59 protein-coding genes, 1 tRNA gene, 1 other RNA gene and 1 pseudogene (2 of these 62 only partly in view) are annotated in these 55,326 nt (G+C 64.4%); 19 read left to right on the top strand and 43 right to left on the bottom strand.

The genetic code is table 11. The features are described from left to right. The 20 genes and pseudogenes from J3E64_RS15550 to J3E64_RS15455 form a co-directional block, all read right to left on the bottom strand. A protein-coding gene (locus J3E64_RS15550; protein ID WP_253343936.1) for an NADH-quinone oxidoreductase subunit M crosses the window boundary here: on the bottom strand, positions 1-882 show its 5' portion. Its footprint begins 672 nt before the window's first position; only the first 882 of its 1,554 coding nucleotides appear in the window; the start codon lies at positions 880-882; the stop codon falls past the left edge of the window. After that, a complete protein-coding gene (gene nuoL / locus J3E64_RS15545; RefSeq protein WP_253343935.1) occupies positions 882-2,975 on the bottom strand; it encodes an NADH-quinone oxidoreductase subunit L in 2,094 nt (697 codons plus the stop codon). Before nuoL ends, J3E64_RS15550 begins: the two co-directional genes overlap by 1 nt. 10 nt (positions 2,976-2,985) lie before the next feature. Continuing rightward, positions 2,986-3,291 carry an NADH-quinone oxidoreductase subunit NuoK gene (nuoK, locus tag J3E64_RS15540; RefSeq protein ID WP_253343934.1) on the bottom strand — a complete coding sequence of 102 codons (306 nt, stop codon included), beginning with the start codon at positions 3,289-3,291 and terminating at the stop codon, positions 2,986-2,988. After that, a complete protein-coding gene (locus J3E64_RS15535) occupies positions 3,288-3,899 on the bottom strand; it encodes an NADH-quinone oxidoreductase subunit J (RefSeq protein WP_253343933.1) in 612 nt (203 codons plus the stop codon). The genes nuoK and J3E64_RS15535 overlap by 4 nt, the downstream gene beginning before the upstream one ends. A gap of 27 nt (positions 3,900-3,926) precedes the next feature. Further along, positions 3,927-4,412, bottom strand: a complete 486-nt coding sequence (nuoI, locus tag J3E64_RS15530; RefSeq protein ID WP_253343932.1) for an NADH-quinone oxidoreductase subunit NuoI — start codon at positions 4,410-4,412, stop codon at positions 3,927-3,929. Then, the gene (gene nuoH / locus J3E64_RS15525) at positions 4,409-5,458 is read right to left on the bottom strand and encodes an NADH-quinone oxidoreductase subunit NuoH (RefSeq protein WP_253343931.1); all 1,050 of its coding nucleotides are present in this window, start codon (positions 5,456-5,458) and stop codon (positions 4,409-4,411) included. Before nuoH ends, nuoI begins: the two co-directional genes overlap by 4 nt. Continuing rightward, positions 5,455-7,461, bottom strand: a complete 2,007-nt coding sequence (gene nuoG / locus J3E64_RS15520) for an NADH-quinone oxidoreductase subunit NuoG (protein WP_253343930.1) — start codon at positions 7,459-7,461, stop codon at positions 5,455-5,457. The genes nuoH and nuoG overlap by 4 nt, the downstream gene beginning before the upstream one ends. A 2-nt stretch (positions 7,462-7,463) precedes the next feature. Then, positions 7,464-8,807 carry an NADH-quinone oxidoreductase subunit NuoF gene (gene nuoF, locus J3E64_RS15515; protein ID WP_253343929.1) on the bottom strand — a complete coding sequence of 448 codons (1,344 nt, stop codon included), beginning with the start codon at positions 8,805-8,807 and terminating at the stop codon, positions 7,464-7,466. Beyond that, positions 8,807-8,956 (bottom strand): hypothetical protein, encoded by a 150-nt coding sequence (locus tag J3E64_RS15510; protein ID WP_253343928.1) that lies wholly within the window; start codon positions 8,954-8,956, stop codon positions 8,807-8,809. Before J3E64_RS15510 ends, nuoF begins: the two co-directional genes overlap by 1 nt. After that, on the bottom strand, positions 8,953-9,633 hold the full coding sequence (locus tag J3E64_RS15505; protein WP_253343927.1) for an NAD(P)H-dependent oxidoreductase subunit E: 681 nt from the start codon (positions 9,631-9,633) through the stop codon (positions 8,953-8,955). The genes J3E64_RS15510 and J3E64_RS15505 overlap by 4 nt, the downstream gene beginning before the upstream one ends. Next, the gene (locus J3E64_RS15500; RefSeq protein WP_253343926.1) at positions 9,633-10,013 is read right to left on the bottom strand and encodes a hypothetical protein; all 381 of its coding nucleotides are present in this window, start codon (positions 10,011-10,013) and stop codon (positions 9,633-9,635) included. The genes J3E64_RS15505 and J3E64_RS15500 overlap by 1 nt, the downstream gene beginning before the upstream one ends. A 268-nt stretch (positions 10,014-10,281) precedes the next feature. Then, positions 10,282-11,517: an NADH-quinone oxidoreductase subunit D gene (locus tag J3E64_RS15495; RefSeq protein ID WP_253343925.1), complete on the bottom strand. Its 1,236-nt coding sequence runs from the start codon at positions 11,515-11,517 to the stop codon at positions 10,282-10,284. Beyond that, positions 11,517-12,314 carry an NADH-quinone oxidoreductase subunit C gene (locus J3E64_RS15490; protein WP_253343924.1) on the bottom strand — a complete coding sequence of 266 codons (798 nt, stop codon included), beginning with the start codon at positions 12,312-12,314 and terminating at the stop codon, positions 11,517-11,519. The genes J3E64_RS15495 and J3E64_RS15490 overlap by 1 nt, the downstream gene beginning before the upstream one ends. A gap of 1 nt (position 12,315) precedes the next feature. Next, positions 12,316-12,870 (bottom strand): NADH-quinone oxidoreductase subunit B family protein, encoded by a 555-nt coding sequence (locus J3E64_RS15485; protein WP_301287322.1) that lies wholly within the window; start codon positions 12,868-12,870, stop codon positions 12,316-12,318. Beyond that, the gene (locus J3E64_RS15480; RefSeq protein ID WP_253343923.1) at positions 12,861-13,235 is read right to left on the bottom strand and encodes an NADH-quinone oxidoreductase subunit A; all 375 of its coding nucleotides are present in this window, start codon (positions 13,233-13,235) and stop codon (positions 12,861-12,863) included. Before J3E64_RS15480 ends, J3E64_RS15485 begins: the two co-directional genes overlap by 10 nt. A gap of 128 nt (positions 13,236-13,363) precedes the next feature. Further along, positions 13,364-14,179 carry an inositol monophosphatase family protein gene (locus J3E64_RS15475; protein WP_253343922.1) on the bottom strand — a complete coding sequence of 272 codons (816 nt, stop codon included), beginning with the start codon at positions 14,177-14,179 and terminating at the stop codon, positions 13,364-13,366. 43 nt (positions 14,180-14,222) lie between these two features. Next, positions 14,223-14,615 carry a hypothetical protein gene (locus J3E64_RS15470; RefSeq protein ID WP_253343921.1) on the bottom strand — a complete coding sequence of 131 codons (393 nt, stop codon included), beginning with the start codon at positions 14,613-14,615 and terminating at the stop codon, positions 14,223-14,225. Then, positions 14,615-15,178 (bottom strand): elongation factor P, encoded by a 564-nt coding sequence (gene efp / locus J3E64_RS15465; protein ID WP_253343920.1) that lies wholly within the window; start codon positions 15,176-15,178, stop codon positions 14,615-14,617. Before efp ends, J3E64_RS15470 begins: the two co-directional genes overlap by 1 nt. Before the next feature lie 114 nt (positions 15,179-15,292). Next, positions 15,293-15,892, bottom strand: a complete 600-nt coding sequence (locus tag J3E64_RS15460; RefSeq protein WP_253343919.1) for a M23 family metallopeptidase — start codon at positions 15,890-15,892, stop codon at positions 15,293-15,295. Continuing rightward, positions 15,889-16,975, bottom strand: a pseudogene (locus J3E64_RS15455) (L,D-transpeptidase). Before J3E64_RS15455 ends, J3E64_RS15460 begins: the two are co-directional and overlap by 4 nt. Before the next feature lie 190 nt (positions 16,976-17,165). On the opposite strand from J3E64_RS15455, the gene J3E64_RS15450 reads away from it, so the two are divergent. From J3E64_RS15450 to J3E64_RS15430, 5 genes are all read left to right on the top strand, one after another. Further along, positions 17,166-17,498: a hypothetical protein gene (locus J3E64_RS15450; RefSeq protein ID WP_253343918.1), complete on the top strand. Its 333-nt coding sequence runs from the start codon at positions 17,166-17,168 to the stop codon at positions 17,496-17,498. Beyond that, a complete protein-coding gene (locus J3E64_RS15445; RefSeq protein ID WP_253343917.1) occupies positions 17,495-17,728 on the top strand; it encodes a hypothetical protein in 234 nt (77 codons plus the stop codon). Before J3E64_RS15450 ends, J3E64_RS15445 begins: the two co-directional genes overlap by 4 nt. 92 nt (positions 17,729-17,820) lie before the next feature. Continuing rightward, a complete protein-coding gene (locus J3E64_RS15440) occupies positions 17,821-18,753 on the top strand; it encodes a DUF808 domain-containing protein (protein WP_253343916.1) in 933 nt (310 codons plus the stop codon). Positions 18,754-18,761: 8 nt separating this feature from the next. Further along, the gene (locus J3E64_RS15435) at positions 18,762-20,123 is read left to right on the top strand and encodes an MATE family efflux transporter (RefSeq protein WP_253344007.1); all 1,362 of its coding nucleotides are present in this window, start codon (positions 18,762-18,764) and stop codon (positions 20,121-20,123) included. Positions 20,124-20,217: 94 nt separating this feature from the next. Next, complete coding sequence (locus J3E64_RS15430; protein ID WP_253343915.1) at positions 20,218-20,538, top strand: hypothetical protein; 321 nt, start codon at positions 20,218-20,220, stop codon at positions 20,536-20,538. A gap of 33 nt (positions 20,539-20,571) precedes the next feature. Here J3E64_RS15430 and J3E64_RS15425 read toward each other — a convergent pair whose 3' ends face one another. The 4 genes from J3E64_RS15425 to J3E64_RS15410 all read right to left on the bottom strand — a co-directional run bounded on the left by J3E64_RS15425 (position 20,572) and on the right by J3E64_RS15410 (position 24,301). Continuing rightward, positions 20,572-21,342 carry an ABC transporter permease gene (locus J3E64_RS15425; RefSeq protein ID WP_253343914.1) on the bottom strand — a complete coding sequence of 257 codons (771 nt, stop codon included), beginning with the start codon at positions 21,340-21,342 and terminating at the stop codon, positions 20,572-20,574. Beyond that, the gene (locus J3E64_RS15420) at positions 21,339-22,271 is read right to left on the bottom strand and encodes an ABC transporter ATP-binding protein (protein WP_253343913.1); all 933 of its coding nucleotides are present in this window, start codon (positions 22,269-22,271) and stop codon (positions 21,339-21,341) included. The genes J3E64_RS15425 and J3E64_RS15420 overlap by 4 nt, the downstream gene beginning before the upstream one ends. Positions 22,272-22,331: 60 nt before the next feature. Beyond that, positions 22,332-22,961 carry a class I SAM-dependent methyltransferase gene (locus tag J3E64_RS15415; RefSeq protein ID WP_253344006.1) on the bottom strand — a complete coding sequence of 210 codons (630 nt, stop codon included), beginning with the start codon at positions 22,959-22,961 and terminating at the stop codon, positions 22,332-22,334. A 116-nt stretch (positions 22,962-23,077) separates the two neighbouring features. Continuing rightward, complete coding sequence (locus J3E64_RS15410; protein WP_253343912.1) at positions 23,078-24,301, bottom strand: polyhydroxyalkanoate depolymerase; 1,224 nt, start codon at positions 24,299-24,301, stop codon at positions 23,078-23,080. A gap of 123 nt (positions 24,302-24,424) precedes the next feature. Between J3E64_RS15410 and J3E64_RS15405 the strand changes: the two genes are divergently transcribed. Together J3E64_RS15405 and J3E64_RS15400 are read left to right on the top strand one after the other, a co-directional pair. Beyond that, the gene (locus J3E64_RS15405) at positions 24,425-25,081 is read left to right on the top strand and encodes a glutathione S-transferase (RefSeq protein ID WP_253343911.1); all 657 of its coding nucleotides are present in this window, start codon (positions 24,425-24,427) and stop codon (positions 25,079-25,081) included. Positions 25,082-25,103: 22 nt separating this feature from the next. Further along, positions 25,104-26,756, top strand: a complete 1,653-nt coding sequence (locus tag J3E64_RS15400) for a M28 family metallopeptidase (RefSeq protein ID WP_253344005.1) — start codon at positions 25,104-25,106, stop codon at positions 26,754-26,756. Positions 26,757-26,820: 64 nt separating this feature from the next. Here the strand turns inward: J3E64_RS15400 and groL are convergent, their stop codons facing one another. Continuing rightward, positions 26,821-28,464, bottom strand: a complete 1,644-nt coding sequence (groL, locus tag J3E64_RS15395; protein ID WP_253343910.1) for a chaperonin GroEL — start codon at positions 28,462-28,464, stop codon at positions 26,821-26,823. 101 nt (positions 28,465-28,565) lie between these two features. Further along, complete coding sequence (gene groES / locus J3E64_RS15390; RefSeq protein ID WP_021243753.1) at positions 28,566-28,853, bottom strand: co-chaperone GroES; 288 nt, start codon at positions 28,851-28,853, stop codon at positions 28,566-28,568. A gap of 346 nt (positions 28,854-29,199) precedes the next feature. Between groES and yghU the strand changes: the two genes are divergently transcribed. The 3 genes from yghU to J3E64_RS15375 all read left to right on the top strand — a co-directional run bounded on the left by yghU (position 29,200) and on the right by J3E64_RS15375 (position 33,423). Continuing rightward, the gene (yghU, locus tag J3E64_RS15385; protein ID WP_253343909.1) at positions 29,200-30,072 is read left to right on the top strand and encodes a glutathione-dependent disulfide-bond oxidoreductase; all 873 of its coding nucleotides are present in this window, start codon (positions 29,200-29,202) and stop codon (positions 30,070-30,072) included. Between the two features lie 132 nt (positions 30,073-30,204). Further along, positions 30,205-31,509: a chromate efflux transporter gene (chrA, locus tag J3E64_RS15380; protein WP_253343908.1), complete on the top strand. Its 1,305-nt coding sequence runs from the start codon at positions 30,205-30,207 to the stop codon at positions 31,507-31,509. Positions 31,510-31,614: 105 nt separating this feature from the next. Beyond that, positions 31,615-33,423, top strand: a complete 1,809-nt coding sequence (locus J3E64_RS15375; RefSeq protein WP_253343907.1) for a DUF885 family protein — start codon at positions 31,615-31,617, stop codon at positions 33,421-33,423. A 45-nt stretch (positions 33,424-33,468) separates the two neighbouring features. On the opposite strand, the gene J3E64_RS15370 is transcribed toward J3E64_RS15375, so the two are convergent. After that, a complete protein-coding gene (locus tag J3E64_RS15370; protein ID WP_253343906.1) occupies positions 33,469-35,583 on the bottom strand; it encodes a malate synthase G in 2,115 nt (704 codons plus the stop codon). A gap of 96 nt (positions 35,584-35,679) precedes the next feature. On the opposite strand from J3E64_RS15370, the gene J3E64_RS15365 reads away from it, so the two are divergent. From J3E64_RS15365 to J3E64_RS15345, 5 genes are all read left to right on the top strand, one after another. Next, positions 35,680-36,585 carry a LysR family transcriptional regulator gene (locus tag J3E64_RS15365; RefSeq protein WP_253343905.1) on the top strand — a complete coding sequence of 302 codons (906 nt, stop codon included), beginning with the start codon at positions 35,680-35,682 and terminating at the stop codon, positions 36,583-36,585. Positions 36,586-36,613: 28 nt separating this feature from the next. Further along, complete coding sequence (locus J3E64_RS15360) at positions 36,614-38,887, top strand: NADP-dependent malic enzyme (protein ID WP_253343904.1); 2,274 nt, start codon at positions 36,614-36,616, stop codon at positions 38,885-38,887. 47 nt (positions 38,888-38,934) lie between these two features. Then, positions 38,935-39,645 (top strand): L,D-transpeptidase family protein, encoded by a 711-nt coding sequence (locus J3E64_RS15355; protein ID WP_253343903.1) that lies wholly within the window; start codon positions 38,935-38,937, stop codon positions 39,643-39,645. Positions 39,646-39,703: 58 nt separating this feature from the next. After that, entirely contained in the window at positions 39,704-40,843 is a 1,140-nt protein-coding gene (locus tag J3E64_RS15350; protein ID WP_253343902.1) for an aspartyl/asparaginyl beta-hydroxylase domain-containing protein, read from the top strand. A 91-nt stretch (positions 40,844-40,934) separates the two neighbouring features. Continuing rightward, the gene (locus J3E64_RS15345) at positions 40,935-41,561 is read left to right on the top strand and encodes a YitT family protein (protein ID WP_253343901.1); all 627 of its coding nucleotides are present in this window, start codon (positions 40,935-40,937) and stop codon (positions 41,559-41,561) included. Positions 41,562-41,574: 13 nt separating this feature from the next. On the opposite strand, the gene J3E64_RS15340 is transcribed toward J3E64_RS15345, so the two are convergent. The 10 genes from J3E64_RS15340 to J3E64_RS15295 form a co-directional block, all read right to left on the bottom strand. Continuing rightward, positions 41,575-42,105: a hypothetical protein gene (locus tag J3E64_RS15340; RefSeq protein ID WP_253343900.1), complete on the bottom strand. Its 531-nt coding sequence runs from the start codon at positions 42,103-42,105 to the stop codon at positions 41,575-41,577. Next, on the bottom strand, positions 42,092-42,463 hold the full coding sequence (gene hisI / locus J3E64_RS15335; protein WP_253343899.1) for a phosphoribosyl-AMP cyclohydrolase: 372 nt from the start codon (positions 42,461-42,463) through the stop codon (positions 42,092-42,094). The genes J3E64_RS15340 and hisI overlap by 14 nt, the downstream gene beginning before the upstream one ends. 64 nt (positions 42,464-42,527) lie before the next feature. Continuing rightward, positions 42,528-42,604 (bottom strand) — tRNA-His (locus J3E64_RS15330). Positions 42,605-42,696: 92 nt separating this feature from the next. Continuing rightward, a complete protein-coding gene (locus J3E64_RS15325; protein WP_253344004.1) occupies positions 42,697-43,275 on the bottom strand; it encodes a septal ring lytic transglycosylase RlpA family protein in 579 nt (192 codons plus the stop codon). A gap of 205 nt (positions 43,276-43,480) precedes the next feature. Continuing rightward, the gene (locus tag J3E64_RS15320; protein WP_088185291.1) at positions 43,481-43,753 is read right to left on the bottom strand and encodes an HU family DNA-binding protein; all 273 of its coding nucleotides are present in this window, start codon (positions 43,751-43,753) and stop codon (positions 43,481-43,483) included. Positions 43,754-43,933: 180 nt separating this feature from the next. Continuing rightward, positions 43,934-46,330 (bottom strand): endopeptidase La, encoded by a 2,397-nt coding sequence (gene lon / locus J3E64_RS15315; protein WP_253343898.1) that lies wholly within the window; start codon positions 46,328-46,330, stop codon positions 43,934-43,936. Positions 46,331-46,466: 136 nt separating this feature from the next. Further along, entirely contained in the window at positions 46,467-46,790 is a 324-nt protein-coding gene (locus J3E64_RS15310; protein WP_253343897.1) for a YbaB/EbfC family nucleoid-associated protein, read from the bottom strand. Continuing rightward, a complete protein-coding gene (locus J3E64_RS15305; RefSeq protein WP_253343896.1) occupies positions 46,787-48,406 on the bottom strand; it encodes a DNA polymerase III subunit gamma/tau in 1,620 nt (539 codons plus the stop codon). The genes J3E64_RS15310 and J3E64_RS15305 overlap by 4 nt, the downstream gene beginning before the upstream one ends. Before the next feature lie 52 nt (positions 48,407-48,458). After that, positions 48,459-48,556: signal recognition particle sRNA small type (gene ffs / locus J3E64_RS15300), an RNA gene on the bottom strand. Positions 48,557-48,612: 56 nt separating this feature from the next. Next, the gene (locus tag J3E64_RS15295; RefSeq protein WP_253343895.1) at positions 48,613-49,128 is read right to left on the bottom strand and encodes a helix-turn-helix domain-containing protein; all 516 of its coding nucleotides are present in this window, start codon (positions 49,126-49,128) and stop codon (positions 48,613-48,615) included. An 87-nt stretch (positions 49,129-49,215) separates the two neighbouring features. On the opposite strand from J3E64_RS15295, the gene J3E64_RS15290 reads away from it, so the two are divergent. Continuing rightward, positions 49,216-49,869: a glutathione S-transferase family protein gene (locus tag J3E64_RS15290; RefSeq protein WP_253343894.1), complete on the top strand. Its 654-nt coding sequence runs from the start codon at positions 49,216-49,218 to the stop codon at positions 49,867-49,869. Positions 49,870-49,879: 10 nt separating this feature from the next. Here J3E64_RS15290 and blaSGM read toward each other — a convergent pair whose 3' ends face one another. Genes blaSGM through J3E64_RS15270 form a run of 4 tightly spaced genes read right to left on the bottom strand, consistent with a single transcriptional unit; the run spans position 49,880 to position 53,326 of the window. Then, entirely contained in the window at positions 49,880-50,836 is a 957-nt protein-coding gene (blaSGM, locus tag J3E64_RS15285) for an SGM family class A beta-lactamase (protein WP_253343893.1), read from the bottom strand. A 19-nt stretch (positions 50,837-50,855) separates the two neighbouring features. Further along, complete coding sequence (locus J3E64_RS15280; protein WP_253343892.1) at positions 50,856-51,191, bottom strand: 2Fe-2S iron-sulfur cluster-binding protein; 336 nt, start codon at positions 51,189-51,191, stop codon at positions 50,856-50,858. Positions 51,192-51,209: 18 nt separating this feature from the next. Beyond that, positions 51,210-52,298, bottom strand: coding sequence for a cysteine desulfurase family protein (locus tag J3E64_RS15275; protein WP_253343891.1), 1,089 nt, complete (start codon positions 52,296-52,298; stop codon positions 51,210-51,212). Beyond that, positions 52,295-53,326, bottom strand: coding sequence for a cysteine desulfurase family protein (locus J3E64_RS15270; RefSeq protein WP_253344003.1), 1,032 nt, complete (start codon positions 53,324-53,326; stop codon positions 52,295-52,297). The genes J3E64_RS15275 and J3E64_RS15270 overlap by 4 nt, the downstream gene beginning before the upstream one ends. Positions 53,327-53,465: 139 nt before the next feature. Here J3E64_RS15270 and J3E64_RS15265 point away from each other — a divergent pair, with 139 nt between their 5' ends. Next, positions 53,466-54,122 carry an alpha/beta hydrolase gene (locus J3E64_RS15265; RefSeq protein ID WP_155186460.1) on the top strand — a complete coding sequence of 219 codons (657 nt, stop codon included), beginning with the start codon at positions 53,466-53,468 and terminating at the stop codon, positions 54,120-54,122. 22 nt (positions 54,123-54,144) lie between these two features. On the opposite strand, the gene J3E64_RS15260 is transcribed toward J3E64_RS15265, so the two are convergent. After that, positions 54,145-54,516, bottom strand: coding sequence for a VOC family protein (locus J3E64_RS15260; RefSeq protein ID WP_253343890.1), 372 nt, complete (start codon positions 54,514-54,516; stop codon positions 54,145-54,147). A 58-nt stretch (positions 54,517-54,574) separates the two neighbouring features. Beyond that, on the bottom strand, positions 54,575-54,742 hold the full coding sequence (locus J3E64_RS15255; protein ID WP_253343889.1) for an LPXTG cell wall anchor domain-containing protein: 168 nt from the start codon (positions 54,740-54,742) through the stop codon (positions 54,575-54,577). A 102-nt stretch (positions 54,743-54,844) separates the two neighbouring features. Between J3E64_RS15255 and rpiB the strand changes: the two genes are divergently transcribed. Then, positions 54,845-55,282: a ribose 5-phosphate isomerase B gene (gene rpiB / locus J3E64_RS15250; protein ID WP_253343888.1), complete on the top strand. Its 438-nt coding sequence runs from the start codon at positions 54,845-54,847 to the stop codon at positions 55,280-55,282. Positions 55,283-55,294: 12 nt separating this feature from the next. After that, a protein-coding gene (glyA, locus tag J3E64_RS15245) for a serine hydroxymethyltransferase (protein WP_253343887.1) crosses the window boundary here: on the top strand, positions 55,295-55,326 show its 5' portion. The gene runs 1,276 nt beyond the window's last position; 32 of the gene's 1,308 nt are visible here — the first part of the coding sequence; the start codon lies at positions 55,295-55,297; the stop codon falls past the right edge of the window.

The following is a 55,326-nucleotide window of genomic DNA, read 5'->3' as shown; positions in this document are numbered from 1 at the left end:
GTCCGACTGCACCAGCGCGACGAGGCTGGTATAGACCACCGCCACCATCGAGAGGCCCCAGACCAGCCAGGCGAGCTGCGCGGAGGCTTCCGGGAACATCGGCAGCGAGAAGCGGATGAAGCCGTAGCCGCCCATCTTCAGCAGCACACCCGCCAGGATGACCGAACCGGCAGTCGGCGCCTGAACATGCGCGTCAGGCAACCAGGTGTGGACCGGCCACATCGGCATCTTCACCGCGAAGCTCGCGAAGAAGGCAAGGAACAGCCAGGTCTGGACATGCGGGTCGAAATTATAGGCCATCAGCGCCGGAATTTCGGTCGTCCCCGCCTCATGCACCATCCACATCATCGCGATCAGCATCAGCACCGATCCGAACAGCGTGTAGAGGAAGAATTTGTAGCTGGCGTAGATCCGGTCCGCGCCGCCCCAGATACCGATGATAAGGTACATGGGGATCAGGCCGGCTTCGAACATGATGTAGAAAAGATAGAGATCCTGCGCCGTGAAGACGCCGATCATCAGCACCTCCATGAACAGGAAGGCGGCCATATATTCGCCGACCCGCTTCTGGATGGCCTGCCAGCTGGCACCGATGCAGATCGGCATCAGGAATACGGTCAGCACGATCAGCATCAGCGCGATGCCGTCGATGCCCAGCGCCCAGGCAAAGCGGCCGAAGATCGGGTGAAATTCCTGGAACTGCCACTGAAGCGCGCCGCCGGACTGGTCGAAACCGGCCCATAGCACGATGCCCAGCACGAAGTCGGCCAGCGTCGCGATCAGGGCGATCCAGCGCGCGCTGTTGGCGCCCGCGAAGAGACAGGCGATGGCCCCCGCCATCGGCACTGCCATCATCAGGGAAAGGATGGGGAAGCCGTCCATTATCGTGTCATCGCCCAGGTTGCGGCCGCGGCGAGGCCAATCAGCATCACCAGCGCGTAGGTGTAGAGGTAGCCGGACTGAATCCGACGGGTGATCTTGTTGCCCTGCACGACCAGCGCGGCGAGGCCATTGGGCCCGAAGCGGTCGATGAAGCCGACGTCCCCGAACTTCCAGAAGAAGCGGCCGATGGCGAAGGCGGGCTTGACGAAGATGACGTTGTACAGCTCGTCAAAATACCATTTGTTGAGCAGGAACTTATACAGCGCGCCGAAGGTGGCAACGAAGCGTTGCGGCCAGTCGGTGTTCCGGATGTAGCTGAGCCATGCGATGATCAGGCCCAGGGCCATGACCGTGAACGGCCCGAACTTCACCCACAGAGGCACTTCGTGCGCCCCGTGCATCAGGTGGCTGTCGAAAGCGAGCGCCCCCTTCCAGAATTCGATGCCGCCTTCCGGACCGATGAACTGATCGTGGAAGAGGAAGCCCGCGAATACCGCGCCCATGCTCAGCACGATAAGCGGGATTAGCATGACCCAGGGGCTTTCATGCGGATGATAGCCGCCGGTTCCGGTCGGCAGCGCATGGGCATCGGCTTCGTGACCGTGCGGATCGTGGCCCGCATCTTCCTGCGCCGGCGCATTGTCATGTTCGGATCCGTGTCCGTGCGTGGCGTGACCGTCATGGCCATGCGCGTCATGAAGAGCGTGCTGGATATGCTCCGACGCGGCCCAGCGCGGCTTGCCGAAGAAGGTCAGGAAGACCAGGCGCCAGCTGTAGAAGCTGGTCAGCAATGCCGCGAACACACCGACGTAATAGGCTCCGATGCCCGATCCGCCGGAAGCGTATGCGGCTTCCAATATTCCGTCTTTCGAGAAGAAGCCGGCAAAACCGAACAGGGTCGTCGGAATGCCGACGCCGGTGATGGCCAGCGTGCCCAGCGTCATCGCCCAGAATGTGATGGGGATACTTTTGCGCAGCCCGCCATAATAGCGCATGTCCTGTTCATGGTGCATCGCATGGATGACCGAACCGGCCCCCAGGAACAGCAGCGCCTTGAAGAAAGCGTGGGTGAACAGGTGGAACATCGCCGCGCCATAGGCGCCGACGCCCGCCGCGAAGAACATGTAGCCCAGCTGCGAACAGGTGGAATAGGCAATGACGCGCTTGATGTCGTTCTGGACCGTGCCGATGGTAGCGGCGAACAGGCAGGTCGCCGCGCCGATAAAGGTCACGAAACCGAGCGCCGTCGGCGAGGTTTCGAACATCGGCGACAGGCGGCACACCATGAACACGCCTGCGGTGACCATCGTCGCCGCGTGGATCAGCGCCGACACAGGGGTCGGGCCTTCCATCGCATCGGGCAGCCACGTGTGAAGGCCAAGCTGCGCCGATTTGCCCATGGCGCCGACGAACAGCAGCAGGCAGAGCACAGTCATCGTGTCGAACCGGTGGCCCAGGAAGCCGATGGTCGATCCGGCCATGGAGGGTGCGGCGGCCAGAATTTCCGGGATCGAAATGGTGTTGAACACCAGATAGGTGCCGAAAATGCCCATCATGAAGCCAAGGTCGCCGACGCGGTTCACGACGAACGCCTTGATCGCGGCGGCATTGGCGGAAGGCTTGCGGAACCAGAAACCGATCAGAAGATAGGAGGCAAGACCCACGCCTTCCCAGCCGAAGAACATCTGAAGCAGATTGTTCGCCGTCACGAGCATCAGCATCGCGAAGGTGAAGAGCGACAGATAGGCGAAGAAGCGCGGCTGATCCGGCTCTTCGTCCATATAACCCCAGCTGTAGAGGTGAACCAGGCTCGAAACGCTGGTGATGACGACCAGCATGACCGCCGTCATCGTGTCGACGCGCAACGCCCACTGGGCATCGAAGCTGCCGCTTTCGATCCAGGTGAAGACCGGCTGCACATAGGCCTGCGCATCGCCCGCGACGAAGGGGATGAAGATCATCCAGCTCATCGCGCAGGCCGCGAACAGCGCGCCGGTGGTGACGATCTTGGCCGGCAACTTGCCGAGCGCCTTGTTGCCAAGGCCGGCGATGGCGGCAGCCAGCAGCGGAAGAAGGACGATAAGCTGGATCATGGCGTCAGGCTCAGCCCTTCATCCGGTTGACATCGTCGACGGCGATGGTGCCGCGACCACGGAAATAGATGACGAGGATGGCAAGGCCGATGGCCGCCTCACCCGCCGCGACGGTCAGCACGAACATGCTGAACACCTGGCCCACCAGATCGCCCAGGAAGGCGCTGAAGGCGACGAGGTTGATGTTCACGCTCAGAAGGATCAGCTCGATCGCCATCAGGATGATGATGACATTCTTGCGGTTGATAAAGATGCCCAGCACCCCCGTCACGAACAGGATGGCGCTGACCACCAGATAATGCTGAAGGCCGATCACAGCTCCACCCCCTGCCCGACGGGCTGATTGACGTTGCGCACCGCATCCTGCGGACGACGGCGGTTCTGCTTGGCGATATTCTGCGGCCGCACGCCGCCGCGGGCGCGATGGGTCAGGACGATCGCACCGATCATCGCGACCAGCAGAACGATGCCCGCCGCTTCGAACAGGAAGATGTAGCGCGTGTAGAGCAGCGCCCCGATCGCCTGGATATTCGTGAGTTCCGGATTCACCGGGCCGGCACGCTGCGCCAGTTCGATGGGGCCGGCGCTCCATATGCCGATGCCGAGCACGATTTCGGCCAGCAGCACGAGCGCAATCAGCAGCCCGAACGGCAGATAGTCAACGAACCCCGCCCGCAATTCGGCGAAATCGATGTCCAGCATCATGACCACGAACAGGAACAACACCGCGACCGCGCCGACATAGACGATGACGAGCAGCATCGCGATGAATTCGGCGCCCAGCAGGATCATGAGACCCGCCGCGTTGAAGAAGGCCAGGATCAGCCACAGGACCGAATGGACCGGGTTGCGCGACAGGATCGTCAGCGCGCCGCTGCACACCACCAATGTGGCGAACAGGTAGAAGGCGACAACATGAATCACTGGATCAAATTCCCCTTGGCGCGCGGCTTAACGATAGGGTGCATCGGCGGCAAGGTTCGCGGCGATCGCGCGTTCCCACTTGTCGCCATTCTCGAGAAGCTTGGCCTTGTCGTAGATCAGCTCCTCGCGGGTTTCGGTCGCGAACTCGAAATTCGGCCCTTCGACGATGGCGTCCACCGGACAGGCTTCCTGGCAGAAGCCGCAATAGATGCATTTGGTCATGTCGATGTCGTAGCGCGTGGTGCGGCGGCTGCCGTCGTCGCGCGGCTGCGCCTCGATGGTGATCGCCTGCGCCGGACAGATCGCCTCGCACAGCTTGCACGCGATGCAGCGCTCTTCCCCATTGGGATAGCGGCGCAGCGCGTGCTCCCCCCGAAAGCGCGGCGAGATCGGATTCTTCTCATAGGGATAGTTGATCGTCGCCTTGGGCTTGAAAAAATATTTCAAGGTCAGGGCGTGCGCCTTCACGAACTCCCAGAGGGTGAACGACTTGACGTAATAACCGAGGCTCATTGTGCGCCTCCATAGCGCGTCAGCATGAGGAAGCCCGACACCAGGAAGACGAACAGCAGCGAGGTCGGCAGGAATATTTTCCAGCCCAGCCGCATCAGCTGGTCATAGCGGTAACGGGGCACCGTCGCCTTCACCCAGGAGAAGACGAAGAAGAAGAACAGGATCTTGGCGAACAGCCAGAGGATGCCCGGCACCATGTAGAGCGGCGCCCAGTCGAACGGCGGCAGGTATCCGCCCCAGAACAGGATGGCGTTCAAAGCGCACATCAGGATGACGTTGGCATATTCGCCCAGCCAATAGAGCGCGAAGGCCATGGACGAATATTCGGTCTGGTAGCCCGCGACCAGTTCGCTCTCCGCTTCGGTCAGGTCGAAGGGTGCGCGCGCGGTTTCGGCCATCGCCGAGATCAGGAACATGATCGCCATCGGGAAGAGCAGCGGGTTGAACCCGTTGCCGTTGAGGAAGCCATAATAGCCCTTCTGGCTTTCCACGATCGTCGTCAGGTTGAAGCTTCCCGCCCACAGCACCACGGTGATCAGGATGAAGCCGATCGAGACTTCATAGCTGATCATCTGCGCGCTCGCGCGGATCGCGGAATAGAAGGGATATTTGGAGTTGGAGGCCCAGCCCGCCAGCACGATGCCATACACACCCAGCGAACTGATCGCGAGTATGTAGAGCAGGCCGACATTGATGTTGGCCAGCACCACGCCCACCTGGAAGGGCACGACGGCCCAGGCCATCAGCGCTACGGTGAAGGTGATGATCGGCGCGATCAGAAACAATGCCTTGTTCGCGGCCGACGGGACGATGGTTTCCTGCAACATGACCTTCAACCCGTCCGCGAAGGACTGGAGCAGGCCGAACGGGCCGACGACATTGGGACCGCGCCGCAGCGCCATCGCCGCCCAGATCTTGCGATCGGCATAGATGAGCATCGCCACGGCCAGCATGACCGGCAACGCGATCAGCAGGATACCGATGACGGTGGAAAGCAGCCAGGCAAGATCGTAGGGAACGCCGTGGTCGTTGAAAAAGGCGGTCATTCCGCGGCCTCCGCGAAGCTTTCACCATGGATCAGTTCGGCCGAGCATTGCTGCATCGTCGGGCTGGCGCGGCAGATCGCGTTGGTGAGGTAGAAATCCTTGATCGGCGAGCCGAACTCACCGCTGGCTCCGGTCGGGAGCGACGGCACGGACCAGCCATAATCGGCGATGCCCTCAACCCCCAGCGCCGGCACGGCGGCGACCATCTGCGTGCGCAGCGCGTCAAAGCTGTCGAACGGCAGGGTGGCACCCAGCACGTCCGACAAGGCACGCAGGATCGACCAGTCCTCGCGGGCGTCACCCGGCGCGAACACGGCCTTTTCCCCACGCTGCACCCGGCCTTCCAGATTGACGTAGGTCCCGGCTTTCTCGGCGTAGCTGGCGCCCGGCAGGATCACGTCCGCCGCATGCGCGCCCTTGTCGCCATGATGGCCGACATAGACCTTGAAGCTGCCGCCGAAGGCCGCATAGTCCACCTCGTCCGCACCCAGCGAGAAGAGCAGCTTCGGCGCGGCCTGCGCCATAGCCTTGATGCCGCCATCCATCGCATAGCCCAGCATCAGCCCGCCCATGCGCGCCGCCGCGAAATGCAGCAGATTATAGCCATTCCAGCCGTCCTTGATCAGGCCCAGCGTCTCGACCAGCGCCAGCGTGTCGCCATGCGCCCCGTCCTTGGCCAGCACGCCGCCACCCACGATCATCGCGGGCCGCTCCGCCTTGGCGAATGCGTCGACCACCGCCTTGGGCAGCTTGGCGAGCAGCGACGCGTCGTTGCCCAGCCATTCGACCTTGTAGGTCAGGTCGACTTCCGGACCGAGGCCAAAGACCTTCGCGCCCTTCTTGATCGCCTTGCGGATGCGGGTGTTCACCAGCGGCGCTTCCCAGCGCAGGTTGGTGCCGACCAGCAGGATCATGTCCGCCGTTTCCAGGTCGCCGAGCGGCGTGTTGAACACCACCGCAGACAGGCTCGACACGTCATAGGACAGGCCGGTCTGACGGCCTTCCAGCATCGTGCCGCCCAGCTTTTCGATCAGCAGCTTGCCGGCAAACATCGTTTCGCAATCGAGCAGGTCGCCCGCGATCGCCGCGACGCTACCGCCATGCTGCACGGCGGCGATCGCCTTGAACGCCTCTTCCCATGTCGCAGGAACCAGCTTGCCGTCCTTTCGAACGAACGGCTTGTCCAGCCGCTTGCGGACCAGACCGTCGACATTGTGACGCGTCTTGTCGCTCGCCCATTCCTCGTTCACGTCGTCATTGATGCGCGGTACGGCGCGCAGCACCTGGCGACCCCGGCTGTCGAGGCGGATGTTGGTGCCCACCGCGTCCATCACGTCGATCGCATGGGTCTTTTTCAATTCCCACGGACGCGCTTCGAACGCGTAAGGCTTTGCGGTCAGCGCGCCGACGGGGCACAGGTCCACCACATTGCCCGACAGCTCGCTCTTGGCGGCGTGTTCGAGATAGGTGGTGATCTGCATATTCTCGCCGCGATAGATGGCGCCGATTTCCGGCACGCCCGCGACTTCCTCGGCAAAGCGCACGCAGCGGGTGCACTGGATGCAGCGGGTCATCACCGTCTTGACGATGGGGCCCATATATTTTTCGGTGACGGCGCGCTTATTCTCTTCGTACCGGCTGCCGCCTCGACCATAGGCGACCGACTGGTCCTGCAAATCGCATTCGCCGCCCTGGTCGCAGATCGGACAATCAAGCGGGTGGTTGATGAGCAGAAACTCCATCACCCCTTCGCGCGCCTTCTTCACCATCTCGCTGTCGGTGCGGATTTCCTGCCCCTCGGCGGCGGGCAGCGCGCACGACGCCTGCGGCTTGGGCGGTCCGGGCTTCACCTCGACCAGGCACATGCGGCAATTGCCGGCGATGCTCAGCCGTTCATGGTAACAGAAACGCGGGATTTCCTTGCCGGCCATCTCGCACGCCTGGAGCACAGTGGCACCCGCCGGAACCTCAAGTTCTACGCCGTCTACTTTGACCTTGGGCATGGTTACTCCGCTGCCTCCATCATGGGGGCGCTACCCTTGTTCTCATGGATCCGTCGTTCGATTTCCGGGCGGAAATGGCGGATCAGGCCCTGGATCGGCCAGGCCGCCGCGTCGCCCAGCGCGCAGATGGTATGGCCTTCGACCTGCTTGGTCACCTGCTGCAGCATGTCGATTTCGCTGATGTCCGCCTCGCCGTTGCGCAGCCGTTCCATCACCCGCCACATCCAGCCCGTGCCTTCGCGGCACGGCGTGCACTGGCCGCAGCTTTCATGCTTGTAGAAATAGGAGAGACGCGAAATCGCGCGGACGATGTCGGTCGACTTGTCCATGACGATGACGGCGGCGGTGCCGAGGCCACTCCCAAGCGCGCGCAACCCGTCGAAATCCATCGGCGCGTCCATGATCTCCTTGGCGGGGACCAACGGCACCGAGGAACCGCCGGGGATTACCGCCAGCAGATTGTCCCACCCGCCCCTAATGCCGCCGCAATGGCGGTCGATCAGTTCGCGGAACGGGATCGACATGCTTTCCTCGACCACGCACGGCTTGTTCACATGGCCGCTGATCTGGAACAGCTTGGTGCCGCGATTATTCTCGCGCCCGAAACCGTTGAACCACGCCGCCCCGCGCCGCAGGATGGTCGGCGAAACCGCGATGGATTCCACATTGTTGACCGTGGTCGGGCAGCCATAAAGCCCCGCCCCCGCCGGGAAAGGCGGCTTCAGGCGCGGCTGGCCCTTCTTGCCCTCCAGGCTCTCGATCTGCGCGGTTTCCTCGCCGCAGATATAGGCGCCCGCGCCGCGATGGACGAACACGTCGAAATCATAACCGGAACCACAAGCGTTCTTGCCGATGAAGCCCTTTTCATAGGCCTGCTCAACGGCGGCGAACAACACCTTGGCTTCGTAAATGAACTCGCCGCGAATATAGATATAGGCGGCGCGCGCGCGCATCGCGAAACCGGCGATCAACGCCCCTTCGATCAGCTTGTGCGGATCGTGGCGGATGATCTCGCGGTCCTTGCACGAACCCGGCTCGGATTCGTCGGCGTTGATGACCAGGAAGCTGGGACGGCCGTCCTTGCTTTCCTTGGGCATGAAGCTCCACTTCATGCCGGTCGGGAAGCCCGCGCCGCCGCGGCCGCGCAGGTTCGACGCCTTGATGATGTCGATGATTGCGTCCTGGCCGATTTCCAGCAGCTTCTTGGTATTGTCCCAATCGCCGCGCTTCATCGCCGCGTCGATGCCCCAGTCCTGGAAGCCATAGACATTGGTGAAGATGCGATCCTTGTCCTCCAGCGGACCCACGAAGGGCGGCGGGGCGGGCGGAGCGGTTTCATCAGCCATCAGCGGCTCTTTCCGATCAGTTTTTCAGCAACGAAATAGATGAGCACGGCGACCGCCAGCCCGAGAACCAGCCCCAGCACCGCGCCGATGATTTTCAGCGCGACGATGAAGACGATGATCGCCAGGATGATGGAGATGAGCGCGCTCATGCGGCAGAGGTCCCCCACTGCCCGCGATAGTCGTGATTTTCGCCGACCATGTCGGCAAGGCTGGTCGGACCGCCTTCGGGGCAGCTCGTCTGCCGCTCGATTTGCGGGCCGATCTTCGGCTGCTTGCCGGCGGCCAGATCGTCCAGCACCGCCGTCATGCTGTCATAGGTCAAGTCTTCGAAATTATCGTCGTTGATCTGGACCATCGGCGCGTTGGCGCAGGCGCCCAGGCACTCGACCTCGGTCAGCGTGAACAGGCCGTCGGGCGTGGTCGCGCCCTTCACCAGCCCCTTGTTCTTGCAGGCCGCGAACACATCGTCGGAACCGCGCAACATGCAGGGCGTCGTGCCGCACACCTGCACATGATAGCGGCCGACCGGCGCGAGGTTGTACATGGTGTAGAAGGTCGCGACCTCATAGACGCGCATGTACGGCATATCGAGCTGACGCCCGATATATTCCATCACCGGCACGGGCAGCCATCCCTGCGTCTGCGTCTCCGCGCCAACCTGCCGCTGGGCAAGGTCGAGCAGCGGCATCACCGCCGACTGCTGCCGGCCAGCGGGATAGCGGGCGATGATCTTCTCCGCCTGAGCGGCGTTCTCCGCCGTCCACGCAAACGCGCCCCAGCGCGCGCGGGTCTCGGCTTCGTCGGGGATATGGGGTGCGTCAGCCATTATTTGCCCACATAAGCTTTATACATTTCATCAAATGTTGCGTAGGAAATACGCACCGACGAAACACCTCGACCGTTGGTCGAAATGCCTAAAATTGATGCACCGGCACCCCGCGCAACTTGCGAACGGCACGAAGCAAAATATTTTTCATACACGCAAATATAGGATTTCGGCCGCTTTATGCGCTTATCAACGAGCGCAATCTGGTTAGCGGTAACTGTCCGCCCCTCAGTTGTAGCCAACTCCATGTTTTCTGTGCCCGCAGATGGATTCCGACGGAAAACGGCTACTTGCACATCAGGCGCTAGGGCGCTTTCAATATCTGCTCGCTTTCCCGCAGTTATTGCACTGATGAAGAGATCGACCGCAGCACGATCCATGCCAACTGAGCCTCCTGTTGGAGGCGGCGGAGGCACACGCACGGGTTGAGCGGCGGCACCCGACCCGATTAGAAATATCGGGATCAAAAGGAGCGATAACCTCTTCACCGGTCACACTCCCAGAACATTCCTCCCCTGGAAGGGGAGGTGGCAGGCGAAGCCTGACGGAGGGGTGTCATACTATCGAGAGGGCGATACCCCTCCACCACCAGCAAGCTGGCGGTCCCCCTCCCCCTATGGGGGAGGATGAAATTGGTGACAACCACGCTCACCGGTCACACTCCCCGAACACGATGTCCATCGCGCCCAGCACGGCGGTCACGTCGGCGAGCATATGGCCCTTCAACTGGAAATCCATTGACTGAAGGTGCGAGAAGGCCGTGGGCCTGATCTTGCAGCGATAGGGCTTGTTGCTGCCGTCCGCGACCAGATAGACGCCGAATTCGCCCTTGGGGCTTTCGGTCGCGACATAGACTTCGCCGGCGGGCACATGAAAGCCCTCGGTATAGAGCTTGAAGTGGTGGATCAGCGCCTCCATCGATCGCTTCATTTCGCCGCGCTTGGGCGGCACCACCTTGCGGTCGAAGCTGGCGATCGGCCCTTCGGGCATGTCGTTCAGGCACTGCTTCATGATCCGCGCGGACTGGCGCACTTCCTCGACGCGCACCATGAAGCGGTCGTAGCAGTCGAACTGCGTGCCGACCGGAACGTCGAACTCCATCCGGTCATAGACGTCATAGGGCTGCGACTTGCGGATGTCCCAAGGAATACCCGACCCGCGGATCATCGGGCCGGAAAAGCCCCATTTCAGCGCGTCTTCCTTGCTGACGATGGCGATGTCGACATTGCGCTGCTTGAAGATGCGGTTGTCGGCCACCAGCGAAATCGCGTCCTCGAACAGCCTTGGCAGCCGCGTGTCGAGCCAGTCGGCAATGTCGGTCAGCAGTTTCAGCGGCACGTCCTGATGCACGCCGCCCGGCCGGAAATAGGCCGAGTGCATCCGCGCGCCCGACGCCCGCTCGAAGAAGTTGAGGCAATCCTCGCGAATCTCGAACAGCCACAGGTTCGGCGTCATCGCGCCCACGTCCATCACATGCGAACCCAGGTTCAGCATGTGGTTGCAGATGCGGGTCAGCTCCGCGAAGAACACGCGCAGATATTGCGCGCGCAGCGGCACTTCCAGGTTCAGCAGCTTTTCGACCGCCAGCACATAGCTGTGCTCCATGCCAAGCGGCGAGCAATAGTCGAGCCGGTCGAAATAGGGCAGCGCCTGAAGATAGGTCTTATATTCGATCAGCTTCTCGGTGCCGCGATGGAGCAGGCCGACATGCGGGTCGCAGCGCTCGACGATCTCGCCGTCCAGCTCCATGACCAAGCGCAGCACGCCGTGCGCCGCGGGATGCTGCGGACCGAAGTTGATCGTGTAGTTCTGGATTTCCGTGTCGCCCAGCGTCGGGTCGTCGGCGTTGATCGTGTGATCCAGCTTTTCCATATAGTCGGACATCAGGCCTTGTCCTCCGGCTTGGCGGCGCCCTTGCCCTGGTCGGTCTGGGCAGCCGGCTTCGAGGGCGCATCCGCCGATTTTTCCGCAGCCTTCGTGTTCGCCGGCTCGCCCGCCCCGGTCTCCGACTTCTTCCCGGTGGTCTTGGGCACGGGCGCGGCGGCGGGCGCCGGCGCACCGGGAGCCTCGCCATGCGCCTTCTCGTCGCCGGGCAATATATACTCCGCCCCTTCCCACGGGCTCATGAAGTCGAAGCTGCGGAAATCCTGGGCGAGTTTCACCGGCTCATAGACGACCCGCTTGTCCTCTTCCGAATAGCGCAGCTCGACATAGCCGGTCAGCGGGAAGTCCTTGCGCTGCGGATGCCCCTTGAAACCATAGTCGGTCAGGATGCGGCGCAGGTCGGTGTTGCCGTCGAACACCACGCCATACATGTCGAACACCTCGCGCTCCAGCCAGCCGGCAACCGGCCAGATATGCGTGACGGTGGGAACGGCGTGATCCTCGTCCGTGGTCACCTTAACGCGGATGCGATGGTTCCGCGTGACGCTCAGCAGGTGATAGCAAATCTCGAACCGTTCGGGACGGTCGGGATAGTCGACACCGGCGATTTCCATGAGCTGCTGATAATGCGCGCCGTCGCACAGCAGGGTCATGGCATTTGCCAGTTCCCCGCGCACGACAGTGAAGCTCAGTTCGTCGGCATGATCGACGGTTTCGACCAGCATCGGGCCGAGCAGGCCGGCGATCTCTCCGACGATCCCGTCGATGGTCGCGATCCTGGGTGCGGAATGGCCCATATCAGCGCTCGATCGTCCCGACGCGGCGAATCTTCCGCTGCAACTGCATCACCCCATACAACAGCGCCTCGGCGGTCGGCGGACAACCGGGCACATAGATGTCGACCGGCACGATGCGATCGCATCCGCGCACCACCGAATAGCTGTAATGATAATAGCCGCCGCCATTCGCGCAGCTACCCATCGAAATCACATATTTCGGGTTGGACATCTGGTCATAGACCTTGCGCAGCGCGGGCGCCATCTTGTTGCACAGCGTGCCCGCCACGATCATCACGTCCGACTGGCGCGGCGATGCGCGCGGGGCGGCGCCAAAGCGCTCCATGTCATAACGCGGCATGTTGACGTGGATCATTTCCACAGCGCAGCAGGCAAGGCCAAAGGTCATCCACCACAGCGACCCGGTACGCGCCCAGTGAAACAGCTCCTCGGTCGATGTGACGAGGAAGCCCTTGTCATTCACCTCTGCATTCAGAGAGTCGAAGAAGTTCTGGTCGGGCTGGGTCCCCACGGGCGGCAGGGTGCCGGGCGCGGGCCGCTCAAGTTCTACTCCCAATCGAGTGCTCCCTTCTTCCACGCATAGACGAGGCCGAGCACCAGCTCCGCTATGAAGATCATCATCGTCGCCCAGCCGGCCCAGCCGATCTGGTCAAGGCTCACTGCCCACGGAAAGAGGAACGCCGCTTCCAGATCGAAGATGATGAACAGGATCGCAACGAGGTAGAAGCGCACATCAAACTGGCTGCGCGGCTCTTCAAAGGCGGGAAAGCCGCATTCATATTCGCTGAGCTTGGCCGGGTCGGGCTGATGCGCTCCGGTCAGACGACCGACCAGCATGGGCAGGAAAACGAAGGCGCCCGAAAGCAGCAAGGCGATCCCGAGAAAGATGAGGATCGGCAGATATTGGCTAAGATCGACCAACGGATTCCCCTGGGCGAAAAGGTTGTGGGCGCGCTTTAGGCCTGCTGCATATGCGAAGCAAGGGGCCAAGGGCATGAGAATGAATCGCAACAAGGCCAAGCCGCTGAACTGCTTGGCCTTGTTGCGCCTTATCGCAGCGCGCCCGCTACCAGCTTGTGCAGTTTCGAATGGATCGCGTCATTGCCCGCGATCACCTCGCGGCGGTCGATCATCTGGTCGCCGCCCCGGAAATCGCTGACGAAACCGCCCGCCTCGCGGACCAGCAGCATGCCCGCCGCGACGTCCCACGGCTGGAGTCCACTTTCCCAGAAACCGTCATAGCGCCCCGAAGCGACATGGGCGAGATCGAGCGAGGCGGCGCCGAAGCGGCGCAGGCCTGCGACCGAAGGCGCCACGGCGCCGAAAATGCGCGTCCACTGCGCCATGTCGCCATGGCCCATGAACGGTATGCCGGTCGCAATCAGGCAATCGCCCAGATCGCGGCGCGCCGACACGCGCAGCCGCTGGTCGTGCCGCCATGCCCCCCGGCTCTTTTCCGCCCAATAGCTCTCATCGGTGACGGGCTGATAGACGAGCCCGGTCGTCACTTCGCGCTTGTTGCCTCCATAAAGCGGCTCCTCGACCGCGATGGAAATGGCGAAATGCGGAATGCCGTGCAGGAAGTTGGTGGTGCCATCGAGCGGATCGATGATCCAGCGCGGCTTGGTCGGGTCCCCGGCAATCTCGCCGCCTTCTTCCAGCAGGAATCCCCAGTCGGGCCGGGCCTTCTGCAACTCCTCCACCAGCGTGCGTTCGGCCTGATGGTCGGCCTTGGACACGAAGTCCGCCGGTCCCTTGCGGCTGACCTGGAGATGTTCGACCTCGCCGAAGTCGCGACGAAGCTTGCTGCCCGCCTTTCGCGCGGCGCGCTCCATGACGGTGAGAAGGCCGGAATGCGATACCATTATACTTGTCTCCCTTCTCCTGGATGGAGAAGATGTGTGGGGTTCAACGGCTGCTTGGCTGCTGCGGCGGACCGGATTTGGGCGGAGTCTTGGACGGTGCCTGCCCATCCTCTCCGGGACGCAGGCCGCATACACCCGCCATTACGGTCAGCACCTTGTTCGGGTCTTTGGGATCGAGCTTGTTGCCCGCCAGCACCTTGGACGTCGCGTCGCTGATCTTGCCGAACGGATTTTCGTAAAGGCACACGAACAGCACGTTCTTTATCGGCTGATCGATTTCCTTCGATTGGAGAGCGCCCATCAACACCTTGAGATGGAAAGCGCCGGCATCCAGTTCCGCCTTTGACGGCGCGGCAGGCTCGGCCGCCAGGGCGGCCTGACCGATGGCCAAGGCGGCGAGCGTCGCCGCCAGCGGAAGCGCGAGCCGCCCGAGCATCAGTCCGCGCGCTTCACATATTCGCGTTCGTACACGTCGACGATGATGCGCGTGCCCGTAACGATATGCGGCGGCACCATCACCCGGACGCCATTGTCGAGAATCGCCGGCTTGTAGCTGGCCGAGGCTGTCTGCCCCTTCACCACCGCGTCGGCCTCCACCACGGTCGCCTCTACCGTTTCGGGAAGCTGGACGCTGATCGGGCGTTCCTCGTACATTTCCAGCATGACCATCATCCCGTCCTGAAGGAACGCAGCGGCGTCGCCGACCAGGTCCATCGGCAGATTGATCTGCTCATAGGTTTCGGTATCCATGAACACCAGCATGTCGCCTTCGGCGTAGAGATACTGGAAATCCTTGGTGTCGAGGCGGATGCGCTCCACGGTTTCGGCCGACCGGAAACGCACATTGTTCTTGCGGCCGTCGATCAGGTTTTTCAGTTCCACCTGCATATAGGCACCGCCCTTGCCGGGCTGGGTGTGCTGAATCTTCACGGCGCGCCACAGGCTGCCGTCATATTCGATGTTGTTGCCGGGACGAATCTCGACGCCGCTGATCTTCATGGGAAGAGCCTGCCTATATGTCTGATAGTGGAAAAGAGCCGACCTCTGCGAGGTTGGCGCGCCTTTACAGCCGGATCGGCCGAAGAGCAAGAGGGGCCGCCCGACCGCTTCGCCTCAGCGGCGGGTCAGCAGCGGATAGGGATTGACCGGGCGTCCCGCGTACCAGGGATCGTCCGGGCGCACGACATGCACCGCGAAATGCAGATGGGGGGCGGCCGGATCGGCATTGCCGGTACTGCCCACCGTCGCGATTTGCTGGCCCTTGCGCACCGAAATGCCTTCCCGCACGCCGGGCGCGTAGCCGTCCAGATGCGCATAATAGAGGAGCAGGCGTCCGCCATCCGCCCGCTGGTACAGCGTGCGCCCGCCCGCGTCGCTCCAGAAGAGCTTTTCCACCGGGCCGTCCGCTGCGGCCAGCACTGCCCTGCCCCGCTCCGCCATGATATCGATGGCATCATGCGGGCGTCCGCCATGGTCGCGCGCCTGCGCAAAGGTGTCGACGAGAGCCGACGCGGCGACACCCGAAACTGGAATGAGCAGAGGCCCCGTGTTTGAAGGACTAGGCATCGGGACGGAGGCAGGCGATGGCGGCGCTGAGGCCATGGGTTCGCGCTCCGACCGATCGGGCGGAACGATCCGCACGCAGGCGCGAAGAAACACGGCACAAAGCAGGATCGTTATCGCGGCCCCACCCCATAGCCGCGCCCTGTTCATGCCTGGAATGTCGCCTTCACCCCGCTCCTGACCATCTGAGCAAGGCGGACCGCATCCCAATTGGTAAGGCGTATACACCCATGGCTTTCGGTACGGCCGATCGTTTGCGGCTCGGGCGTGCCGTGAATGCCGTAATGCTCCTTGGACAGGTCGATCCAGACAACGCCGACAGGGCCGTTGGGGCCTGGCCGCAACATCGCTTTCTGGTCCTTGGACGACGCATCCCAGAACAGGTCGGGATTATAGTGGAAATCGGGATTGCGGCTGACGCCCCGGATTGTCCATTCGCCCATCGGCAAGGGATCATGCTGCGATCCCGTTGTGACCGGAAACTGGGCGATCAGCTTGCTCTGGGCATCATATACTTTGAGCAACCCCTCGGACTTGTCGACGACCAGATGATCGGCCTGCGGCTGATCCTTTGCTACGCCCAGATTGGCCAGGGTCTGACCCCATCCGCGCTCGTCCCCTTCAATATCGGCGACCGGCTGGTTGCCGATCGCCGGAACGCGGACAACGGTGCCGGCGCCCGTCTTCGTCCCCGACGGGTTGATCGACAATAATGTTTCGGGCGTCGTGTGAAAACGCTCGGCCAGTTTTTCGAGCAGATTGCGGTATGTTAGCGCCGGCAGCTTCGCCTGCTCGTTCAATCCCCTGGGAATATCGAAGAAGGGACCGCGCGCGAAATCCGCGGGGATGCGCACCAGCCATGTGGTCGGCCGCGCTTCCCCCTCCAGCAATGCGTTCATTGTCCTGGCGTCATATTCGCCTGTCACCGGCAAATCATGTGCCTGCTTGAAAGCCGCGCAGCGCCGCCTTGAAGCTCATGCCGTCCTTGCCATCGAGCACGCCGGGAGAAAAGCCCCACCGGTCCAGAGCGACCTGCGCCTGCAATATCCGGTTGGCCTGCCAGGCAGTCTGTTCCGGCACGATCTCGAAATCGTCCGCCTTTGCGCTCGTTACGGTCGTTGGCACCCGCTCGGCGGATCGCGCCGCATTTGCCTGTTCGGACTCGTTGGCATCCGTAACGGTCACGTGACATGCGCTGCACAGCAGCACCGGCAAAAGTAGATAGTTTCGCAAGCAACGTCCTTCCTCTCAGGCGGGAGAAACGCACAGGTCGCGGGAAAGCTGCGTCGCCTGGACGCGTGCGCGCTTTCGCCGGCTCGCCCAGCCCTTGCCCGCCGTCGCCGACGCGACCGGCCGTCCGTTCATACTGGTACGGGGGCGTGATGAAGAAGGAACGCGCCAGCAGCGCAAACGTTGATGACATATGACCGAACGCACGCTCATCGAACGCCTGGCACGCCATTTCGCGGCGAACGATCCCGAATCCTGGCCCCAGCACGCGGACGAGGCCGCAAGCGTGCTTGCGATGCTGAAAGAGCCCGATGATGCGATGCGCGCAGCCGGAGATGGACAGGTGTGGCGCGCAATGATCGATGCGGCCTTGCGCGAGCGGTGGCAGGTCGTGCCGTCCGGCGGCGCCGACCCTTCACATCACGGTACGGATGAAGAAGGCGAAATGCCGCTGGCGCGGTCGGCGGTTGGTCACGATCGCGCAGACTGGGTCCATATTCACCCCGACAAGGAGGGCACATCATGAAGGGATTGCTGAAACTGGCCATCGTGACCGGCCTGGGCGCGTTCGCCGTCAAGGGTTGGCGCAACTGGATGGGTCCAAGCGACGCGGAAGATGACCGCGGCCCGGCCGGATCGTCAGGGGTCGTCCGCGATGCGGGCCCGCAACATGGTATCGACCGCAAGGATTGGGACGTTGTCGACGAACAATCGGACGAATCCTTCCCGGCAAGCGATCCTCCGGGCAATTACTGACCGGACACACGACCGATTGCCCCTGCGCGCCGCCCCGCTTATGAGGCGCAACAAGGGCGTCCTGGCGGGCGTCGGTAACGGGGAATTCTGACATGCCTTCCGGTCTGATCGCGCTGCTCGACGATGTTGCGGGCATCGCCAAGCTGGCCGCCGCCTCGCTGGACGACGTGGCCGGCGCGGCGGGCAAGGCCGGGACGAAAGCGGCCGGAGTCGTGATCGACGACGCGGCCGTGACGCCCAATTATGTCATGGGCCTGACGCCGGACCGCGAATTGCCGATCATCTGGCAGATCGCGAAGGGCTCGCTCCGCAACAAGCTTCTCTTCCTGCTTCCCGCCGCACTTCTCATGAGCGCGTTCGCGCCCTGGCTGCTACCTCCGCTGTTGATGGCAGGCGGGGCTTTCCTGTGCTTCGAGGCAGTCGAAAAACTGATGGAGGCGCTCGCAGGCGGGCATGACCTTGCCCGCGAAGCCGTCGTCACCCACAGTTCCGCCGAAATGGAACAGCAGAAAGTGTCGAGCGCGGTGCGCACAGACTTCATCCTGTCGGGTGAGATCATGGCCATTTCGCTCGGCGCGGTTGCCGCCGAACCGATATGGGAACAGGCCATTATACTGGTTGTCGTGGCGATCCTGATTACGGCCGGCGTCTATGGCGTCGTCGGCTTCATCGTGAAGATGGACGACATCGGACTACATCTGGCGCAGCGCGCCTCGGCCGCGACCCGCCTATTCGGGCGCGGGCTGGTAAAAGCGATGCCGGTTGTCATGTCCATATTGGGTGTGGTCGGGACCGCGGCAATGCTGTGGGTCGGCGGGGGCCTGATCGTTCATGGCCTGCACGAATTCCATTTCGACCTGATCCCCGGCACGATCGACCATCTGGCCGAATCCGCCGCCCATGCGCTGCCCGCCATCGGTGGTGCGGTCGCTTGGGTCATCACGGCGATCGGCGGCGCTGTCATCGGGCTGGTCGTGGGCGCGATCATCGTCGGCGCGCTTCACCTCGTACCGCGTCGGCACTAAGGACCGCCCTGATGTCCCTCTGGCGGCGCGAAGCCGGCGCGCTGATCGCGCTCGCCCTGCCGATGATCGCGGGCAATATCGCCTGGGCGGCGATCGCTGCCACCGACCTGCTGCTGCTCGGCCGCCGGGGCGCGGAAAGCGTCGCGGCGGGCGCGCTGGCCATCAACCTGTTCAACGCCTTGCTGATTTTCGGCATGGGCCTGGTCACCGCTGCGTCTCCGCTGATCGCGACGGAACGCGGCCGCCGCCCCCACTCGATTCGCGACGTGCGTCGAACAGTCCACCAGACCCTTCGCGCCGCGCTGTTGTTCGTCATTCCGGCCTGGGCGGTGCTGTGGCAGTGCGAAAACATCCTGCTGACCATGGGCCAGTTGCCCGATCTGGCGCGGGAAGCCGGACGGCTGATGCACGGCTTGCAATGGGCGCTGCTGCCCTTCCTCGGCTTCACGACCTTGCGCAACTTCATCGGCGCGCTGGAGCGTCCCTTCTGGGGTCTGGTGATCATGCTGGCCGCGATTCCGGTGAATGTCGTGGCCGGATGGGCGCTGATCTTCGGGCATCTGGGCGCGCCGGCGCTGGGCCTGCTGGGCGCCGGACTGGCCAGCACCTTGTCGTCCAGCTTCCTGTTCGCCGGATTGCTGGCCGTCATCCTGATCGACCGGCGCTTTCGCCGTTTTCGGTTGATGGGCCGCTTCTGGCGCAGCGACCGGGACCGCCATCGACAGGTGTGGGCGCTGGGCCTGCCGATCGCGATCACCCTGGGCTTCGAAACGAGCGTATTCAATGCCTCGGCCTTCCTGATGGGCCTGATCGGTCGGGACGCGCTGGCAGCCCATGCGGTCGCGATACAGATTGCGGCACTCATGTTCATGGTACCCATGGGCATCGGCCAGGCCGCGACGGTACGCGTCGGCATCGCCTATGGCCGCCGCGATCATGCCGCCATCGGTCGCGCCGGCTGGCTAGCGCTGATGATCGGCACGGGATTCGCCGCCTGTGCGGCGGCGCTGTTGCTGCTCGCGCCGCGGATGCTGGTTTCCGCCTTTTTCGATACTGCCGACCCGGCCAACGGCCGGACCGCCGCGCTTGCCATCGGTTTTCTGGCTATAGCGGCTCTTTTCCAGCTCGCCGACGCGGCGCAGGCGGTTGGCGCAGGTGTCCTCCGCGGGGTGCAGGACACAACCATGCCCATGATCTTCGCCCTCGCCGGTTATTGGGTCGTCGGTATCGGCGTCGGCACGCTGCTCGCCTTCCCGCTCCACCTTGCCGGGCTTGGCATCTGGCTGGGGCTTGCCTGCGGTCTGGGGGTCGTGGCGCTCCTGCTGGTCGCGCGGTGGAGCCTGCGCGCGCGGCTGGGCCTGCTTCCCTAGCCGAACGGTTCGTCCCGGCTGTTGCACGACAGGAAATGGTGCGGCGCACAAAGCAATTGAAAGAATCACGCAAATCGGTCAGGGAGTGCCAATCATGCAAGCTCCGACCGAGATTTTTGAAGCGATCGCGCTCCAGAAGTGCCTGAAGGTGACCTACAACAAGATGGTCGTCACCCTGGCCCCGCACATCCTCTACACCCGTCATGACGAGATGTTCATCGATGCGGTGACCGTCGATCGCGACGGCCGACCGCCGCGCGAACTGAAGCTCGGCACATTCAAGCTGGCCGGACTGTCCGATCTTCAGATCGTCGATGAGGCGTTCGAGGCGATGTACGGCCTCTACAACGGCGACGACGACAAATATAAGGGCGTGACCCTGTTCGCGGTCCAGCCCGAAAGCGCGGCAGCCTGATGCCGGCGCCGGGGCTCCCGCCCCGGCTGCGCTTCATTTCTTGAGCCGGTATCCCGAACGGAACACCCAGCCGATGATGCCGAGGCAGACCGCCAGCATCGCCGCGATGAACAACAGGCTGAACTCTATCGCCACGTCCCCGCGGCCGAAGAAGGTCCAGCGGAAACCCGAGATCAGGTAGACAATCGGGTTGAACAGCGTGACCGTGCGCCATGGCTCGGCCAGCATGTGCACCGAATAGAAGGCGCCGCCAAGAAACGTCATGGGCATTATCAGCAGCAGCGGGATCACCTGTAACTGCTCGAAACTCTGCGCCCATATGCCCAGGATGAAACCGAACAGGCAGAAACTGACCGCGATCAGTACCATGAATCCCGCCATGGCGAACGGATGCGCGACGGGCAGATCGACGAACAGATGGGCGGTGACGAAGATGATCGTGCCGACGATCAGCGATTTCGTCGCCGCCGCGCCGACATAGGCGATGATGGTTTCGGTCGCAGACACCGGCGCCGACAGCAGTTCGTAGATCGTCCCGGTGAATTTGGGCATATAGATGCCGAAACTGGCGTTGAAGATGCTTTCCGTGAACATCGACATCATGATGAGGCCCGGCACGATGAAGGCGGCATAGGGAATGCCGTCCACTTCGGTCATGCGCGATCCGATCGCACCGCCGAACACCACGAAATAGAGCGACGTGGTGATGACTGGCACCAGCAGGCCGGTCAGCAGGGTGCGACCGAAACGATGCAGTTCGAACTTGTAGATGGACGCGATGGCGTGAAAATTGCGGAGGCTCATGCGGCCTTCTCCTGATGCACCAGGCTCACGAAAATATCCTCCAGGCTGCTCTGGCGGGTGTTGAGATCCTTGTAGCCGATGCCAAGGTCACCCAGTCTCCGCAACAGAGACGACACGCCGGTCCGTTCCGCCTGGGTATCGAAGACATAGTCGATCTGCTGGCCGTCGGCGCCCAGCGCGACGTCCCATTCCGCCAGTTCGGGCGGAAGGGCGGCAATCGGTTCGGCCAGCAGCACGCTCAGCGTCTTCTTGCCAAGCTTTTTCATGAGGGCGGTCTTTTCCTCGACCAGCATCAATTCGCCCTTGTTGATCACGCCCACCCGGTCGGCCATTTCTTCGGCCTCCTCGATATAATGGGTGGTCAGGATGATGGTGACGCCGGTCTTGCGCAATTCGCCGATCAGCTTCCACATGTCCCGGCGCAGTTCCACGTCGACGCCGGCGGTCGGTTCGTCCAGGAACAGGACGCGCGGTTCATGGCTCAAGGCCTTGGCGATCATGACGCGCCGCTTCATGCCGCCCGACAGTTCGAGTATCTTGTTGTGCCGCTTGTCCCAGAGCGACAGGTCGCGAAGAATCTTTTCGACATGGGCGTCGTCGCGCGGCTTTCCGAAAAGGCCGCGGCTGAAGTTCACAGTGTCGATGACGCGCTCGAACTGATCGGTGCTCAATTCCTGCGGCACGAGGCCGATGGCGCTGCGGGCGCCGCGATAGTCGCGAATGATGTCATGCCCCGCGACAACGACCGCACCGCCCGTGGGCCGCGCAATCCCGCAGATGATCGAGATCATGGTCGTCTTGCCTGCCCCGTTGGGACCGAGCAGAGCGAAAATCTCGCCTTCTTCGATGGTCAGGTCGATGCCCTTGAGCGCCTCGAAACCGGAGGCGTAACGTTTTGTCAGACCTTCAATGCGGATGATCGATGCCATGAACGGCCTTGCCCCTTTTTGCGTTGCGGCAAACATAGGGGAGCGAATGACCGATACAAGCTATTCGCCGCGCCGGACGAAGCGGAACACCGTCGCGGGCGGGAAATTGCGCACCGTCTGACCGACCCGCACCACATCCAGATCCAGCCAGTCCAGTATGTCGCGGCTGACCGGCGGTCGCATGGAATAGGTGAATTGTACGAAGCTACCGCCGGGCCGAAGCATCCGGAAGGCTTCGGTCAATATGTCCACATGCATATGCCGATCCATTGCCAGCAAAGGCAGGCCGCTGACCACGGTCTGATATTCGCCAGGTTCCCCGGCGGTCGCGGTCGATACGATCTGGGCCGGCGTCTCCAGCACCGAAACATGCGGAAAATGGCGGCGCAGGCCGCGCGCGAAGGACGGGTTGATCTCGACCACTTCCAGCCTTTCGGGCGGAAGGCCGGTTGCCAATATGGCGCGGGTGAACACGCCGGTCCCGCCGCCCAGTTCAAGAACCCGGCCGTCCTGCGGATCGATCTGTCGCACCATCAGGCGGGCGAGATAGCGGCTGGAAGGGACTACCGACGCGGTCTGGCGCGGCTTTTTCAGCCAGGCGCCCAGAAAATCGATATATTCGGTGGCACGGGCGCGAAACTCACTGCGGGGCAGAGCTACTGCCCGGCTGCGCTTGGGCTTAGGCTGCATGGGCAAAGGGCGACCGCTTCATATCCATTGCGACTCCCTTAGCGGCGTCGGGAAGCCGCGTCGATTGACTTTGACATGCAAACCGGGCCGGGCCGCAAGTTCGCACCGCCCCCGTCTCAATTCATCGACAGGATCATGTTGCGGACCTGCGGATAGACCTGCTTTTCCCATTTGCTGCCGGAAAAGACACCATAATGGCCCACGCCCGGTTGCAGATGGTGGCGCTTGAGATGCGGGCGCAAGCCGCTGCACAGATGATGCGCGGCCGCAGTCTGGCCCACCGCGCAGACATCGTCCTTTTCCCCCTCTACGGTGAGCAGCGCGGTCTTGCGGATCAGGCCGGGATCGACCTTGCGCTCGCGGTGCATCAATTCACCCTTGGCCAGCAAGGTGCGCTGGAACACCATGTCGACGGTTTCCAGGTAGAATTCCTTGGTCATGTCGAGGACGGCGAAATATTCCTCGTAGAAATCCTTTATCCGCTGCGCTTCGACGTCCTTTCCGTCCGCCAGGAGCTGATACAGCTCGCGGTGCTGCGCCCCATGGCGCTCCAGGTTCATCGACATGAAGGCGGAAAGCTGAAGAAAGCCGGGATAGACTTCCCGCCCGCGCCCGGCATAGCGAAAGGGGACGACGGAGATCAGGTTCTTTTCAAACCAGTCGATCGGCTTTTCATTGGCAAGGTCGTTGACGACCGTCGGCGACACGCGCGTGTCGATCGGACCGCCCATCAGCGTCATTGATCGGGGGGTCGACGGATCCTTGTCCTCCGACATCAGCGCAACGGCGGCCAGCGCGGGCACGCAGGGCTGGCACACGGACAGCAGGTGTGCGCCCGGCCCCAGTTCCTGGAAAAAGTGGATCACATAATCCACATAGTCGTCGAAACCGAAGCGCCCGGCCGACAGCGGCACGTCGCGCGCATTCTTCCAGTCGGTGATGTAGACGTCATGGTCGCGCAAAAGTGTCGCGACGGTGCTGCGCAGCAAGGTCGCGAAATGCCCGGACATCGGGGCAACGACCAGCACGCGCGGCTGCGGCGTTTCCACCTCGTCCTTGGCGAAATGCAGCAACGTCCCGAACGGCATGTCGAGCAATATTTCCTCGCGCACCGTCACTTCGGCGTTGCCGCTGCGTACCGACCCGATGGCATAGGCAGGTCGCTTGTGCGTCAGCTTGGCGCCTTGGAAAATATCCATCAGCGCGAACATCCGGCGATACATCGGCCCGTCGGCGGCAGGGCCGAGCTTGTCCCGGACGCCGAGCGCCACCTGCGCCCCGAACCGGGCCGGTGCCAGCATGTCGTTCCAGGCCTGATAGCCGGTATAAAGCATACGCATGATTGCCAACGCGTCCTGTATTGTGTCCCGAACGAATCAATCTTTTCACGATAGGCTATACATGCTTTTCATGTTGCACTGCATCATGAATAATGTGAGCAAGGGTTGAACCGGGAGGAAAGCATGGCTGTAGCGGAACTGACCATTTCGAGCAAAAATTATTCGTCCTGGTCGTTACGCGGCTGGTTGCTGTGCCGCTTGGCCGGTCTGGACGTGGTGGAAAAGATGGTGGCGCTGGACGATCCGGAAAACCGCGCCGAACTGCTGCTTTTGTCGCCTTCCGTACTGGTTCCGCGCCTGACGCACGAAGGCGCGAGCGTATGGGACACGCTGGCGATCGCCGAATATCTGCACGAACTCTATCCCGGCGCGGGCATGTATCCCGATGACCGGATCGCCCGGGCGCATTGCCGATCCGTATCGGGAGAGATTCACTCCGGGTTCGCCAATCTGCGCTCCGCCCTGCCGATGAACCTGAAGGTCCGGCACACTAAGTTCCCGATCTTTTCTGGGGCCAAGCCGGACATCGAACGGATAGAAACCATCTGGACGGAATGCCTCGACAGCTATGGCGGCCCGTGGCTGTTCGGCGATCATCCGACTGTAGCCGACGCCATGTTCGCGCCGGTCGCCGAACGGTTCCTGACCTATGCCGTGCCGGTTTCCCCGGCATGTGCGGGCTATTGCAAGACCATCAACGGCTGGGCGCTGATGCGCGAATGGATCGACGCTGCCCGCTTCGAACCCGACGAAGTCGAGGAACTGGACATCGAATTCTGAGGGGTTCAGGGATGCGGGCATGATGAACCATGCCCGCATCCTGGCCGCGCTCGGCCTGACCATCGCCCTGCCCCTTCACGCCCAGACCATCAGTCCCGACGCACTGGAACGGTCCGCCCGCACGCTTGCGTCCGACCTGTTCGAGGGACGCGCGCCCGGAACGCCAGGCGAAGATCGCACGATCGGCTATCTGGTGGGCCGGTTCCAGGCGCTGGGGCTGGAACCGGGCGGGCCCGATGGCCAGTGGGTGCAGACCGTCCCCCTGTTACACACAAAGCTCGGCCCCGCCGAAACGCTCGGCGTAGCGCAGGGCGCCACCACGACGCCCTGGACCTTCGGGCAACAAGTCTATCTTTCCACCCTTCAGCCGCGCGACCATGTGGCGCTCGACAGGGCGCCGATGGTCTTTGTGGGCTACGGCGTGTCCGCGCCGGAGCGAGGATGGGACGATTTCAAGGGAGTCGACCTCACTGGCAAGATAGCCATTTTCCTGGTGAACGATCCCGATTTCGAAGCGGTGAAGGGCGACGACGCCATCGGCAAGTTCGGCGGACGGACGATGACCTATTATGGCCGTTGGACCTACAAGTTCGAGGAAGCGGCCCGGCGCGGCGCCATAGGCGCGCTGATCGTGCATGACACAGCAGGCGCGGGCTATGGCTGGAATGTCGTGACCAGCCCGGCCGGTGAAAATTACGATCTGGTGCGACCGACCGACAAGCTGACCAGCCTTCAGGTCCAGGGGTGGATCGAGAGCACGGCGGCCGAGGCACTGTTTTCGGGTGCTGGGCTCGACCTGTCGACGCTGCGGCAACAGGCGCGGTCGAGGAATTTCCGCCCGGTAGCGCTCAAGGGCGCCAGTTTTTCCGCCGCCTTCCCGGTGAAGCAGGAGGTGGTGCAGAGCGCGAATGTCCTCGCCCGCATTCCCGGCGCAAAACGCCCCGGCGAAACCGTGATGTATGGCGCGCACTGGGACGCCTATGGCGCGGGCAAGCCGGACGCGCAGGGGCGCATCTATCGCGCGGGGGCCAATGACGATGCGCTGGGCATCGCGTCGCTGTTCGAAATCGCACGCGCGTTCAAGGCCGGGCCGACGCCGGACCGTTCCATCCTTTTCGCCGCCTGGACGGCGGAAGAGCGTGGGCTGCTGGGGTCCGAATATTATGCCACGAACCCGGTCTGGCCACTGGAAAAGACGGTCGCGAACCTGACCATCGACATCATGCAGACGGCGGGCAAGGCAAAGGACGTGATCCTGGTCGGCAAGGGTCAGGACACGCTGGAGGACGACATGGCGAGGGTCGCTGCCACGCAGGGGCGCGCGGTGACGCAGGAAAGCCTGCCCGAACGCGGGCTGTTCTATCGGGCGGATCATTTTTCCATGGCGAAGCGCGGCGTGCCGGTGCTGCTGATCATGGGGATCGCGGGCGCGTCGGACCTGGTCGAGGGCGGCCGGGCGGCAGGGCAGGCCTGGGTCGATGCCTATACCGGCCAATGCTATCATCAGGCCTGCGATGCTGTGAACGACGGCTGGAAACTGGACGGAGCCGCGCAGGATGTCGACCTGATGCTCGGCATCGGGCGCGACCTGGCGACTTCGGACCGCTGGCCGGAGTGGAAAGCGGGATCGGAATTCAAGGCAATCCGCGACCGGAGCGCGGCCGAACGACGATAGACCAGGCACGAAAAAGGCCGGCGGATCGCTCCGCCGGCCCGTTCCGTCAGACAAGGCGCAGAACTTAGAAGTCCATGCCGCCCATGCCGCCCATGCCGCCCGGCATCGCGGGAGCAGCGGACTTGTCTTCCGGCAGCTCGGCGATGGTGGCTTCGGTGGTGATCAGCAGACCAGCAACCGAGGCAGCGTTCTGGAGCGCGGTGCGCACGACCTTGGTCGGGTCGATGACGCCGGCAGCAACCAGGTTTTCGTAGGTGTCGGTCGACGCGTTGAAGCCGAACGAGGTGTCGCTCTGGTCGAGCAGCTTGCCCGACACGACCGCACCGTCATGGCCGGCATTGGCCGCGATCTGACGCACCAGCGAGGTCAGCGACTTGCGAACGATGTCGATGCCGCGGGTCTGGTCGTCGTTGATGCCGGTGACGCCGTCGAGCGACTTGGTCGCGTAGAGCAGCGCCGTGCCACCGCCGGGGACGATGCCTTCCTCGACAGCCGCGCGGGTCGCGTGCAGCGCGTCGTCGACGCGGTCCTTGCGCTCCTTCACCTCGACCTCGGTGGCACCGCCGACCTTGATGACGGCCACGCCGCCGGCCAGCTTCGCCAGACGCTCCTGGAGCTTCTCGCGGTCGTAGTCGGACGTCGTCGTCTCGATCTGCGCGCGGATCTGTTCCGTGCGGGCCTTGATCGAACCGGCATCACCGGCGCCATCGACGATGGTGGTGTTGTCCTTGTCGATGGTGACGCGCTTGGCGGTACCGAGCATGCCGAGCGTGACGTTTTCGAGCTTGATGCCCAGGTCTTCCGAGATCACTTCGCCCTTGGTCAGGACGGCGATGTCTTCCAGCATGGCCTTGCGGCGGTCGCCGAAGCCCGGAGCCTTGACCGCAGCAACCTTCAGGCCGCCGCGCAGCTTGTTGACGACCAGGGTCGCCAGCGCTTCGCCTTCAATGTCTTCCGCGATGATCAGCAGCGGACGGCCCGACTGGACCACCGCTTCGAGGATCGGCAGGATCGACTGGAGGTTCGACAGCTTCTTCTCGTGGATCAGGATGTAGGGGTCAGCCAGTTCGACCTGCATCTTTTCCGGGTTGGTGATGAAGTAGGGCGACAGGTAGCCGCGGTCGAACTGCATGCCTTCGACGACGTCCAGCTCGAATTCCAGGCCCTTGGCTTCCTCGACGGTGATGACGCCTTCCTTGCCGACCTTTTCCATCGCTTCGGCGATCTTCTGGCCGACTTCGACGTCGCCATTGGCCGAAATGATGCCGACCTGGGCAACTTCCGACGAACCCGAAACCGGCTTCGAACGGCTGGAAATGTCCTCGACGACCTTACCGACGGCGAGGTCGATGCCGCGCTTCAGGTCCATCGGGTTCATGCCGGCGGCAACCGACTTCATGCCTTCGCGCACGATGGCCTGGGCCAGGACGGTCGCGGTGGTGGTGCCGTCACCGGCGATGTCGTTGGTCTTCGAAGCGACTTCGCGGACCATCTGGGCGCCCATATTCTCGAACTTGTCCTTCAGTTCGATTTCCTTGGCGACGCTGACGCCGTCCTTGGTGATGCGGGGCGCGCCGAAGCTCTTGTCGATGACGACGTTGCGGCCCTTGGGACCCAGGGTCACCTTGACCGCGTCGGCCAGGATGTCGACGCCGCGCAGGATGCGCTCACGGGCGTCACGCGAAAACTTTACGTCCTTCGCTGCCATGATCTTTTACCTCTCTTCAGAAATTGCGAAACTTGCGAAGTTCACACCGTTGCAGGCATGAATTTTCGCGAAAAAACGGAAACGGGATCGGGTTCGCAGCTTTACGCGACGACGCCGAGAATGTCCGATTCCTTCATGATGAGCAGGTCTTCACCATCGACCTTCACTTCGGTGCCCGACCATTTACCGAACAGGATGCGGTCGCCGGCCTTCACGTCCAGCGGGGTCACCTTGCCATCTTCCGCCTTGCTGCCGGTGCCGACGGCGACGATTTCGCCTTCCTGCGGCTTTTCCTTGGCGCTGTCGGGGATGATGATGCCACCGGCGGTTTTCTCTTCCGCTTCCACGCGGCGAACGAGAACACGGTCGTGCAACGGACGAAATGCCATGTTGAGTGCCTTTCCCTTGTACTTTGGGATGGTCTGGCGCACAGCCCCGGCGAGTCGTCCTCCCCGGATGATCCCTGCGCCCGTCCTTCTCCCGATGAACTTTCCTTTGTTAGCACTCCTGCATCAGGAGTGCCAGCAGCGCGAATATGGCCAGCCCGGCCCCACCGTCAAGGGCGGACCCCATTTTTTTTCACCTTAGTGCCGGTCCTTTCTTCGCCCGGCAGCGCCGTTCGTCGAGCAGCCTGCGGCAAGGCGCGCCGGCCATGGGGCCGGCGGACCCGGCTTGCGGACATCGCCAGGCGTTCCTACCTGCGGCAGACCATAGTCGGCCGGAAAGGATTTCCCGTTGAGCGATACGCCCTATACACCGCCGCGCGTCTGGATCTGGGACAAGGCCAATGGCGGCGCCTTCGCCAGTATCAACCGGCCGGTCGCCGGGCCGACGCATGACAAGGATCTACCGGTCGGCAAGCACCCGCTCCAGCTCTATTCGCTCGCCACGCCCAATGGCCAGAAGGTGACGATCCTGTTGGAGGAATTGCTGGAAGCGGGCGTCACAGAAGCGGAATATGACGCCTGGCTGATCCGCATCCACGATGGCGACCAGTTTTCCAGCGGTTTCGTCGGCGCCAACCCCAACAGCAAGATTCCCGCCTTGATGGATCATGGCGTCTCGCCCCCGCAGCGGGTGTTCGAATCGGGCGCGATCCTGCTCTATCTGGCCGAGAAATTCGGACGGTTCCTGCCTGCCGATCCGGCGGCGCGGACAGCGGCGATCAGCTGGCTGTTCTGGCAGATGGGCAGCGCGCCGCTTCTGGGCGGCGGGTTCGGCCATTTCTACGCCTATGCGCCGGAGAAATACGAATATCCGATCAACCGCTATACGATGGAAGTGAAGCGGCAGATGGACGTGCTGGACCGGCATCTGGCCGACAATGATTATATGGCCGGGAGCGAATACAGCATCGCCGACATGGCGATATGGCCCTGGTATGGCGGCGTAGCCCTGGGCCGTGCCTATGATGCGGCCGAATTTCTGGACACGGCGGGCTATGCCAATCTGCTCCGCTGGGCGAACCGGATCGATGCCCGGCCCGCGGTGAAGCGCGGGGTGATGGTCAACCGGACCAACGGCCCGCCGGAAGGCCAGTTGCACGAGCGGCACGACGCCGGTGACTTCGCCACGCGCACGCAGGACAAGCTGGAAGCTGCCGGCTGACGCTTGATCCGTCGCCCCGATTGCGCCAGGATGGCCGCAATCGGGACCAGGCAACCTCCCGATCAGGCGCTCCCCGCCCAAGCGTTGCGGTTTGCAAGGCCGATGGTCGATGACCTTCGGCTGGGGGGGCTTATGACCAATCCTACATTTTCGCAGACGATACGCCTGTTCGGCAGGATCGGCCTGTTGAGCTTCGGCGGTCCGGCCGGCCAGATCGCACTGATGCATCGTGAAGTCGTGGAAGAGAGAGGCTGGATCGACGAGCCCGCATTCCTGCGCGCACTGAATGTCTGCCATCTCCTGCCCGGGCCGGAAGCGCAGCAACTCGCGACCTGGATCGGCTGGCGACTGCACGGCGTGAAGGGCGGACTGGCTGCCGGCTCGCTGTTCGTCATCCCCGGGGCGGGCGTCATGCTGGGCCTGTCGATTCTCTATGCCTATGCCGCCGGCATGTGGCCGGTTGCCGCCCTGTTCATGGGTATAAAGGCCGCCGTGCTGGCCATCGTGGCCCAGGCGCTGCTTCGGATCGGCCGACGCACAATCAATACCCGTTTCAAGGGCATGCTGGCCCTTGTTGCATTTCTCGCACTGTTTCTGTTGGCCCTGCCCTTCCCCGTCATCGTGCTGGGAGCGGCTCTGCTGGGGTTTGTGCTGAGCCTTTTCAGGCCCGAATGGCTCAAGCCGCACGGCGCACCCGACACCGGCCCGCCAGAAACACCGCTGCCATGGGCGAAAACCGCCCGCTCGATCCTGCTATGGCTGCTCATATGGGCCGCACCCATGGCAATCATCCGGCTGCTGCTCGGCCCGGACCATATTCTCTGGAAGATCGGCGCCTTCTTTTCGCAGTTGGCGGTCGTGACGTTCGGGGGGGCATATGCCGTGCTGACCTACATGGCGCAGGAAACGGTGCAATCGATGCACTGGCTGTCCGCGGCCGAGATGACGGACGGCCTGGGGTTGGCCGAGACGACGCCCGGTCCGCTCATTCTTGTCACGCAGTTTGTCGGTTTCGTCGGCGCGTTCCGCTCTCCTGCACCCTTCTCGCCGCTTCTTGCCGGGACGCTGGGCGCACTCATCACCCTGTGGGTTACATTCGCGCCCTGTTTCCTCTGGATATTCGCGGTGGCCCCGTGGATGGAGCGACTGGAGCATGCGCCGCGCCTTCAAGGCGCCCTGGCCGCACTCACCGCGGCAATCGTCGGCGTGATCGCCAACCTGACCTTGTGGTTTGCCATGCATGTGCTGTTCAACCGGCTGGAGCGATGGAACATCCTTGGCATGCATATGTCGGTACCCGACCCGACCAGCCTGAACGCGCCTACAGCGCTGATCGCACTGGGTGCCGCGTTCATGATATTCCGGATGAAAGCCAGCGTCATCGTGACTTTGGTCCTGGCTTCGGCGACCGGCCTGCTGTTCGCCCTAACCGGATGAACTCGCAAGAAGATATTACGTCCGCGTAATTTTGTTACAAGGTACTGGACGGTCGTCTTCGGTCGGGTAAGACAGGCGGTAGAGACAGATAATGGGAGTCGTACCATGGACCGCCGCCAGTTTCTTTCCAGCACCGGGGCCGCAGCGCTCGCCTCCATCGCGCCGCGCGCGGTCGCCCAGGTCGCCGGCGATGACGATGCCCGCCTGTCGGCCAGCTTCGCCGCCATCTTCGAGCGGGTGCTCGACATGTCGCCGATGCTGGTCACCAGCCTGGGGCTGGACAAGGGCGCCCGCGCCGAGGCGAAGCAGCAACTGGACGACAACAGCAAGTCGGGCATGATGAAACAGCTGCGCATGACGCAGGCGGCGATCAAGGAGCTGGAGGCATTTCAGTCCGCCAGCCTGTCCGACGCGCAGAGGCTGAACCTGGATGTCATCCTCTATTCGCTGGGCCAGCAGACGGTGGCGCCCGCGCAGTTCGGCCTCAACAGCGTGCAGCGTCCCTATCGCATCTTCCAGCAGGGCGGCAGCTATTTCCGCACGCCCGATTTCCTGAACACCGCGCACACGATCAACGACGTGGCCGATTGCGAGGCCTATGTCGCGCGACTGGACGCGCTGGCCGGCAACCTGCGCACCGACACCGCGTTGCAGCGGGACGAAGCGGCGCGCGGCTATCTGGCGCCCGGCTGGTCGCTGGAGCTGACGCTGGGCCAGCTTCGCAAGCTGCGCGGCCAGCCGGCGGCGGACAGTTCCATGGTGCAGTCGCTGGTAAAGCGGGCCGCCGCCAAAGACATTGGGGGCGACTGGCAGTCGCGGGCGAGCACGCTGGTCGAAAAGGCGATCTATCCCGCCCTGGACCAGCAGATCGCGGCGATAGAGGCGCTGAAGGGCCGCACCGCCGAAGGCGACGGCGTATGGCGCACGCCGCGCGGGGACGAGATATACGCCGCGGCCCTGAAGCAGGCGACCACGACGGATCTGTCCGCCGAGCAGATCCATGCGATGGGCATAGAGCAGGTCGCGGACATCAGCGGGCAGCTCGACACCATCCTGAAGGGCGCGGGCTACACCGAAGGTTCGGTGGGCGAGCGGCTGGCGGCGCTCAACACGGAGCCGTCGCAACTCTATGCCGACAGCGCGGACGGACGCGCGGCGCTGCTGGCGCAGCTCAATCGCGACCTTGACGCCATGAAGGCGAAGCTGCCGCAGGCCTTTGCCACCATCCCCGACACGAAGCTGGACATCCGCGCCGTGCCGGTGGAGATCCAGGACGGCGCCTCCAACGGCTATTACAACCGTGCCGCGCTGGACGGGTCGCGCCCGGCCATCTACTTCATCAACCTGAAAGATGTGGGCGACTGGCCGAAATATGGCCTGCCCGCGCTGACCTACCATGAAGGTGTGCCGGGTCATCATCTCCAGATTTCGACGGCGCAGACGGCCGGCGATATTCCCATGCTGCGCAAGATCGCCTTCATGAGCGCCTATAGCGAAGGCTGGGCGCTCTATGCCGAACAGCTGGCGGACGAACTGGGCGGTTATGCAACCCCGCTCGACCGGGCGGGCTATCTTCAGTCCTTCCTGTTCCGCGCGGCGCGGCTGGCGGTCGATACCGGCATCCACGCGAAGAAATGGAGCCGCGAACAGGCGACCGACTATATGGTGGAAAAGACGGGCTTCGCGCGCCCGCGCTGCCAGCGGGAGGTCGAGCGTTACTGCACCCAGCCGGGGCAGGCGACCAGCTACAAGGTGGGCCATGGCGTATGGACCCGGTCGCGCGCGGCGGCGCAGGCAGAGCTGGGCGACGCGTTCGATCTCAAGCAATTCCACGCCATACTCGAGGAAGGCGCGATGCCGCTGTCGATGCTGGAAAAACGGGTCGCGGCGCGCGCCCGGATGGTCAAGGGCTGACCGGCTGAAGCGGCGTCCCCGAACGATCGGGGACGCCGCTGCCCTTCATGCGGTTTCGAGCGCGGTTTCCGCCTTCTTGCGGGCGCGGAAGGCGTGCAGCAGCGGCTCGGTGTAGCCGCTGGGCTGCGCGACGCCTTCGAACACCAGCGCGCGGGCGGCCTGATAGGCGAGACTTTCCGTTTCGCGGCCGTGCATCGGCTGATAAAGCGGATCGCCTTCGTTCTGGGCGTCGACCTTTGCCGCCATGCGCCGGAGCGCCGCATCGACCTGATCCGCCGTGCAGATGCCGTGCAGCAGCCAGTTGGCCATATGCTGCGAGGAAATGCGCAGCGTGGCGCGATCCTCCATCAGGCCGATGTCATGGATGTCGGGCACCTTGGAACAACCCACGCCCTGGTCGACCCAGCGGACGACATAGCCCAATATGCCCTGCGCGTTATTGTCCAGTTCCTGCGCGATTTCCTCTTCCGAGAAGTTGCGGCCCGCCGCGACCGGAATGGCGAGCAGCTTTTCCAACGGTGCGACGCCCTCCGCCCGGCGCTGCTCCTGCCGGGCAAACACGTCGACGCGGTGATAATGGGTCGCGTGCAGCGTGGCGGCGGTCGGCGAGGGCACCCAGGCGGTGTTGGCACCGCTCAGGGGATGGCCGACCTTCTGGTCCAGCATGTCGGCCATCCGGTCGGGCGCGGCCCACATGCCCTTGCCGATCTGCGCCCGGCCCGACAGCCCGCAGGCGAGGCCGATCTGGACATTGCGATCCTCATAGGCCGCGATCCAGTCACTCGATTTCATCTCGCCCTTGCGGATCATCGGACCGGCCTGCATCGACGTGTGCATCTCGTCCCCCGTGCGGTCGAGGAAGCCGGTGTTGATGAAGACTATGCGGTCGCGCACGGCATGGATGCAGGCGGCGAGGTTCGCCGAGGTGCGCCGTTCCTCGTCCATGACGCCGACCTTGATCGTGTGGCGGGCCATGCCCAGCAGATCCTCGATCGCGTCGAACAGGCGATCGGTGAAGCCGGCTTCCTCCGGCCCGTGCATCTTCGGCTTGACGATATAGACACTGCCCGCGCGGCTGTTGGCGTTGCGGCCGTTCAGATCGTGCAGCGCAATCAGGCTGGTGACGATGCCGTCGAGGATACCTTCGGGGGCTTCCTGGCCGCCGGGCAGGCGGACGGCGGGCGTCGTCATCAGATGCCCCACATTGCGGACGAACAGCAGGCTGCGACCCGGCAGGGTGAAGCCGGCGCCGTCCGGCCCGGTGTAAGCACGGTCGGGGTTGAGGGCACGGGTCATCATCGCCCCGCCCTTTTCGAACGTGTCGGTCAGGTCGCCCCGCATCAGGCCCAGCCAGTTGGCATAGGCGGCGACCTTGTCAGCCGCATCGACCGCCGCGACCGAATCCTCCAGGTCGCAGATGGTGGTCAGCGCGGATTCCAGGATGACGTCGGCGATGCCGGCCGGGTCGTCCCGCCCGATCGGGTGCGCGCGATCGAACACGACCTCAACATGCAGGCCGTTATGGCGGAACAGGCGACCCTTTTCGCTGGTGCCGACGAACTGGGCGGGATCGGCCAGGACGGGTCGGTCGTCGGTCAGGTCGGCCCAGCTGCCGCCGGCCAGCGGGATCGCATCGTCAAGGAAGGCTCTGGCCCAGGCGATGACCTGCGCGCCGCGCGCGGCATCATAGCCCTTCGCGGCGGCGCTTCCGGGTATCGCGTCGGTCCCGTAGAGCGCATCATACAGGCTGCCCCACCGGGCATTTGCGGCATTGAGCAGGAAGCGCGCGTTCAGGATGGGGACGACAAGCTGCGGCCCGGCGAGGCGTGCGACCTCCGCATCGACGTTGGCGCTGCCGATGGCGAACGGTGCGGGTTCATCGACCAGATAGCCGATCTCCCGCAGGAAAGCCTGATAGGCGACAGGGGCGTGCGGCTGGCCCCTGCGCGCCACATGCCAGGCGTCGATCCGCTGCTGTATCGTGTCGCGGGTGGCGAGCAGTGCTGCATTTTCCGGCGCGAACCGCGCGAAGATGGCCGAGACGCCGGGCCAGAAGGCGTCGGGCGCGATCCCGGTTCCCGGCAACGCACGCTGTTCGATGAAATCGGCCAGTTGCGGCGCGACCAAGAGGCCGGCCTTGTCGATCATGCGGTCGTTCATCACATCCACTCCTTAGCTTGCCACATCCATAGACCTTTTCAATTATGGCTTTTAGAGGATATTATTCGAATACAGAATTTCCCAAGGTGAAATAATATGATGGATCCCGACCATGAACTGTTCGTCCGTGTCGTCGAGGAAGGCGGACTGGCGGCGGCGGGACGACGGATGCATATTTCCCCGGCGATGATGTCGAAGCGGCTGGCGCGGCTGGAGGAGAGGCTGGGCGCCAGGCTGATCCATCGCACTACCAGAAGGCTGGCGCTGACGCCCGCCGGGGAACGACTGCACGCCGACCTGAGCGACATATTGGCCGCGCTGGACGAGGCCGAGCGACGCGTGACCGGCGCATCCGCGGTGATCGCCGGCCCCTTGCGCGTCAGCGCGCCGACATCCTTCGGTCGCATCCATGTCGCCCCCCATCTTCACCGTTTCCTGGACGCGCATCCCCGCGTCGAACTGACGATCGACCTGACCGATGAATATATCGACCTGATCGAGGCGCGCACGGACATCGCCATCCGGATCGCCGCCGATCCGGGACCCGGGCTGGCGATCCGGCGGCTGGCGCGCAACCGGCGCATCCTGTGCGCGGCGCCCGCCTATCTGGATCGTCACGGCATTCCGGAGAGGCTGGCGGACCTGAAGGTCCACCATCTGCTGGCCGCCGACGGGCAATTGCCATGGCGGCTGGTCGGGCCGACAGGGCCGGTGACCATAGACGGGCGCAGCCATGTGCGCACGAACAGCAGCGAAATGGTGCGCGAACTGTGCCTGACGGGGACGGGCATCGCGCTCCGGTCGCTCTGGGACGTGAGCGATGCGCTGGCGGCGGGGCATGTCCGGCAGGTCCTGCCCGACCATGAGGGATCGGCCGAGGTCAGCCTGTTCGCCACGCACTTGCCCCATGCCAATCCGCCGCGCGCGCTGACCGCCTTCATCGCGTTCCTTGTCCAGCTTTACGCACCGGTGCCGCCATGGGACGCTGGGCCATTGCCCTGACCCGACGCGCCCACTAAGGCGTCTGCGCATGGACGATAACACCCGCCGCGCCGCGCTCGACTATCACCGCTTTCCCCGCCCCGGCAAGCTGAGGATCGAACCGACCAAGCGCATGGTCAACCAGCGCGACCTGGCGCTGGCCTATTCGCCGGGCGTTGCCGCCCCCTGCGAGGAGATAGCGGCCGATCCGGACAAGGCGCTGGACTATACCGCGCGCGGAAACCTGGTCGCGGTCATTTCCAACGGCACCGCCGTGCTGGGGCTGGGCGCGATCGGCGCGCTGGCGTCCAAGCCGGTGATGGAGGGCAAGGCCGTCCTCTTCAAGAAATTTGCCGACATCGACGTGTTCGACATAGAGATCGACACGACCGACCCTGACAAGTTCGTCGAGGCGGTCGCGCTGATGGAGCCGACCTTCGGCGGCATCAACCTGGAAGACATCAAGGCACCCGAATGCTTTGCCATCGAGGCCCGACTGAAGGAACGGATGAACATTCCGGTCTTTCACGACGACCAGCATGGCACGGCCATCGTGGTGGCCGCGGCGGTGCGCAACGCCCTGGTCATCCAGGGCAGGACGCTGGCCGACGCCAAGCTGGTGACGTCGGGGGCGGGCGCGGCGGCGTTGGCCTGCGTAGACCTGCTGGTGTCGATGGGCCTGCCGATCGACAATGTGACGCTGACCGACAAGGACGGCGTCATCCATTCGGGCCGCGAGGGCATGTTGCCCAACATGGCGCGCTATGCCCGCACCACCAATGCGCGCACCCTGCCCGATGTGCTGCCCGGTGCCAACCTGTTCCTGGGCTTGTCGGCGCCAGGCGTACTGAAGCCCGAATGGCTGCCGCTGATGGCGCCCAACCCGCTGATCTTCGCGCTCGCCAATCCCGAACCGGAGATACGGCCGGAGGCCGCCCGCGCGGTGCGCCCCGATGCCATCATCGCCACCGGCCGGTCCGACTATCCCAACCAGGTCAACAATGTCCTGTGCTTCCCCTACATCTTCCGCGGCGCGCTGGACGTCGGCGCGACCCAGATCAACGAGGCGATGAAGGCGGCTGCGGCCGAGGCCATCGCCAACCTGGCGCGCCAGCCCGCGCATGACAGCGTTGCCCAGGCCTATGGCGGGCGCCAGTTGGTGTTCGGGCCGGACTATATCATCCCCACCCCGTTCGACCCGCGCCTGATCGCCGAGATCGCAAGCGCGGTCGCCGATGCCGCGATGAAGAGCGGCGTCGCGCGGCGCGTGCTGGACCTGGACGAATATCGGCGCGGCCTGATGCGACAGAACAGCCGGTCGGGCCAGTTGATGCTGCCCGTATTCGACGCCGCGCGAGGCAGCGGTTGCCGCATCGCCTATGGCGAGGGTGAGGACGACCGGGTGCTGCGGGCCATACGCGACGCGCTGGACGAGGGGGTCGTGCGCCCCGTGCTGATCGCGCGGCGGCGCATCCTGGAGCAGAAGCTGCCGCATCTGGGCCTGACGCTCGATCTGGATGCCGATGTCGAAATCGTCGATCCCGAGCAGGACCACCTGCTGATGGGCGAACTGGTCGAGGCCTATCGCGCGGTAGCCGCGCGCAAGGGCGTTCCAGCCGACGAGATATTGCGTCATGTCTATCGCAGGCCCAGCGTCACCGCCGCCATGCTGTTGCGCACCGGACGGGTCGATGCCGCGCTGGTCGGCGGGAGGTCGGAATATTGGGGCCAGGTAGAGCATGTGCTGCGCATCATCGACCGTGCGCCCGACAACAGCCGCGTCTATGCGCTGTCGGGCCTGATCCTGGACGCGGGCGCCTTGTTCATCACCGACACGCATATGGTGCCCGATCCGACCACCGAACAGATTGCGGAGATGACGCTGGCGGCATCGGCGCAGTTGCGCCATTTCGGACTGACGCCGCGTGTCGCCCTGCTGTCCCATTCCAATTTCGGATCGTCCCATACGCCCAGCGCACGCAAGATGCGCAAGGCGTTCAAGATGGTGCGCGACGCCGCGCCCGAGCTGGCGGTGGACGGCGAAATGCATGCCGACGCGGCGCTGAGCCAGGCGTTGCGCGACCGCCTGGTTCCCGATTCCCGATTCGATGGCCCCGCCAACCTGTTGGTGATGCCCAATCTGGACGCGGCGAACATCACATTGACCGCGCTGTCCGCATCGTCGAGTTCGCCGACGGTCGGCCCGATGCTGATGGGTCTGACCAAGCCGATCCACGTGCTGACGCCCAACGTGACCTCTCGCGGCATCCTGAACCTGACCGCTATTGCCGCGGCCGAAGTTGCGCGGGCAAACGGACCATAAACCTTTTGCTCCTATGCTGACGCGCCAACCGGCAAGCGAGGATAGACATGGCAGGCTTCATCAAGGCAGTGGCAAGGAGCGCCGGCCCCAAGCTGGCGATCGGCGCTTTGCTGGGCGGCGGCGCGCTGGTGGCCATGCACTGGATCGACCGGCCCGCCGGCCAGGACGGGGCAGAGGCGCATCCGGCGCCGCTGACGACGCCCCCTGCCCCCACCCGAGTCTCCGCTCCTTCACAGGCGGTCGCCCCGCCGGTCGAACGCCGCAGCGATCAGCCCATGGCGATCGATCCACGCGCCCTGACCGTGAAGCGCGTACTCAGGATCGACGGTCCGTTCCGCCATGGCGACTATGTGTGGGATGAAAAGGGCGCACCAGCATCCGGCCCCGTCATCATCACCATCGACCTGAGGGCCGAAACCCTGTCCGTGTTCCGTGCCGGATACGAGATCGGCGCGGCGGTGATCCTCTATGGCGCGACCGACAAGCCCAGCCCGCTGGGCGCCTTCCCGATCACGCAGAAGGACGCCGACCATGTGTCCAACCTTTATGACGCGCCGATGCCCTACGCCCAGCGCCTGACCAGCGACGGCGTGTTCATCCACGGCAGCGACGTCGAATATGGCCGGGGCACCCATGGTTGCATCGGCGTGCCCGTCCCCTTTGCAAAGAAGCTGTTCGGCGTGACGAAACCGGGCGACATCGTCGTCATCACCAACGGCAAGCGGCTGGACGTCAGCAAGGCGCAGGTGGGCGGCTGATCCCGCGCCGCGCGATTGGGGGCTACCGCGGCCCGCGCGGGAGCGATAGAGCGGAACGATGAGCGATCCGACCAGCGACAGGGCATTGCAGGAAGCCGCGCTGGCAGCATTGCAGCGGGGCGACGCGAAAAGCGCGCTCGCCGCGATCGGCAGCATGACCAGCGCGCCGCCGATGCTGCTGGCACAGGCCCATAGCCGCGACGGCAATCTGGACGGGGAAGCGGCCGCGTTGCGCACGCTGCTGGATGTCGATCCGCGCCACCTGCCGGCGCTGCTCGCCATGGGGCAGAACGCCTTGCGACGGGCCGACGAGCGCGCCGCCATGAGCTTTTTCCGCGCCGCGCTGGCACAGGCGACGGCAACGGGCGCACCACCGCAGTTGCATTCCCTGCTCCAGCAGGCGCAGACCCGGGTCGCCGAATCGAGCCGGCGGTTCGAGGACCATCTGACGCAGGCCATTGCCGGCTTGCCCGCCCTGCCCCGCATCGTTCATGCGACGAACCTGCTGCTCGGCAAGGCCGAACTCTATCTGCAACAACCCAGCATGTTCTATTTTCCCGGCCTGCCGCAGCGCGCCTATTATGAGCGCGACGAATTCGATTGGGTGGCGCCCGTCGAGGCGATGACCGATGCGATCGTCGCGGAACTGAAGGCGGTCCTTGCCGAGGAACAGGATTTCGCACCCTATGTCGAGAGTGCACCGGATCGACCGGCGCCCAACAATCCGTTGCGCGACGATCCGAGCTGGGGCGCGCATTATTTCTGGCGGAACGGCGGTCCGGTAGCCGATAATGCGCAGCGGTGCCCGGCCGTCATGGCGGCACTGGACAAGGCGCCCATGCCGGTCATCGCCGGGCGGTCGCCCATCGCGCTCTGGTCGCTGCTGAAACCCGGGACCCATATCGCACCACATCACGGCCTGCTCAACACGCGGCTGATCTGCCACCTGCCGCTGATGGCGCCGGAGGGGTGCAGCCTGCGCGTCGGCGCAGAAACGCGCGCATGGCGCATGGGCGAGATGCTGATATTCGACGACAGCATCGAGCATGAGGCCTGGAATCGAAGCGCCCATACGCGCGTGGTCCTGTTGTTCGAGACATGGCGTCCGGAAATCGGCATCGAGGAGCGCGACGCGCTGAGCCGGCTGTTTCAGGCCATCGACACCTACGGCCCCGGCGGGGTCGACGCGCAGAATTGATGACGCTTTCCTCCGGCGTGCGGGATCGGTAAGGAGCGAAACAAAGACGAGAGGATGGCCGGCGGGCGCTCGCCACTTTCCGGAATCTCGTATGTCCTCTCTCCTGTCCGCCCAACCCGCCGCCGCCCGTCCCCACAGCCTGGCCGAGGACGGCTATGCGATCATCATCGGTTGCGCGTTCATCGCCATGGGGCTGATGTTGCTGAAGCAGGCGAGCCTGGTCACCGGCGGCATGGCGGGCATCGCGCTGCTGATATCCTACATCGTCCCCTGGTCACCGGCGACGCTGTTCATCCTGATCAACATTCCCTTCTTTCTGTTCGGCGGGCGGTCCATGGGGCTGGCGTTCGGGTTCAAGACCCTGTTCGCCAATATCGGCATCATGGTGCTGGGCCTCTCCATGCCCGCCGCGCTGCGGATCGCGCAGGTCAGTCCCCTGTTCGCCGCACTGTTCGGCGGATCGATCATCGGGTTCGGCATATTGGCAATGGCGCGGCACGGGGCGGGCGTGGGCGGCGTGGGCGTCGTGGCGCTGATCCTCCAGAAATCGCGCGGATGGAATGCCGGGCGAACGCAGATGGCGTGCGACCTGCTGATCCTGCTGGCGTCATTGCCGCTGATCAGCCTCAACCGGTTCGGTCTGTCGATCCTGTCCGCCGCCGCGATCAACGCCGTGCTGGTGGTGAACCACCGGCCCGGCCGCTATATCGGCCATTGACCCCGCACGCGGGTCAAGGCGCGCAGAGGGGGTCGCCATCCCGGTCGCGCGCGCGCAGGGCACTGGCGGCATCGCCGGCTATGCGCGGGAAGCTTACCCCCTCCAGCGACCCGCGTCCGTCGCACAGGTCTGCGCATGCCATGTCGACCACGCCGGGCAGCGCAATCCGGTCGCCGTCATATTGGGCGACGATGATGCATCTGTCCCCGCCCCGGAAACTGAGAATCAGCTTGTCGCCGGCGCGGCGCGCGACGCCATGCCCGCGGCAATTGGGCTGCTCGCCGAACACTGCTTCCAGACCGAAGCCGAATTGCCCGCCCTGGGTGGGAATGATGCACAGCGCGTCGCGGCCGGCTTCGTGCCGCCGCTGAAACAGGCCGACCGGGGAGATACGGCTGGCGTCAGGAATGGCCCCGCTCGCTATCGCCGCGCGCTCCAGGCCCGACGCGGGCGGATCATGACTGACCGCCCCGCCGTCATCGGGATCCTGGGGCCGCTGGCACGCCGCCAGCATCAGGCAGAAAAGCAGGCTAGTCAGCCGCATCGACGGCCGACAGCCCGTCCGTCCCGACGCGCCGAAAGAAGCAGGTGCGCGCGCCGGTATGGCATGCAGGGCCGGCGGGCGCCGCCTTCACCCAGACCGCATCCTGATCGCAATCGATCCGCAGGTCGCGGACCGACAGCATGTTGCCCGACGTCTCGCCCTTCTTCCACAATGCCTGCCGGCTGCGCGACCAGAAATGGGCCAGCCCGGTCTCCATGGTCAGGCGCAGCGCCTCCGCATTCATATGCGCGACCATCAGCACGTCGCCGTTACCCGCATCGGTCACGACGGCGGTGATCAGCCCCTGCTCGTCAAATTTCGGATCGAGGACCAGCCCCGTGTCGCGCGCGTCGGTCATGCGTGCCCTATAAAGAGCATTGGTGCCGCTGCGAAGCCCCGAACATCGCCGAAAAACAGGAAAATGGGGCGACCGATGGGATCCGAACCCACGACCTCCGGTACCACAAACCGGCGCTCTAACCAACTGAGCTACGATCGCCACGGCGGGCATGTCCCGCGAGAAGTGGGCACATATGCGGGCCATCCCCGCGCGTCAAGCGGGCAAAGGCCAGACCATGGAATTTCCCGCGATCAAAGCCCCGCCGCGCGCAACTGCGCCCGCAGATTGGCGAGCGTCCGTTCATCGACGCGCGGCCGTTCGCGCGCGGCGTCGCCCTTGCGCAGGCGCGCGCGGTCCTTTTCCGGTGGATCGACCAGCCGCACCCGCACCGCCACATGTCCCTGCGCCCGCACGCCCAGCGCATCTGCGGCACCGCGCGACAGGTCGATGATCCGCCCGCGCCCGGCAAAGGGACCGCGATCGTTCACCCGCACAAGGATAGTCCGGCCGGTATCGAGCGCCGTCACCTCGACATAGCTGGGCAGCGGCAGCGTCGTGTGCGCGGCGGTAACCCATTTCGCCCGAAACCTCTCGCCATTGGCGGTGCGGCTACCCGATTCCGACCCGTACCAGCTGGCATAGCCGAGCATGTCATAGGCCGGATCGGCGGCCGGAACATAGGTGACGCCACGCACGGCATAGGGCGGGCCGATCCGGACCGGCGTGTCGCGCACGGGGCGGTACTGACCGCCGCCGCAGGCGCTCGCGGCCAGGGCCATGATCGCCCAGGCGGCGCGCCCTGTTCTCATCATCGCTGCGTTCATCGCCATGCCATAGGCCGAACGGACGCCAGAGGGAATCCCGTCGCGCACCGCGGGCACATGAAAAAGGGGCGAAAGCGCAGCCGCTTTCACCCCTTCGAAGTTCCCGGCGATGCCGAACGCGCGGCTCGCCTTCCTCTCCTAAAACTCTTTACGCGCGATCACGAACCGGAAGCGACGGGGCACGGTGCCGTACGCACCGCACCCCGTTCGGTTAGTTGACCGAGTCCTTCAGGCCCTTGCCGGCCTTGAACTTCGGCTGCGTCGAAGCCTTGATCGTCATGGTTTCGCCGGTGCGCGGATTGCGGCCGGTCGAAGCCTTGCGCTGAGAAACCGAGAAAGTGCCGAAACCGACCAGGCGAACCTCGTCGCCCTTCTTCAGCGCGCCGGTGATGGCGTCGAACACGCCCTCGACCGCCTTGGTCGCGTCATTCTTGCTAAGGCCGCTGCTTTCAGCAACCGCGCTGATCAGATCCTGCTTGTTCATGCCTTGGGAACCCCCTTGTGCTGTTGGTTGGTTAGGAATCGCGGCGTAGGGCCGGCATAAAGGCGCGCTTTCCTGCGCCTGTCAAAGGGAAAGCGACGAACCTACGAGCTTCGCCGAAAAATTGGGTTCACATGTGCGATTGCGGTGTAAACCGGAGGAGATATCCCCTCCGGCTTTCGGTCAGTGCCGCAGCGAAGGATCCGCATCGCGGCCGGCCGTCGCGCTGGGCTGCGCCGCCAGATCATCCTCTTCCGTCCATGTGATGGCTTCCGGTACGGAAACCAGCGCGCGGGCCAGCACCTCGTCCACATGCGCGACCGGAATGATATCCAGCCCCTCCCGGATATTGGCCGGGATTTCCGCAAGATCCTTTTCGTTCTCCTGCGGAATGAGCACCGTCTTGATGCCGCCGCGCAGGGCAGCGAGCAGTTTTTCCTTCAGCCCGCCGATCGGCAGCACCCGTCCGCGCAACGTCACCTCGCCGGTCATCGCGACATCCTTGTGCACGGGGATTCCGGTCAGCGTCGAAACGATGGTGGTCACCATGCCGATTCCCGCCGATGGGCCGTCCTTCGGCACGGCGCCTTCCGGCAGGTGGATGTGAATATCCTTGCGATTGAACAGGCTGGGCTTGATCCCATAGCCCGGCGAGCGCGCCTTCACGTAGGAAAAGGCCGCCTGGACCGATTCGTTCATGACCTCGCCCAGCTTGCCGGTCGTCTTGATCGCGCCCTTGCCGGGCACGGTCACCGCCTCGATGGTCAGCAATTCGCCGCCCACTTCGGTCCAGGCCAGTCCGGTGACGGCGCCGATCTGGTTCTCATCCTCGCCAACGCCATGGCGGAATTTGCGCACACCCGCGAACTCTGCCAGATTTTCGGGGGTTATGACGATCTTTTCATACACATCTTCAAGAATCCTGCGCAGCGCCTTGCGCGCCAGCCGCGCGATTTCGCGCTCCAGCGTGCGGACCCCTGCTTCCCGCGTGTAATAGCGAATGAGGTCGCGGACGGCGGCCTCGGTCACTTCGAATTCGTCATCCTTCAGGCCATGGGCATCGACCTGCTTGGGCAGAAGGTGGCGCTGCGCAATTTCGACCTTCTCGTCCTCGGTATAGCCTTCCAGCCGAATGATCTCCATGCGGTCGAGCAAGGGCTGCGGCAAATTCAGCGAGTTGGCGGTCGTCACGAACATGACGTCGGAAAGATCGACGTCGATTTCGAGATAATGATCCTGGAACTTGCTGTTCTGTTCGGGATCGAGCACCTCCAGCAGCGCCGAAGCCGGATCGCCGCGGAAATCCTGGCCCAGCTTGTCGATCTCGTCGAGCAGGAACAGCGGGTTCATCGTCCCCGCCTTCTTGAGGTTGGTCACGATCTTGCCCGGCAGCGAACCGATATAGGTGCGCCGGTGTCCGCGAATTTCCGCTTCGTCGCGCACGCCGCCCAGCGACTGGCGCACGAATTCGCGGCCCGTGGCCTTCGCGATCGACCGGCCGAGCGAGGTCTTGCCGACGCCCGGAGGGCCGACGAGGCACAGGATCGGCCCCTTGAGCTTGTTGGTGCGGGCCTGCACGGCCAGATATTCGACGATCCGGTCCTTGACCTTCTCCAGCGCGAAATGATCCTCGTCCAGGATCGCCTGCGCCCGCTTCAGGTCATTCTTGACCTTGCCCTTCTTGCCCCAGGGCAGGCCGAGCAGCACGTCGAGATAGTTGCGCACGACGGTCGCTTCGGCGGACATGGGCTGCATGGCCTTGAGCTTCTTGAGCTCTGCCGTCGCCTTGGCGCGCGCTTCCTTGCTCAGCTTGGTCTTGGCGATCTTCTCGGTCAGTTCGGCGAGTTCGTCGCCTTCCTCGCCCTCGCCATTGCCCAGTTCGCGCTGGATCGCCTTCAGCTGCTCGTTCAGATAATATTCGCGCTGGGTCTTTTCCATCTGCCGCTTCACGCGGCCCCGGATCTTCTTTTCCACCTGAAGCACGCCCAGTTCGCCTTCCATGAAGGCGAACACCATTTCCAGCCGCTTGACCGGATCGGCCTCGACCAGCAGCGACTGCTTGTCGGCAACCTTGACGTTGATGTTGGCGGCGACCGCGTCGGCCAGCCGGCCCGCATCCTCGATCTCGCGCAGCTGCACCGGCGTTTCGGCCGGCAGCTTCTTGTTGAGCTTGGCGTAGTTTTCGAACTGCTCCGCCACCGATCGCATCAGCGCCGCGGCCTCGACCCCCTCCGCCTCGACCTCGTCAATCGTCGACACGTCGGCGACCAGATAGGCGCCGGCGGCTTCCATGCCATCGAGCAGGGCGCGATGCTTGCCTTCCACCAGAACGCGCACCGTGCCGTCGGGCAGCTTGAGCAATTGCAGAACAACAGCGACAACACCGGTGTCGTAAAGGGAATCTCGGGCCGGATCGTCCTCCGCCGGATCGAGCTGCGACACCAGGAAGATTTCCTTGTTGCCCTCCATCGCGGCTTCCAGCGCCGCCACGCTCTTGTCGCGCCCGACGAAGAGCGGCACGATCATCTGCGGAAATACGACGATGTCGCGCAGGGGAAGAAGGGGATATTGCACTGTCATTCCATCTCCGGGGCCAAGCCTGACGGCCCATCATTACGATTCATCGCCTTTATGGGGATGCCCGCCGGGCCAATCAATCGGCCACTGTCATATTGCCGCAACGATGAACAAGGGGTGATCGCCCCCGTCACCCCGGTCAGAAGGGCAGCTTGAAGCCCGGCGGCAGCGGCAGGCCGGCGGTCATCTTGCCCATTTCCGCATTGCTGGTCTCGTCCGCCTTTTTGCGGGCGTCGTTGAAGGCGGCGGTGACAAGATCCTCCAATATCTGCTTTTCACTCGGCGCCAGCAGGCTTTCGTCGATCGAGACGCCAATGATCCGGCCCTTGGCCGATGCCTTGACCCTGACCAGCCCGCCACCGGCGACGCCCTCCACCTCCAGCTTGTCCAGATTGTCCTGCGCGCGCTGAAGTTCCTCCTGCACGCGGCCCGCCATGCTGAGGATTTCGTTCAAGTCCTTCACTGTCCTGTACTCCATTGTTCGACCTGATCCAGGTCGGCGTCGGGGAAGGCAGCCATCGCCGCCTTGACCACCGGGGTTTCGAATATCGCGTCGCGCTCGGCCGCCTGCGCGACCTGCTCACGCGCCAGCAGCGTGGGCTGCCCCTCTTCGCGTCCCTCGCGCACCTGCCAGGCGACGCCGGTCGCCGCCTTGAGCGCCTGCGCCAGATCGCGGAAGAAATCGCCGCCGCCCCAGGGGCTGGTGAGGCGCAGGGTCAGTTCCGGCGGCGCCAGGGCGATGAGCGCGCCGCAGTCGTGCAGATGTTCGGCCAGCGTCCATTTGCTGGCATCGCGCAGCAGTTCGACCAGCGCCTCGATCGTGCCGGGAAGCCGGGCGACCGGCGTGTCGGCCGGTCCCGCCGGGGTCGCAGCCGCGCCGGAAGCGACAGTCGCCGGGACGCCCGCGCCCTCACGAAGCAACCGCGCGAGTTCGCCGGGATCGGGCATGGAGGCCGCATGCATCACGCGCAGCAGCGCCATCTCGCAGCTTTCGATCGGCAGGACGGCGCCCTGAACCTCATCATGCCCCTTCAGCAGAAGCTGCCACAGGCGATGCAGCGCGGCGAAGCCGATCTGTGCCGCCCATTCGGCCAGCAATTCGCGCTCCTCCACAGACTGTCCGGGGCTGACGATGTCGCGCCCCGCCTTCACCAACGTCACCGCATGGACCAGTTCCAGAAGGCCGCGCATCAATGACAGCGGCTCCACGCCCAGCGCATATTGATCGCGGACGGCGGCCAGCAGGGGCGCGGTTTCGCCTTCCAGCAGCAGCGCGAGCAGGCGCCGGGTCGCACCGCGATCGGACAGGCCCAGCATGTCGCGCACCTGTCCGGCGGTGACGACGGGCGCACCCTCGCCCATTTCGGCATGGGCGATCGCCTGATCGAGGATCGAAAGACCGTCGCGCGCCGACCCTTCGGCCGCCTGGGCGATCAGCGCCAGCGCGTCGGGCTCGGCCGCCACCCCTTCCGCCTCGACCACCCGGCTGAAATGGGCCGACAGCAGATCGGCCGGGATGCGGCGCAGGTCGAACCGCTGGCAGCGCGACAGCACCGTGACCGGCACCTTGTTCACCTCGGTCGTGGCGAACAGGAATTTCACATGGGCGGGCGGCTCCTCCAGCGTCTTCAACAGCGCGTTGAAGGCGTTCTTGGAAAGCATATGGACTTCGTCGATGATATAGATCTTGTAGCGCGCGGATACGGCGGCATAGCGCACCGCCTCAATGATCTCGCGCACGTCGTCGACGCCGGTATGGCTGGCGGCGTCCATTTCCACCACGTCGATATGACGCCCCTCGGCAATGGCGACGCACGGTTCGCACACGCCGCACGGATCGATGGTCGGGCCGCCCTGCCCGTCCGGGCCGATGCAGTTCAGCGCCTTCGCAATCAGGCGCGCGGTCGACGTCTTGCCGACCCCGCGCACCCCGGTCATCAGGAAGGCGTGCGCCAACCGTCCGCGCCGGATCGCATTGCCCAGCGTCTGGACCATCGCATCCTGCCCGATAAGTTCGCGAAAGCTGCGCGGGCGATATTTGCGCGCGAGGACGCGATAGGGCTGCGGGGAATCGGACATGGATAAAGTCCTAGCCGGTCGGGCAAGGATTGTCGAAGCCGGATGCGGTTGCAAGGGTGGGAGCCGGAACGACCCGTGACGAAATCACTGTGGCTGCTTCCGCCAGGACCTGACCAGGTTCGCGACGGTCACGCCCGCCCGACTCCCGCGGCGGCATATGGCGAAAGGGGGATGGGTTGGCAAGGGGCGTCCTGAACGCCCGCCGATCATGCGGGCGCCGTCGAGACAGGGGCGCCGTCCGCGGCCCGTGCCTGCTCATAGGCCTGTTGCAGCCCCGCCAGCACATGGGATTGGCCCGGCACCCCGTCGAGGTGGCGCGCGCGCAGTTCCGCCATCAACGCGGCCCACAGGCACGGCCCGCCCTCTTCGAGCAATCGGGCACGAACCGACAATTCCGGCGATGCCGGCCTGTGGTGGCGCCCCCAGGCCGCCATCTGCGCAAGCAGCGGCACAAGCTGGATCGCCGGTTCGGTCAGGCTGTAGATCGCGCTCTGCCGGTGCCCGGGATCGCCCGCCCTGGTAAGCAGGCCCGCCGCCATCAGCCGTTTAAGCCGGTCGGCCAGAATGTTCGAGGCGATGCCTTCTTCCGACCGGGTCAGCAATTCGCGATAGCGCCGCCGGTCTCCGAAGATGATGTCCCGGATGACGATCAGGCTCCAGCGGTCGCCCAGTGTTTCCAGCGTCAGATTGATCGGGCATCCCGACCGGCATGCGTCCTTCACGTGCCGCCTCCTTCTGCTTGCAAAATAGGATCGGAATCGGTAGGCCGCAACCACTTGCAAATAGCAATCAGATGGAAGGATGCCGCCATGCCGCTGACCCTCTATTCCCACCCATTCTCATCCTATTGCCAGAAGGTATTGATCGCGCTGTGGGAAAGGGACATTCCCTTCCGGTATCGCCACCTGGAAGAGGCGGGCGCGGATGCCGAACGGCTGGCACTCTGGCCGCTGGGGCAATTCCCCGTCCTGACCGACGGAGACCGGGCCATCGCGGAATCCAGCGTCATCATCGAATATCTGGACCAGCATCGGCCCGGCCGGGTTCGCATGGTGCCGGAAGACCCCGTCGTGGCGCTGGAGGCGCGATTCCTGGACCGGTTTTTCGACAATCATGTGATGACGCCGATGCAGCAGCCCGTGAACGAGGCCCTGCGCCCGGATGCGACACGAATGGACGAGGTGATGGGCAGGACGCGCGAGGCGCTGGATACCGCCTATGCCTGGCTGGAGCAGCGCCTGTCCGGACGGACCTGGGCCACGGGCGCGGATTTTTCGATCGCCGACTGTGCAGCGGCGCCGTCGCTTTTCTACGCCGACTGGGTCCATCCGATCGCCCCCGACTTCCCCACCGTGCGATCCTACCGGGCGCGCCTGCTGGCACGGCCCTCGGTCGCGCGGGCAGTCGATGAGGGACGCCCCTATCGGTCCTATTTTCCGCTGGGCGCACCCGACCGCGACTGAGGAAGGCCTGTCATTCCAGGCCGCTTTTCTGCGCCCGGTTGACGAAGTCGAGCGCGGCGGCGGCCGTTTCCGCGATAGCCGCTTCGGCCTTCTTCGCGTCGACCGTGGGGCGGTCGAGATAGATGGCCAGGAGATATTCGTCGCCCGCCGGCGATTTCACCAGCGCCACGTCATTATAGGCGGTGCCGCAGGTGCCGGTCTTGCTGCCCGAGGTCCAGCCTTCCGGCAGTCCCGCCTTGATGCGGTGGTCACCGGTGCTGCTGGCGTTGAGCCAGGCGCGCAGCCTGTCGGCGCTTTCCGGCTTGAGATCGCGGAACAGCAGCCGCGCCATCAGGCCAGCCATCGCCGCCGGGCTGGTGGTGTCGCGCATGTCACCCTGCGCATTCTCGTTGAGGGTCGGTTCGTCGCGGTCGAGCCGGGTAACGTTGTCGCCATGGGCGCGCATGAAGGCGGTCAGGCCCGGCGGCCCGCCCAGCATCGGCAGCAGGATGTTCGCGGCACTGTTGTCGCTCACCTCCACCGCCGCCTGCGCCAGTTCGGCCATGCTCATGCGGCCGCGCTTGCGGTTCTTTTTCACGACGGGGGCGTAATCGAGGATGTCGTCCTTGCCGAAGGACAATTCGCCTTCCAGCCCGAACTTGCCGGCTTCCGCACCCAGCAGCACCGCGGCTGCGAGCGGCGCCTTGAACGTCGAGCACATGGCGAAGCGATCATCCCGGTTGAAGCCGATCAACAGCGCCCCGCGACTGTCGACGAGCGCCACGCCCAGCCGCCCGCCCGTGTCTTCCTCGATCGTCTTGGGGTTGCGCACCTGCTCGAGCGCCGACTGGGGCACCAGATAGCGCGGGGCGGCCGGCATCAGGGAATTGAGGTTCCCGGTGGGCACCGGTTCCTTCGCCGATGTCTTCTGCCTGTCGGCGGCCGACGACGGCGCGGCCAGCAGCCCCGCGAGCGCAACAACGATCATCAGGCGTTTCATCGGCTGATCACATGCCCTGCATATTGTAGAATTCCCCGGGAATGCGGACGGTCAGGCTTTCGATCGCCGCGTCCAGCACGATCTGGCAAGACAGACGGCTGGTGCGTGTCGCGCCGGCGGCCAGATCCAGCATGTCTTCCTCATCCTCGCTCGCGCGCGGCAGCCGGGCGAAATCCGCCGCGTCCACGATCACATGACAGGTGGAGCAGGCCATTTGTCCCTCGCACGTCCCCTCAAGCGGCATTCCGGCCGCTTGCGCGACATCCAGCAGGACGGCGCCGACCGGCGCATCCACGTCCTGACGCCGTTCGCCGTCAGCGCTGATGAATGTGATCCTGGTCATTGATGCGACGCTCCCTTTTTACGGCGCCGCTTGTGCGGCTGCCGCCCTGTTCAATGCCTTTGCCGCCCTCTCCAGTTCCTCATGCGTGGTATAGCGGCCGAAGCCGATCCGTACCGACCCGCGTGCCTGAACATCTGTAAGTCCCAGTGCCCGCAACACATGGCTAGGCCGCCCCGACCCGCTAGCGCAAGCGCTTCCGAGGGAAAAAGCGAGATTTCTGCAATCGGACAGCAATCTTGCGCCATCAATGCCGTCGCGCCGGATGTTGAGGTTGCCGGGATAGCGATGCGCCGCGCTGCCGTTGAGTCGCCAGTCGGCGAACAGGCCCTGCGCCAGCGCTGCAAGGCTTTCCACATGCGCCCGGTCGCTGTCCGCCCTGTCGCGCATCAGTCGGGCGGCGACGCCGAAACCGGCGCACAGCGCGGGCGACAGCGTTCCCGACCGCAGGCCGCCCTCCTGCCCGCCGCCATGCAGCAGCGGCGCAGGGTCCACGCCGTCGCGCAGCCATAGCGCGCCGATGCCCTTGGGCCCGTGAACCTTGTGCGCGCTGATGGCGATCATGTCGCAGCTGTCGGGGATGGGCACGCGGCCATAGCCCTGCACCGCGTCGCACAGGAACAAAGCGCCCGCCCGGCGCGCCAGCGCGGCAAGCTGCTCGACCGGCTGGACGACGCCGATCTCGTTATTGACGAGCATTGCCGCCACCAGCGCAACCCCCGGGCCGATTGCCCGGGTGGCGGCGTCCATGTCGACGATGCCGTCGGCGTCCACCGGCAGCAGGGTCACGGCCCGGCCGGATCGTCCCAGCGCCTGCACCGTGTCCAGCACCGCGGCATGTTCGGTGGCGATGGTGACGATGGCGCCTAGCGGCGCGCCCTGGATCGCGATGTTGAGCGCTTCGGTCGCACCGGAGGTGAAGATGGTGCGACCGCCCGGTGGCAGCAGCGCGCCGACCGCATCGCGCGCCAGTTCGACCTGCGCCGCCATGGCGCGGCCGGGCCGGTGGGCACTGTGCGGGTTGGCGAACTGGTCTCGCAGCAACGGCGCCATGGCGTCGAAGGCTTCGGGAGCGAGCGGCGTCGTCGCCTGATAGTCGAGATAGATCATCGCCCGCCGCGCTCTGCCATGGCTGCCCATTCCAGCAGGAAACGGCTTATATCCTCTTCCCGCGTGCCGGGGCCGAAGCTGACCCGGATCACCTCGCCTGCCTCGGCGTCGCTCCAGCCCATCGCGCCCAGCACATGGCTGGTACGCAGCGAGCCCGATGAGCAGGCGCTGCCCGCCGATACGGATATGCCCGCCATGTCGAACCGGATGAGCTGCGCCCGCGCCGACACGCCGGGCATGCGGTAGCTGGCGATGGTGGGGATGCGGGGCGCGTCGCGGGCGACGACCTGTCCGCCGGCGGCATCGATCCCCGCGTCCAGCATCGCACGCAACGCCGCCGCGCGCGGCAGCCAGTCCGTACACGCCGCCAGCGCCGCCGCCATGCCCAGCACGGCGGGCAGGTTTTCCGTCCCGGCGCGATACCCCTGTTCCTGCCCGCCGGACGCCTCCAGCAAGGCGAGATCGCGGACCAGCAGGGCGCCGATGCCCGGCGGGCCGCCAAACTTGTGCGCGCTGATCGCGATCATGTCGGCATCGGGCAGCGGCAGCTTCGCCGCGCTCTGGGCGCAATCGGCGAACAGGATGGCACCGCCGCGGCAGATGCCGTCCAGCGGCTGGATGACGCCGGTTTCATTGTTGACATGCTGGATGGCCAGCAACCCGCCGCGCCCATCGAATTCGCGCACCATGCCGTTGGCGTCCACCGCCAGCCGGTCGGCATGCCCGGTCACGCGCAGTACGGCGTCATGTTCGACCGGGGACGTTGCGACCCGCTTCACCCGGGCGCGACCGATGCCGATCGCGATCGCTTCCGTAGCGCCCGAGGTGAAGAGGACATGGCCGTCCCAGCCCAGCGCCGCGCAGATTTTCCCGCGCGCATGCTCCAGCGCCGCGCGCGCGGCGCGGCCGTCGCCATGCGGGCTCGACGGGTTGGCCCAATGCTCCAGCGCCGCCGCCATCGCCGCCCGCGCGTCCGGCAGCACCGGGGTCGTGGCGGCATGATCCAGATAAAGTCTCTCGGCGACCAAGCGGGCGTTACTCATTGATTGCGGAAATGGCGGCGGCTTCTATATAGGCGGTCTGTCCCGCAGCGCCAGCGCCAGCCTTGGCACGCGCACGATCCGCTTTCCCGCCGCTGTCACGCGGCCCAGAACGATAACAGGTGTCATGCCCGACGTCATTTTCCCCGGACCCGAAGGCCGTCTCGAAGGCCGTTTCAGCCCCCCACCCCGCCCGCGCGCGCCCGTCGCCATGATCTTGCACCCGCATCCGCAAGGCGGCGGCACGATGAACGACCGCATCACGCAGGCGCTGTACAAGACCTTCGTGAAGCGTGGTTTCGCAGTGCTGCGCTTCAATTTCCGGGGCGTGGGCCGCAGCCAGGGCACGTTCGACAACGGCATCGGCGAACTGTCCGATGCCGCCGCCGCGCTGGACTGGGTGCAGAGCTTTCACCCCGAAGCGCAGACCACATGGATCGCCGGATTTTCCTTCGGCGCCTGGATCGGCATGCAACTGCTGATGCGCAGGCCGGAAATTCGTGGCTTCATCTCGGTCGCGCCGCCCGCCAACATGTATGATTTCTCGTTCCTGGCGCCCTGCCCATCCTCCGGCATCATCGTGCAGGGCACGTCGGACGAGGTCGTGACCGCGAGCGCGGTGCAGAAGCTGGTCGACAAGCTGCGCACGCAGAAGGGCATCACCATCCATCATGACGAGATTCGCGGCGCGAACCACTTTTTCGAGCATGAGCTGGATCAGCTGATGAAGTCGGTCGACAATTATCTCGACATGCGCCTGTCGCCGGATTCGCCGATCCGCTGACAGATCGGCGAACCAAAACGCGTCAGCCGATGCAGTAGGCGCAGAGCTTGTTGCCATCCAGATCGCGGAAATATGAGAAATAAGCGCCCGGTTGCCGTTCGCCGGGCGCGCCCTCGCACGCGCCGCCCAGCGATATCGCCTTGGCATGGAGCGCATCGACCTCGTCCCGGCTGTCGCAGGCGAAGGAGAACATGGAGCCGTTGCCGACGCTGGCCGCGTTGCCGTCATAGGGCGTCAGCACGCCGAAGCTGAAACCGCCGTCACGGCCGTAGATGCGCCCACGCGGCGAATCATGCATGCCAGACAGGCCGACCAGCGCCAGCACCCCGTCGTAAAAGACCTTGGCCTCCTCGATCCGGTTGGACCCCACGGTGCAATATGTCAGTGCCGCCATCGTCTCTCCTTTCATCTGCGTAATGCCCGAACCCTATGCACCGGCGCGCCGGGAAAGCCTAGTGGATCGGCACGGTCGCGATCGCCACATTGCCGAACATCACCAGGCCGGCGAGGATCATCAGCGTTCCGCGCTTGCGGTCGCGCCGCCTGATCACCGCATAAAGGCCCGCGCCAGTCAGCAGGACGCCCGCCAGCATGAGGATGGACATGATGGTTCCGGTCATGCCCCGTCCATAGGACCGCCGGTCCATGGTGGCAATCTGGCGCGGCTGCCCTTATGAGGCGCCCAACCCGAATCACCCCGAACGGTGAAGGATTTTGCCGTCATGAAAATCGCCATCGCTTCCGATCATGCCGCCGTCGACCTGAAGGCAGAGCTTGCGCAGTGGCTGCGCGACGAAGGGCATGCGGTCCAGGACCTGGGGCCGGCCACCGCCGACCGCGTCGATTATCCCGATTACGGGTACAAGCTGGCAGCAGCTGTCGCATCCGGCGGCGCCGAACGCGGCATCGCCCTGTGCGGATCGGGCATCGGCATTTCCATCGCGGTCAACCGCAACCCGGCCTGCCGCTGTGCGCTGGTGGGCGAGCCGCTGTCGGCCGCGCTGGCGCGCGAACATAACGACGCCAACGTCATCGCCATGGGCGCGCGCCTGACCGGCGTCGACATGGCCAAGGCGTGCCTCGCCGCATTCCTGACCACCGATTTCGGCGGAGGCCGCCATGCCGGCCGCGTCGAGAAACTGACCCAGCCCGCGCTCTGAAAGGATATTCGGATGAGCATCGACACCCTTAGCCCAGCCATCCG

The sequence above is a fragment of the Sphingobium sp. OAS761 genome (genome assembly GCF_024168485.1).
Classification (GTDB): Bacteria; Pseudomonadota; Alphaproteobacteria; order Sphingomonadales; family Sphingomonadaceae; genus Sphingobium.
The sequence above is the reverse complement of the archived record's forward strand: the minus strand, read 5'-3'. Positions and strand labels throughout refer to the sequence as shown.

Bases quoted from the DNA above. Each gene is read 5' to 3' on its own strand.
- nuoL (WP_253343935.1), bottom strand. From the start codon at position 2,975: ATGATCCAGCTTATCGTCCTTCTTCCGCTGCTGGCTGCCGCCATCGCC.
- nuoI (WP_253343932.1), bottom strand. From the start codon at position 4,412: ATGAGCCTCGGTTATTACGTCAAGTCGTTCACCCTCTGGGAGTTCGTG.
- nuoH (WP_253343931.1), bottom strand. From the start codon at position 5,458: ATGACCGCCTTTTTCAACGACCACGGCGTTCCCTACGATCTTGCCTGG.
- nuoG (WP_253343930.1), bottom strand. From the start codon at position 7,461: ATGCCCAAGGTCAAAGTAGACGGCGTAGAACTTGAGGTTCCGGCGGGT.
- nuoF (WP_253343929.1), bottom strand. From the start codon at position 8,807: ATGGCTGATGAAACCGCTCCGCCCGCCCCGCCGCCCTTCGTGGGTCCG.
- J3E64_RS15510 (WP_253343928.1), bottom strand. From the start codon at position 8,956: ATGAGCGCGCTCATCTCCATCATCCTGGCGATCATCGTCTTCATCGTC.
- J3E64_RS15505 (WP_253343927.1), bottom strand. From the start codon at position 9,633: ATGGCTGACGCACCCCATATCCCCGACGAAGCCGAGACCCGCGCGCGC.
- J3E64_RS15500 (WP_253343926.1), bottom strand. From the start codon at position 10,013: ATGGATCGTGCTGCGGTCGATCTCTTCATCAGTGCAATAACTGCGGGA.
- J3E64_RS15495 (WP_253343925.1), bottom strand. From the start codon at position 11,517: ATGTCCGACTATATGGAAAAGCTGGATCACACGATCAACGCCGACGAC.
- J3E64_RS15490 (WP_253343924.1), bottom strand. From the start codon at position 12,314: ATGGGCCATTCCGCACCCAGGATCGCGACCATCGACGGGATCGTCGGA.
- J3E64_RS15475 (WP_253343922.1), bottom strand. From the start codon at position 14,179: ATGGTATCGCATTCCGGCCTTCTCACCGTCATGGAGCGCGCCGCGCGA.
- J3E64_RS15470 (WP_253343921.1), bottom strand. From the start codon at position 14,615: ATGCTCGGGCGGCTCGCGCTTCCGCTGGCGGCGACGCTCGCCGCCTTG.
- efp (WP_253343920.1), bottom strand. From the start codon at position 15,178: ATGAAGATCAGCGGCGTCGAGATTCGTCCCGGCAACAACATCGAATAT.
- J3E64_RS15460 (WP_253343919.1), bottom strand. From the start codon at position 15,892: ATGAACAGGGCGCGGCTATGGGGTGGGGCCGCGATAACGATCCTGCTT.
- J3E64_RS15450 (WP_253343918.1), top strand. From the start codon at position 17,166: ATGACCGAACGCACGCTCATCGAACGCCTGGCACGCCATTTCGCGGCG.
- J3E64_RS15445 (WP_253343917.1), top strand. From the start codon at position 17,495: ATGAAGGGATTGCTGAAACTGGCCATCGTGACCGGCCTGGGCGCGTTC.
- J3E64_RS15440 (WP_253343916.1), top strand. From the start codon at position 17,821: ATGCCTTCCGGTCTGATCGCGCTGCTCGACGATGTTGCGGGCATCGCC.
- J3E64_RS15430 (WP_253343915.1), top strand. From the start codon at position 20,218: ATGCAAGCTCCGACCGAGATTTTTGAAGCGATCGCGCTCCAGAAGTGC.
- J3E64_RS15425 (WP_253343914.1), bottom strand. From the start codon at position 21,342: ATGAGCCTCCGCAATTTTCACGCCATCGCGTCCATCTACAAGTTCGAA.
- J3E64_RS15420 (WP_253343913.1), bottom strand. From the start codon at position 22,271: ATGGCATCGATCATCCGCATTGAAGGTCTGACAAAACGTTACGCCTCC.
- J3E64_RS15415 (WP_253344006.1), bottom strand. From the start codon at position 22,961: ATGCAGCCTAAGCCCAAGCGCAGCCGGGCAGTAGCTCTGCCCCGCAGT.
- J3E64_RS15410 (WP_253343912.1), bottom strand. From the start codon at position 24,301: ATGCGTATGCTTTATACCGGCTATCAGGCCTGGAACGACATGCTGGCA.
- J3E64_RS15405 (WP_253343911.1), top strand. From the start codon at position 24,425: ATGGCTGTAGCGGAACTGACCATTTCGAGCAAAAATTATTCGTCCTGG.
- J3E64_RS15400 (WP_253344005.1), top strand. From the start codon at position 25,104: ATGAACCATGCCCGCATCCTGGCCGCGCTCGGCCTGACCATCGCCCTG.
- groL (WP_253343910.1), bottom strand. From the start codon at position 28,464: ATGGCAGCGAAGGACGTAAAGTTTTCGCGTGACGCCCGTGAGCGCATC.
- groES (WP_021243753.1), bottom strand. From the start codon at position 28,853: ATGGCATTTCGTCCGTTGCACGACCGTGTTCTCGTTCGCCGCGTGGAA.
- chrA (WP_253343908.1), top strand. From the start codon at position 30,205: ATGACCAATCCTACATTTTCGCAGACGATACGCCTGTTCGGCAGGATC.
- J3E64_RS15375 (WP_253343907.1), top strand. From the start codon at position 31,615: ATGGACCGCCGCCAGTTTCTTTCCAGCACCGGGGCCGCAGCGCTCGCC.
- J3E64_RS15370 (WP_253343906.1), bottom strand. From the start codon at position 35,583: ATGAACGACCGCATGATCGACAAGGCCGGCCTCTTGGTCGCGCCGCAA.
- J3E64_RS15365 (WP_253343905.1), top strand. From the start codon at position 35,680: ATGATGGATCCCGACCATGAACTGTTCGTCCGTGTCGTCGAGGAAGGC.
- J3E64_RS15360 (WP_253343904.1), top strand. From the start codon at position 36,614: ATGGACGATAACACCCGCCGCGCCGCGCTCGACTATCACCGCTTTCCC.
- J3E64_RS15355 (WP_253343903.1), top strand. From the start codon at position 38,935: ATGGCAGGCTTCATCAAGGCAGTGGCAAGGAGCGCCGGCCCCAAGCTG.
- J3E64_RS15350 (WP_253343902.1), top strand. From the start codon at position 39,704: ATGAGCGATCCGACCAGCGACAGGGCATTGCAGGAAGCCGCGCTGGCA.
- J3E64_RS15345 (WP_253343901.1), top strand. From the start codon at position 40,935: ATGTCCTCTCTCCTGTCCGCCCAACCCGCCGCCGCCCGTCCCCACAGC.
- J3E64_RS15340 (WP_253343900.1), bottom strand. From the start codon at position 42,105: ATGCGGCTGACTAGCCTGCTTTTCTGCCTGATGCTGGCGGCGTGCCAG.
- hisI (WP_253343899.1), bottom strand. From the start codon at position 42,463: ATGACCGACGCGCGCGACACGGGGCTGGTCCTCGATCCGAAATTTGAC.
- J3E64_RS15325 (WP_253344004.1), bottom strand. From the start codon at position 43,275: ATGGCGATGAACGCAGCGATGATGAGAACAGGGCGCGCCGCCTGGGCG.
- J3E64_RS15320 (WP_088185291.1), bottom strand. From the start codon at position 43,753: ATGAACAAGCAGGATCTGATCAGCGCGGTTGCTGAAAGCAGCGGCCTT.
- lon (WP_253343898.1), bottom strand. From the start codon at position 46,330: ATGACAGTGCAATATCCCCTTCTTCCCCTGCGCGACATCGTCGTATTT.
- J3E64_RS15305 (WP_253343896.1), bottom strand. From the start codon at position 48,406: ATGTCCGATTCCCCGCAGCCCTATCGCGTCCTCGCGCGCAAATATCGC.
- J3E64_RS15290 (WP_253343894.1), top strand. From the start codon at position 49,216: ATGCCGCTGACCCTCTATTCCCACCCATTCTCATCCTATTGCCAGAAG.
- blaSGM (WP_253343893.1), bottom strand. From the start codon at position 50,836: ATGATCGTTGTTGCGCTCGCGGGGCTGCTGGCCGCGCCGTCGTCGGCC.
- J3E64_RS15280 (WP_253343892.1), bottom strand. From the start codon at position 51,191: ATGACCAGGATCACATTCATCAGCGCTGACGGCGAACGGCGTCAGGAC.
- J3E64_RS15275 (WP_253343891.1), bottom strand. From the start codon at position 52,298: ATGATCTATCTCGACTATCAGGCGACGACGCCGCTCGCTCCCGAAGCC.
- J3E64_RS15265 (WP_155186460.1), top strand. From the start codon at position 53,466: ATGCCCGACGTCATTTTCCCCGGACCCGAAGGCCGTCTCGAAGGCCGT.
- J3E64_RS15260 (WP_253343890.1), bottom strand. From the start codon at position 54,516: ATGGCGGCACTGACATATTGCACCGTGGGGTCCAACCGGATCGAGGAG.
- J3E64_RS15255 (WP_253343889.1), bottom strand. From the start codon at position 54,742: ATGACCGGAACCATCATGTCCATCCTCATGCTGGCGGGCGTCCTGCTG.
- rpiB (WP_253343888.1), top strand. From the start codon at position 54,845: ATGAAAATCGCCATCGCTTCCGATCATGCCGCCGTCGACCTGAAGGCA.